At 71.5% G+C, this 56,218-nt stretch carries 55 protein-coding genes and 1 pseudogene (1 of these 56 running past the window's edge); 36 read left to right on the top strand and 20 right to left on the bottom strand.

Annotated features, from left to right (window positions below; translation table 11 throughout):
- The 10 genes from ACZ62B_RS05500 to ACZ62B_RS05455 all read left to right on the top strand — a co-directional run.
- Window positions 1-854, top strand: partial view of an ABC transporter permease gene (locus ACZ62B_RS05500; protein ID WP_344565235.1) — the 3' portion only. Its footprint begins 187 nt before the window's first position; 854 of the gene's 1,041 nt are visible here — the last part of the coding sequence; its start codon lies beyond the left edge, outside the window; its stop codon occupies window positions 852-854.
- Between the two features lie 114 nt (window positions 855-968).
- On the top strand, window positions 969-2,768 hold the full coding sequence (locus tag ACZ62B_RS05495) for an ABC transporter substrate-binding protein (RefSeq protein WP_344565237.1): 1,800 nt from the start codon (window positions 969-971) through the stop codon (window positions 2,766-2,768).
- A gap of 113 nt (window positions 2,769-2,881) precedes the next feature.
- Window positions 2,882-3,859, top strand: a complete 978-nt coding sequence (locus ACZ62B_RS05490; RefSeq protein ID WP_344565239.1) for an ABC transporter permease — start codon at window positions 2,882-2,884, stop codon at window positions 3,857-3,859.
- A gap of 11 nt (window positions 3,860-3,870) precedes the next feature.
- Window positions 3,871-4,932, top strand: a complete 1,062-nt coding sequence (locus ACZ62B_RS05485; RefSeq protein ID WP_344565241.1) for an ABC transporter ATP-binding protein — start codon at window positions 3,871-3,873, stop codon at window positions 4,930-4,932.
- Window positions 4,933-4,959: 27 nt separating this feature from the next.
- Window positions 4,960-6,090 carry an ABC transporter ATP-binding protein gene (locus ACZ62B_RS05480; RefSeq protein WP_344565243.1) on the top strand — a complete coding sequence of 377 codons (1,131 nt, stop codon included), beginning with the start codon at window positions 4,960-4,962 and terminating at the stop codon, window positions 6,088-6,090.
- A 212-nt stretch (window positions 6,091-6,302) separates the two neighbouring features.
- Window positions 6,303-7,928, top strand: coding sequence for a peptide ABC transporter substrate-binding protein (locus tag ACZ62B_RS05475; protein ID WP_344565245.1), 1,626 nt, complete (start codon window positions 6,303-6,305; stop codon window positions 7,926-7,928).
- A gap of 6 nt (window positions 7,929-7,934) precedes the next feature.
- Complete coding sequence (locus tag ACZ62B_RS05470; RefSeq protein ID WP_344565247.1) at window positions 7,935-8,858, top strand: ABC transporter permease; 924 nt, start codon at window positions 7,935-7,937, stop codon at window positions 8,856-8,858.
- A complete protein-coding gene (locus ACZ62B_RS05465; RefSeq protein WP_468727127.1) occupies window positions 8,851-9,831 on the top strand; it encodes an ABC transporter permease in 981 nt (326 codons plus the stop codon). The genes ACZ62B_RS05470 and ACZ62B_RS05465 overlap by 8 nt, the downstream gene beginning before the upstream one ends.
- 6 nt (window positions 9,832-9,837) lie before the next feature.
- Window positions 9,838-10,812, top strand: a complete 975-nt coding sequence (locus ACZ62B_RS05460) for an ABC transporter ATP-binding protein (RefSeq protein ID WP_468727125.1) — start codon at window positions 9,838-9,840, stop codon at window positions 10,810-10,812.
- Window positions 10,805-11,878 (top strand): ABC transporter ATP-binding protein, encoded by a 1,074-nt coding sequence (locus ACZ62B_RS05455; protein ID WP_469689318.1) that lies wholly within the window; start codon window positions 10,805-10,807, stop codon window positions 11,876-11,878. Before ACZ62B_RS05460 ends, ACZ62B_RS05455 begins: the two co-directional genes overlap by 8 nt.
- 100 nt (window positions 11,879-11,978) lie before the next feature.
- Here ACZ62B_RS05455 and ACZ62B_RS05450 read toward each other — a convergent pair whose 3' ends face one another.
- On the bottom strand, window positions 11,979-14,120 hold the full coding sequence (locus ACZ62B_RS05450; RefSeq protein ID WP_469689317.1) for a S9 family peptidase: 2,142 nt from the start codon (window positions 14,118-14,120) through the stop codon (window positions 11,979-11,981).
- 184 nt (window positions 14,121-14,304) lie between these two features.
- Between ACZ62B_RS05450 and ACZ62B_RS05445 the strand changes: the two genes are divergently transcribed.
- Window positions 14,305-14,499, top strand: coding sequence for a hypothetical protein (locus tag ACZ62B_RS05445; RefSeq protein WP_030860044.1), 195 nt, complete (start codon window positions 14,305-14,307; stop codon window positions 14,497-14,499).
- 79 nt (window positions 14,500-14,578) lie between these two features.
- Window positions 14,579-15,988 carry an amidase gene (locus tag ACZ62B_RS05440; RefSeq protein WP_469689316.1) on the top strand — a complete coding sequence of 470 codons (1,410 nt, stop codon included), beginning with the start codon at window positions 14,579-14,581 and terminating at the stop codon, window positions 15,986-15,988.
- Window positions 15,989-16,220: 232 nt separating this feature from the next.
- Here ACZ62B_RS05440 and ACZ62B_RS05435 read toward each other — a convergent pair whose 3' ends face one another.
- The 3 genes from ACZ62B_RS05435 to ACZ62B_RS05425 form a co-directional block, all read right to left on the bottom strand.
- On the bottom strand, window positions 16,221-18,101 hold the full coding sequence (locus ACZ62B_RS05435; protein ID WP_469689315.1) for a hypothetical protein: 1,881 nt from the start codon (window positions 18,099-18,101) through the stop codon (window positions 16,221-16,223).
- A gap of 78 nt (window positions 18,102-18,179) precedes the next feature.
- Window positions 18,180-18,452: a DUF397 domain-containing protein gene (locus ACZ62B_RS05430; protein WP_468727121.1), complete on the bottom strand. Its 273-nt coding sequence runs from the start codon at window positions 18,450-18,452 to the stop codon at window positions 18,180-18,182.
- Window positions 18,449-19,333, bottom strand: a complete 885-nt coding sequence (locus tag ACZ62B_RS05425) for a helix-turn-helix domain-containing protein (protein WP_469689314.1) — start codon at window positions 19,331-19,333, stop codon at window positions 18,449-18,451. The genes ACZ62B_RS05430 and ACZ62B_RS05425 overlap by 4 nt, the downstream gene beginning before the upstream one ends.
- A gap of 154 nt (window positions 19,334-19,487) precedes the next feature.
- On the opposite strand from ACZ62B_RS05425, the gene ACZ62B_RS05420 reads away from it, so the two are divergent.
- The 3 genes from ACZ62B_RS05420 to ACZ62B_RS05410 all read left to right on the top strand — a co-directional run bounded on the left by ACZ62B_RS05420 (window position 19,488) and on the right by ACZ62B_RS05410 (window position 21,790).
- Window positions 19,488-19,970, top strand: coding sequence for an ATP-binding protein (locus ACZ62B_RS05420; RefSeq protein WP_344565271.1), 483 nt, complete (start codon window positions 19,488-19,490; stop codon window positions 19,968-19,970).
- Between the two features lie 232 nt (window positions 19,971-20,202).
- On the top strand, window positions 20,203-21,111 hold the full coding sequence (locus ACZ62B_RS05415; protein ID WP_344565273.1) for a helix-turn-helix domain-containing protein: 909 nt from the start codon (window positions 20,203-20,205) through the stop codon (window positions 21,109-21,111).
- A gap of 52 nt (window positions 21,112-21,163) precedes the next feature.
- Window positions 21,164-21,790: a Uma2 family endonuclease gene (locus ACZ62B_RS05410; RefSeq protein ID WP_468719368.1), complete on the top strand. Its 627-nt coding sequence runs from the start codon at window positions 21,164-21,166 to the stop codon at window positions 21,788-21,790.
- Between the two features lie 77 nt (window positions 21,791-21,867).
- Here ACZ62B_RS05410 and ACZ62B_RS05405 read toward each other — a convergent pair whose 3' ends face one another.
- Complete coding sequence (locus tag ACZ62B_RS05405) at window positions 21,868-22,884, bottom strand: intradiol ring-cleavage dioxygenase (RefSeq protein ID WP_344565277.1); 1,017 nt, start codon at window positions 22,882-22,884, stop codon at window positions 21,868-21,870.
- Window positions 22,885-23,149: 265 nt separating this feature from the next.
- Here ACZ62B_RS05405 and mshB point away from each other — a divergent pair, with 265 nt between their 5' ends.
- From mshB to ACZ62B_RS05390, 3 genes are all read left to right on the top strand, one after another.
- A complete protein-coding gene (mshB, locus tag ACZ62B_RS05400) occupies window positions 23,150-24,007 on the top strand; it encodes an N-acetyl-1-D-myo-inositol-2-amino-2-deoxy-alpha-D-glucopyranoside deacetylase (RefSeq protein WP_344565279.1) in 858 nt (285 codons plus the stop codon).
- Window positions 24,004-24,417, top strand: coding sequence for a DUF6113 family protein (locus ACZ62B_RS05395; RefSeq protein ID WP_344565281.1), 414 nt, complete (start codon window positions 24,004-24,006; stop codon window positions 24,415-24,417). The genes mshB and ACZ62B_RS05395 overlap by 4 nt, the downstream gene beginning before the upstream one ends.
- A 194-nt stretch (window positions 24,418-24,611) precedes the next feature.
- Entirely contained in the window at window positions 24,612-26,861 is a 2,250-nt protein-coding gene (locus tag ACZ62B_RS05390) for a hypothetical protein (RefSeq protein ID WP_468880154.1), read from the top strand.
- A gap of 75 nt (window positions 26,862-26,936) precedes the next feature.
- On the opposite strand, the gene ACZ62B_RS05385 is transcribed toward ACZ62B_RS05390, so the two are convergent.
- Together ACZ62B_RS05385 and ACZ62B_RS05380 are read right to left on the bottom strand one after the other, a co-directional pair.
- Complete coding sequence (locus ACZ62B_RS05385; protein ID WP_468886850.1) at window positions 26,937-27,797, bottom strand: transglutaminase family protein; 861 nt, start codon at window positions 27,795-27,797, stop codon at window positions 26,937-26,939.
- A gap of 17 nt (window positions 27,798-27,814) precedes the next feature.
- The gene (locus ACZ62B_RS05380) at window positions 27,815-28,840 is read right to left on the bottom strand and encodes a GNAT family N-acetyltransferase (protein ID WP_468886852.1); all 1,026 of its coding nucleotides are present in this window, start codon (window positions 28,838-28,840) and stop codon (window positions 27,815-27,817) included.
- A 140-nt stretch (window positions 28,841-28,980) separates the two neighbouring features.
- Here ACZ62B_RS05380 and fdxA point away from each other — a divergent pair, with 140 nt between their 5' ends.
- Both fdxA and ACZ62B_RS05370 read left to right on the top strand, forming a co-directional pair.
- Window positions 28,981-29,298, top strand: coding sequence for a ferredoxin (fdxA, locus tag ACZ62B_RS05375; RefSeq protein WP_004926152.1), 318 nt, complete (start codon window positions 28,981-28,983; stop codon window positions 29,296-29,298).
- A gap of 85 nt (window positions 29,299-29,383) precedes the next feature.
- The gene (locus ACZ62B_RS05370; protein ID WP_468886854.1) at window positions 29,384-30,481 is read left to right on the top strand and encodes a bifunctional succinyldiaminopimelate transaminase/glutamate-prephenate aminotransferase; all 1,098 of its coding nucleotides are present in this window, start codon (window positions 29,384-29,386) and stop codon (window positions 30,479-30,481) included.
- A gap of 200 nt (window positions 30,482-30,681) precedes the next feature.
- Here ACZ62B_RS05370 and ACZ62B_RS05365 read toward each other — a convergent pair whose 3' ends face one another.
- Window positions 30,682-30,984: an ATP-binding protein gene (locus ACZ62B_RS05365; protein WP_382052425.1), complete on the bottom strand. Its 303-nt coding sequence runs from the start codon at window positions 30,982-30,984 to the stop codon at window positions 30,682-30,684.
- A gap of 170 nt (window positions 30,985-31,154) precedes the next feature.
- Window positions 31,155-32,147: a VldE C-terminal domain-containing protein gene (locus ACZ62B_RS05360; protein ID WP_344565292.1), complete on the bottom strand. Its 993-nt coding sequence runs from the start codon at window positions 32,145-32,147 to the stop codon at window positions 31,155-31,157.
- A gap of 83 nt (window positions 32,148-32,230) precedes the next feature.
- On the opposite strand from ACZ62B_RS05360, the gene dapE reads away from it, so the two are divergent.
- A complete protein-coding gene (gene dapE, locus ACZ62B_RS05355) occupies window positions 32,231-33,310 on the top strand; it encodes a succinyl-diaminopimelate desuccinylase (protein ID WP_469689313.1) in 1,080 nt (359 codons plus the stop codon).
- A gap of 109 nt (window positions 33,311-33,419) precedes the next feature.
- Window positions 33,420-34,178, top strand: coding sequence for an LOG family protein (locus ACZ62B_RS05350; protein WP_344565295.1), 759 nt, complete (start codon window positions 33,420-33,422; stop codon window positions 34,176-34,178).
- A gap of 133 nt (window positions 34,179-34,311) precedes the next feature.
- Here the strand turns inward: ACZ62B_RS05350 and folP are convergent, their stop codons facing one another.
- Window positions 34,312-35,172 carry a dihydropteroate synthase gene (gene folP, locus ACZ62B_RS05345; RefSeq protein ID WP_469689312.1) on the bottom strand — a complete coding sequence of 287 codons (861 nt, stop codon included), beginning with the start codon at window positions 35,170-35,172 and terminating at the stop codon, window positions 34,312-34,314.
- A 152-nt stretch (window positions 35,173-35,324) separates the two neighbouring features.
- On the opposite strand from folP, the gene ACZ62B_RS05340 reads away from it, so the two are divergent.
- Both ACZ62B_RS05340 and ACZ62B_RS05335 read left to right on the top strand, forming a co-directional pair.
- Window positions 35,325-35,681 carry a DivIVA domain-containing protein gene (locus ACZ62B_RS05340; protein ID WP_344565323.1) on the top strand — a complete coding sequence of 119 codons (357 nt, stop codon included), beginning with the start codon at window positions 35,325-35,327 and terminating at the stop codon, window positions 35,679-35,681.
- 32 nt (window positions 35,682-35,713) lie between these two features.
- Window positions 35,714-36,304, top strand: a complete 591-nt coding sequence (locus tag ACZ62B_RS05335) for a DNA-3-methyladenine glycosylase I (RefSeq protein ID WP_469689387.1) — start codon at window positions 35,714-35,716, stop codon at window positions 36,302-36,304.
- Window positions 36,305-36,398: 94 nt separating this feature from the next.
- Here the strand turns inward: ACZ62B_RS05335 and chcB are convergent, their stop codons facing one another.
- The gene (chcB, locus tag ACZ62B_RS05330; RefSeq protein ID WP_344565298.1) at window positions 36,399-37,202 is read right to left on the bottom strand and encodes a 2-cyclohexenylcarbonyl CoA isomerase; all 804 of its coding nucleotides are present in this window, start codon (window positions 37,200-37,202) and stop codon (window positions 36,399-36,401) included.
- Window positions 37,203-37,582: 380 nt separating this feature from the next.
- Here chcB and ACZ62B_RS05325 point away from each other — a divergent pair, with 380 nt between their 5' ends.
- Entirely contained in the window at window positions 37,583-37,750 is a 168-nt protein-coding gene (locus tag ACZ62B_RS05325) for a DUF3117 domain-containing protein (protein ID WP_003966491.1), read from the top strand.
- A 114-nt stretch (window positions 37,751-37,864) separates the two neighbouring features.
- On the opposite strand, the gene ACZ62B_RS05320 is transcribed toward ACZ62B_RS05325, so the two are convergent.
- Window positions 37,865-38,563, bottom strand: coding sequence for an O-methyltransferase (locus ACZ62B_RS05320; RefSeq protein ID WP_073932321.1), 699 nt, complete (start codon window positions 38,561-38,563; stop codon window positions 37,865-37,867).
- 276 nt (window positions 38,564-38,839) lie between these two features.
- Between ACZ62B_RS05320 and sigE the strand changes: the two genes are divergently transcribed.
- The 5 genes from sigE (at window position 38,840) to ACZ62B_RS05295 (ending at window position 44,150) form a co-directional block, all read left to right on the top strand.
- Complete coding sequence (sigE, locus tag ACZ62B_RS05315; RefSeq protein WP_344565327.1) at window positions 38,840-39,499, top strand: RNA polymerase sigma factor SigE; 660 nt, start codon at window positions 38,840-38,842, stop codon at window positions 39,497-39,499.
- A complete protein-coding gene (locus ACZ62B_RS05310) occupies window positions 39,496-40,455 on the top strand; it encodes an anti-sigma factor family protein (protein WP_469689311.1) in 960 nt (319 codons plus the stop codon). Before sigE ends, ACZ62B_RS05310 begins: the two co-directional genes overlap by 4 nt.
- A 130-nt stretch (window positions 40,456-40,585) precedes the next feature.
- On the top strand, window positions 40,586-42,685 hold the full coding sequence (locus ACZ62B_RS05305; protein WP_469689310.1) for a S1C family serine protease: 2,100 nt from the start codon (window positions 40,586-40,588) through the stop codon (window positions 42,683-42,685).
- A 126-nt stretch (window positions 42,686-42,811) separates the two neighbouring features.
- Window positions 42,812-43,249, top strand: coding sequence for a sec-independent translocase (locus tag ACZ62B_RS05300; RefSeq protein ID WP_344565303.1), 438 nt, complete (start codon window positions 42,812-42,814; stop codon window positions 43,247-43,249).
- Between the two features lie 226 nt (window positions 43,250-43,475).
- Entirely contained in the window at window positions 43,476-44,150 is a 675-nt protein-coding gene (locus tag ACZ62B_RS05295; protein ID WP_344565329.1) for a hypothetical protein, read from the top strand.
- A gap of 62 nt (window positions 44,151-44,212) precedes the next feature.
- Here the strand turns inward: ACZ62B_RS05295 and ACZ62B_RS05290 are convergent, their stop codons facing one another.
- From ACZ62B_RS05290 to ACZ62B_RS05280, 3 genes are read right to left on the bottom strand one after another with little or no spacing between them, the layout of a single operon-like run.
- Window positions 44,213-45,346 carry an Mrp/NBP35 family ATP-binding protein gene (locus ACZ62B_RS05290; RefSeq protein WP_344565304.1) on the bottom strand — a complete coding sequence of 378 codons (1,134 nt, stop codon included), beginning with the start codon at window positions 45,344-45,346 and terminating at the stop codon, window positions 44,213-44,215.
- A 43-nt stretch (window positions 45,347-45,389) separates the two neighbouring features.
- Window positions 45,390-45,998 (bottom strand): DUF1003 domain-containing protein, encoded by a 609-nt coding sequence (locus ACZ62B_RS05285; protein ID WP_344565305.1) that lies wholly within the window; start codon window positions 45,996-45,998, stop codon window positions 45,390-45,392.
- Window positions 45,988-47,277 (bottom strand): magnesium transporter MgtE N-terminal domain-containing protein, encoded by a 1,290-nt coding sequence (locus ACZ62B_RS05280; RefSeq protein WP_468880139.1) that lies wholly within the window; start codon window positions 47,275-47,277, stop codon window positions 45,988-45,990. Before ACZ62B_RS05280 ends, ACZ62B_RS05285 begins: the two co-directional genes overlap by 11 nt.
- A 215-nt stretch (window positions 47,278-47,492) precedes the next feature.
- On the opposite strand from ACZ62B_RS05280, the gene ACZ62B_RS05275 reads away from it, so the two are divergent.
- Window positions 47,493-48,248 carry a hypothetical protein gene (locus ACZ62B_RS05275; protein WP_344565308.1) on the top strand — a complete coding sequence of 252 codons (756 nt, stop codon included), beginning with the start codon at window positions 47,493-47,495 and terminating at the stop codon, window positions 48,246-48,248.
- Here the strand turns inward: ACZ62B_RS05275 and ACZ62B_RS05270 are convergent.
- Together ACZ62B_RS05270 and ACZ62B_RS05265 are read right to left on the bottom strand one after the other, a co-directional pair.
- A complete protein-coding gene (locus ACZ62B_RS05270; protein ID WP_468886866.1) occupies window positions 48,245-48,760 on the bottom strand; it encodes a hypothetical protein in 516 nt (171 codons plus the stop codon). The two genes, ACZ62B_RS05275 and ACZ62B_RS05270, sit on opposite strands and share 4 nt — an antisense overlap.
- 32 nt (window positions 48,761-48,792) lie before the next feature.
- Window positions 48,793-49,914: a magnesium and cobalt transport protein CorA gene (locus tag ACZ62B_RS05265; protein ID WP_344565312.1), complete on the bottom strand. Its 1,122-nt coding sequence runs from the start codon at window positions 49,912-49,914 to the stop codon at window positions 48,793-48,795.
- A gap of 495 nt (window positions 49,915-50,409) precedes the next feature.
- Between ACZ62B_RS05265 and ACZ62B_RS05260 the strand changes: the two genes are divergently transcribed.
- From ACZ62B_RS05260 to ACZ62B_RS05245, 4 genes are all read left to right on the top strand, one after another.
- The gene (locus tag ACZ62B_RS05260) at window positions 50,410-50,994 is read left to right on the top strand and encodes a suppressor of fused domain protein (protein ID WP_469689309.1); all 585 of its coding nucleotides are present in this window, start codon (window positions 50,410-50,412) and stop codon (window positions 50,992-50,994) included.
- Window positions 50,995-51,159: 165 nt separating this feature from the next.
- Window positions 51,160-51,801 carry a DUF6758 family protein gene (locus ACZ62B_RS05255; RefSeq protein WP_344565316.1) on the top strand — a complete coding sequence of 214 codons (642 nt, stop codon included), beginning with the start codon at window positions 51,160-51,162 and terminating at the stop codon, window positions 51,799-51,801.
- A gap of 168 nt (window positions 51,802-51,969) precedes the next feature.
- On the top strand, window positions 51,970-52,827 hold the full coding sequence (locus tag ACZ62B_RS05250; RefSeq protein ID WP_468719359.1) for a PHP domain-containing protein: 858 nt from the start codon (window positions 51,970-51,972) through the stop codon (window positions 52,825-52,827).
- A gap of 56 nt (window positions 52,828-52,883) precedes the next feature.
- Window positions 52,884-53,489, top strand: a complete 606-nt coding sequence (locus tag ACZ62B_RS05245; RefSeq protein WP_073932335.1) for a MarC family protein — start codon at window positions 52,884-52,886, stop codon at window positions 53,487-53,489.
- A 108-nt stretch (window positions 53,490-53,597) separates the two neighbouring features.
- On the opposite strand, the gene ACZ62B_RS05240 is transcribed toward ACZ62B_RS05245, so the two are convergent.
- Complete coding sequence (locus ACZ62B_RS05240; protein ID WP_106979586.1) at window positions 53,598-53,750, bottom strand: hypothetical protein; 153 nt, start codon at window positions 53,748-53,750, stop codon at window positions 53,598-53,600.
- A gap of 221 nt (window positions 53,751-53,971) precedes the next feature.
- Here ACZ62B_RS05240 and ACZ62B_RS05235 point away from each other — a divergent pair, with 221 nt between their 5' ends.
- A complete protein-coding gene (locus ACZ62B_RS05235) occupies window positions 53,972-54,874 on the top strand; it encodes an NYN domain-containing protein (RefSeq protein WP_344565331.1) in 903 nt (300 codons plus the stop codon).
- Here ACZ62B_RS05235 and ACZ62B_RS05230 read toward each other — a convergent pair.
- Entirely contained in the window at window positions 54,871-55,725 is an 855-nt protein-coding gene (locus ACZ62B_RS05230; protein WP_344565321.1) for an alpha/beta fold hydrolase, read from the bottom strand. The genes ACZ62B_RS05235 and ACZ62B_RS05230 overlap by 4 nt on opposite strands.
- Window positions 55,726-55,803: 78 nt before the next feature.
- Window positions 55,804-56,218 (bottom strand): annotated as a pseudogene (locus ACZ62B_RS05225) (DEAD/DEAH box helicase); the annotation flags it as partial.

Below are 56,218 nucleotides of genomic sequence, written 5' to 3'. Positions count from 1 at the left end.
TCTTCTTCGTGGCCGCCGCGTGCGCCCCGCTGATCTCGAAGGTGTACGGCAAGGACCCGTACACCCTCTACGGGCAGGAGAACCCGGAGCTCCTCGACATGTTCACCATGCCGGCGAAGGCCTTCGGCGGCATCGACGGGGAGTTCTGGTTCGGCGTCGAGCCCGGTCTGGGACGTGACGTGTTCACGCAGCTGCTGTACGGCATCCGGACCTCGCTCGCCACGGCGCTGGCCGCGACGATCCTGATGACGGTGCTGGGTGTGCTGATCGGCCTCGCCGGCGGCTACTTCGGCGGGAAGATCGACTACTGGCTCGGCCGGATCACCGACTTCTTCATGGCCCTGCCCAGCCAGCTGTTCTTCGTCGCCGCGATGCCCGTCATCACCACGGTGTTCGTCGCCCCGGACAAGGAGACGCCCACCTATGTGCGCACCTGCGCGATCATCATCGTGCTGTCCTTCCTGGGCTGGATGAGCATGGCGCGGATCGTCCGTGGCGCCACGCTCTCCCTGCGCGACCGGGAGTTCATCGAGGCGGCGCGGATCTCCGGGGCCTCCCCCTGGCGCATCATCCGCAAGGAACTGCTGCCCAACATCGTCACGCCGACGCTGGTGCAGGCGACGCTCATGCTGCCCGCCACCATCCTCAGTATCGCGTTCCTCTCCTTCGTGGGTGTGGGCTACGTCGAACCCACGCCGGACTGGGGGCGGATGTTCGCCATCGGCGCCAACACCGTGGAGCAGGATCCGTACTACATGCTCTTCCCCGGAGTGGCCATGGTGATCTTCGTCGTGGCCTTCAACCTCCTCGGCGACTCGGTGCGGGATGCCTTCGATCCCAAGACGGGGCGCTGAGCCACAGGGGAAATCCCCCCACACGCTCGCCCGGCCGGTCCCCGGCGCCGTACGGCCCGGCTCCGACCACGTACCAGCAGTGCTCACTACTCACAGGCAGGTGGATCCGTCCCCATGAGCATCTTCCGTAACCGTGCCGCCACGGCCGCGATCGTCGCGGTCGCCGCCGGCGCCCTGACCCTCACCGCCTGCGGTGGCGGCGGCAGCGACAGTCCGGCCAAGGACAACAGCAAGCAGAAAGAGGACGCCAAGTCGCAGTCGAAGCCGGTGCAGATCGGTGACGTGAAGGCGTCGACCGGTCCGGCTCCCGAGGTCCCGGGCGCCCAGCCGGGCGGCACCATGGCCGTCTACCAGGAGGACGACTTCTCCCACCTGGACCCGGGGCAGATCTACGTCTCGGACGGCAAGCTGCTCAGCCGCCTCATCTTCCGCGGTCTCACCCAGTACTCCGAGGACGACCAGGGCAACCTGACCGTCGTGGGTGACCTCGCCACCGACGCGGGCAAGGTCTCGGACGGCGGCAAGACCTGGACCTACACCCTGAAGGACGACCTGAAGGACGAGAACGGCAACCCGATCAACTCGGCGGACGTCCGCCACACGATCGAGCGCCTCTACGCCACCTTCATCACCGACGGTCCGACCTACCTGCAGCAGTGGCTGTCCGGTGCCGGCACCACCTACCGCGACGCGTACGAGGGTCCGTTCAAGGGCAAGCACCTGCCGAACGACGTCCTGGAGACGCCGGACGACAAGACGATCGTCTTCCACTTCAAGGACGCGCAGCCCGACCTCCCGCAGATGCTGACCATGCCCGGTTACAGCGTCGTCCCGGAGGAGACGGACACCAAGGAGAAGTACGACTCCGACCCGGTCGCCACGGGTCCGTACAAGATCGCCGACTTCAAGCCCGGCAAGTCCATGAAGCTGGTCAAGAACGCCGAGTGGGACGCGAAGTCCGACTCCGTGCGTCACCAGTACGTCGACGGTTTCAACATCTCGATGAACCACGACGACGAGGACCAGACCAAGACGCTCCTGGCCGACCAGGGCGAGGCCAAGAACGCGATGATGTTCACGGGCCAGGTCGCCACCACCCAGCTCCAGAAGGTGGTGAGCAACAAGGAGGCCATGAAGCGCACCGTCCAGGGCTACGCGCCCTACGTGTGGCAGCTGAACTTCAACATGGACCGCGTCAAGGACAAGAAGCTCCGTGACGCCATCACCCTCGCCATGCCCTCCGCCTCGGTCTTCAAGGCCGACGGTGGCGCCTACGGCGGTGAGGTCGCCAACTCCCTGATGTCGCCCACGACTCCGGGTTACGACGAGGCCTTCGACCCGTTCAACCGCTCGAAGAAGCCCAACGGCGACATCGAGGCCGCCAAGAAGCTGATCAAGGAAGGCGGCTTCGAGGGCAAGAGCCTCGTCTACGCCTACGCCAACACGCCGGTCCGCCAGCAGCAGGCCGTCCTGATCACCGACGCCCTGGAGAAGATCGGTCTCGACATCCAGAAGAAGGAGATCGACGGCGCCACCTGGTACGAGCAGGTCGGTAAGGTCAAGAACGGCTACGACCTGTACATGACCGGCTGGGGCCAGGACTGGCCGTCCGCCTCCACGGTCTTCCCGCCGCTCTACGACGGCACGCAGATCCAGGACGGTTCGTCGAACTACTCGCACATCAACGACGACCACGTCAACTCGGAGATCAAGCGCATCCTGCAGATCACCGACACCGCCGAGGCCACCAAGGCGTGGGCCGAGCTGAACGAGTACATCTCCAAGGAGATCAACCCGGCCGCCCCGATCTACTACACCAAGGTCTTCCAGATCTTCGGTTCGAACGTCGGCGGCATCCGCTACAGCTCCGACTCGAGCTACGTGGACGTCACCCGGGTCTTCCTGAAGAAGTAACCGCCGGCCCGGGATCCCGGTGGTGGGCGCGCGGCGGAGCGCCCACCACCGGGCCCCGGACGTCTCCAGACTCACCCTCCGAATTGCCGCCGTCCTGAGAGCAGCTTCCTGCCATGCTTCCATTCCTCATTCGCCGGACATTCGGCGCGGCGCTGATCCTGGTGTTGATCAGTGCGTTCACCTTCTTCATGTTCTTCGCGATCCCGCAGGACCCGGCGCTGCTGGCCTGTGGCAAGAACTGCACTCCGGACGCGCTGGAGATCATCCACAAGAACCTCGGCCTCGACCAGCCGGTCACCGTCCAGTACTGGAACTTCCTGATCGGCATCTTCGCCGGCCGTGACTTCGCCGTCGGCCACTGCGACGCCCCCTGCTTCGGTGTCTCCTTCGCCAACAACCAGAACGTCTGGGACACCATCGTCGACCGCTTCCCGCTGACGATCTCGCTGACCGTCGGCAGCCTGCTGGTCTTCCTCGTCGTCGGCCTCGGCGCCGGCATGCTCGCCGCGAAGTACCGCGGCACCTGGGTGGACAAGACCTTCAGCTCCGGCTCGCTGGTCGTCAGCTCCATGCAGATCTACTTCCTCGGCCCGCTGGTGCTGCTCGGCCTGGTCTACAGCACCGGATGGCTCGACAAGCCGAAGTACGTCCCCTTCTCCGAGGACCTCGGCGGCTGGTTCATGGGTCTGCTGATCCCCTGGGTCGTCATGGCGACCATCTTCACCGCCAACTACACTCGTATGAGCCGGTCCTCGATGATCGAGCAGCTCCAGGAAGAACACGTCAAGGCGGCCCGCGCCAAGGGCATGTCGGGCAACTTCGTCTTCTTCCGCTACGCCTGGCGCGGCTCCCTCATCCCCATCGTCACCATCCTCGGCATCGACCTGTCCTCGCTGCTCTCGGGCGGCATGGTGACGGAGCTGACGTTCGGTCTGGCCGGTCTCGGCCGGCTCGCGCTGGACTCCGTCACCGACAAGGACCTGCCGATGCTGATGGGCGTCATGCTGGTCAGCGCCGCGCTCATCATCCTCTTCAACCTGATCGTGGACGCTCTGTACGCCGTCATCGACCCGCGCGTGCGTCTGTCCTAGGAGAACCCACCGTGACCACTCAGACCAAGCCCGAAGAGGCTCCGGCCGCCGCCGCGGGGGAAGCCTTCCTCTCGGTGCGCGACCTCAAGGTCCACTTCTCCACCGACGACGGCATCGTCAAGGCGGTGGACGGGCTCTCCTTCGACCTGGAGCGCGGCAAGACCCTCGGCATCGTGGGCGAGTCCGGCTCCGGCAAGTCGGTGACCAACCTGGCCGTGCTCGGCCTGCACAACCGCAAGAAGACCGCCGTCGACGGAACGATCACGCTGGACGGCCAGGAGCTGACCACGGCCGGCGAGAAGCAGCTGGAGACGCTGCGCGGCAAGAAGATGGCGATGATCTTCCAGGACGCGCTGACCGCGCTGTCGCCGTACTACACGGTCGGCCGGCAGATCGGTGAGCCGTTCATGAAGCACACCGGCGCCTCCAAGAGGGACGCCCGGGTGCGCGCCATCGACCTGCTGGAGAAGGTCGGCATCCCGCACCCGCAGCAGCGGGTCGACGACTACCCGCACCAGTTCTCCGGCGGTATGCGCCAGCGCGCCATGATCGCCATGGCGCTCTCCTGCGACCCGGACCTGCTCATCGCCGACGAGCCGACCACGGCGCTCGACGTGACGGTGCAGGCGCAGATCCTCGACCTGCTCAAGGACCTGCAGCAGGAGTTCGGCTCCGCGATCATCATGATCACCCACGACCTCGGTGTGGTCGCCAACATGGCCGACGACATCCTGGTGATGTACGCCGGCCGTGCCGTGGAGCGCGGCTCGGTGCGCGAGGTGCTCAAGTCGCCTCAGCACCCGTACACCTGGGGCCTGCTGAGCTCGATGCCGAGGCTCTCCGGCTCCGTCGACGAGCCGCTGATGCCGATCCCGGGATCGCCGCCCTCCCTGCTCAACCCGCCCTCGGGCTGCCCGTTCCACCCGCGGTGCGGCTTCACCGACAAGGTCTCGGGGGACCGTTGTTCGGGCGAGCGCCCGCTGCTCGCCCAGGGACGTGCCGCCGCCTGCCACCTGACGGCGGAGCAGCGGCAGCAGGTGTTCATCGAGAAGATTCAGCCCCGGCTGGGCTGAGCGGAAACCGGCGACTGGGGCATCACCATGAGCGACAACAGCAAGACGACCACGGCGGTCGCCGACACCGTCCCGCAGCAGCGGGACGGTGACAGCGCACCGCTGCTGAAGGTCAGTGGTCTGACGAAGCACTTCCCGATCAAGGGTGGCTTCCCGATCCGGCGCACCGTCGGCGCGGTCAAGGCCGTCGACGGCCTCGACTTCGAGGTCTTCCCGGGGGAGAGCCTCGGCCTCGTCGGCGAGTCCGGCTGTGGCAAGTCGACGACCGGCCGGCTGCTGACCCGGCTGTACGAGCCGACCACGGGCACCATCGAGTACAAGGGCAAGGACATCAGCCGGGCCGGCCGCCGGGAGCTGGCGCCGATCAGGTCCGAGATCCAGATGATCTTCCAGGACCCGTACACGGCGCTGAACCCGCGGCAGACCGTGGGCACGATCATCTCGGGCCCGATGGAGATCAACGGGATCAACCCGCCGGGCGGCCGTGAGAAGCGGGTCCGGGAACTCCTGGAGATCGTCGGTCTCAACCCGGAGCACTACAACCGCTTCCCGCACGAGTTCTCCGGCGGCCAGCGCCAGCGCATCGGCGTCGCGCGCGCCATCGCGCTGGAGCCGAAGCTGATCATCGCCGACGAGCCGGTCTCGGCCCTCGACGTGTCGATCCAGGCCCAGGTGGTGAACCTGCTGCAGGAGGTGCAGCGGGAGATGGGGATCGCCTTCGTCTTCATCGCCCACGACCTGGCGATCGTGCGGCACTTCTCGCAGCGCGTCGCGGTGATGTACCTCGGCAAGATCGTGGAGATCGCGGACCGCGACTCGATCTACAACGGCCCCCGTCACCCGTACACGCACGCGCTGCTGTCCGCCGTCCCGGACGCCGACATCGACGCGGAGAAAAGGGAGCGCATCCGTCTCGAGGGAGACGTGCCCTCGCCGATCTCCCCGCCGTCCGGCTGCCGCTTCCGCACCCGCTGCTGGAAGGCGCAGGACAAGTGCGCGACCGAGGAGCCGCCGCTGCTCCGGATCGAGGGCAGCAAGCCGGGGCACCTGACGGCCTGCCACTTCCCGGAGGAGCCCACGACCGAGGCCCGCGCCGAGGACGTGGTGATGGACCCGGGGCTGAAGGCGCTGGAGAAGAACGACGTGGCCAAGGCCTGACGTCGGCCCCCTGAAGGGACCCGGGGCACGGGTGCGGGAGCGCAGGACTCCCGCACCCGTGCCCTTTCGGCTGCCCTTTCACCGCCCCCTCCGGGCGTCTCATACGTACATACGGCTGGAGTCCCCCTCGTACAGACGCCGTACGTGTGCGTGGTGAACCTTTTGTGTCGATATTGGCGTAAAGGGTCGGCGCACGTACGAGGAGGCACCCCATGCGCGGAGCCACGCACGCCCGATGGGCCGTCTGCGCGGTGGCGGTCGCCCTCGCCGCGACCGCCTGCGGAGGCGAGAGCAGTGCCGGCGACTCCGGTGCCGTACTGAGCGCCTCCTGGGGTGACCCGCAGAACCCGCTGGAGCCGGCCAACACCAACGAGGTCCAGGGCGGCAAGGTCCTCGACATGATCTTCCGGGGACTGAAGCGGTACGACCCGGTCACCGGCGAGGCGGAGAACATGCTCGCGGAGAGGATCGAGACCTCCGACTCGCAGCACTTCACGATCACGATCAAGGACGGCTGGACCTTCAGCAACGGCGAGAAGGTCACCGCCCGGTCCTTCGTCGACGCCTGGAACTACGGCGCGAGCCTGAAGAACAACCAGCGCAACGCGTACTTCTTCGGCTACATCGAGGGCTACGACAAGGTCCACCCGGAGGACGGCGGCAAGCAGACCGCCGACACCCTGTCCGGCCTGAAGGTCACGGGCGACCGCACCTTCACCGTCGCGCTCACCCAGAAGTTCTCGACCTTCCCCGACACCCTCGGCTACAACGCCTTCGCCCCGCTGCCCCGCGCCTTCTTCGACGACCACGACGCCTGGGTGAAGAAGCCGGTCGGCAACGGCCCGTACCTGGTCGACTCGTACACCCGCGGCTCGCAGATGTCCCTGCGCACCCGGCCCGACTACCCCGGCCCCGACAAGGCCCGCAACGGCGGCGTCGACCTCAAGGTCTACACCGACAACAACACCGCCTACACCGACCTGATGGCCGGCAACCTCGACCTGGTCGACGACGTCCCCGCCGCCCAGCTCAAGAACGTGCGGAGCGACCTCGGCGACCGCTACCTCAACACCCCCGCCGGCATCCTCCAGACCCTCGCCTTCCCCTACTACGACGACGCCTGGAGCAGACCCGGCGCGGAGAAGGTCCGCAAGGGCCTGTCCATGGCCATCGACCGCGAGCAGATCACCGACACGCTCTTCCACGGGACCCGCACCCCCGCCACCGACTGGACCTCCCCGGTCCTCGGCAAGGACGGCGGCTACCGGGCCGGCCTGTGCGGGGAGTTCTGCGAGTACGACCCGGACGACGCCAAGAAGCTCATCCGGGAGGGCGGCGGGCTGCCCGGCGGCAAGGTGACCATCACCTACAACGCGGACACCGGCTCCCACCGCGCCTGGGTCGACGCCGTCTGCAACTCCATCAACAACGCGCTGGACGACGAACGCGCCTGTGTCGCCGAACCGGTCGGCACCTTCGCCGACTACCGCAACCGGATCACCGGCCGCGAGATGAGCGGCCCGTTCCGCGCCGGCTGGCAGATGGACTACCCGCTCATCCAGAACTTCCTCCAGCCGCTCTACTACACGGGCGCCTCCTCCAACGACGGCAAGTGGTCCGACGAGCGGTTCGACGACCTCGTCGACCGGGCCAACCGGGAGACCGACCCCGCCAAGGCCGTCGGCCTGTTCCAGCAGGCCGAGGAGGTCGTCCGCGACGACATGGCCGCCATCCCGCTCTGGTACCAGAACGGCAGCGCCGGCTGGTCCGAACGCCTCTCCGACGTCAGACTCAACCCCTTCAGCGTCCCCGTCTACGACCAGATCAAGGTGAGCTGAACCGCCATGGGACGCTACGTCGTCCGGCGGCTGCTCCAGATGATCCCGGTGTTCATCGGGGCCACGCTGCTGATCTTCCTGATGGTCAACGTGATGGGCGACCCCATCGCGGGCCTCTGCGGCGAACGCCGGTGCGACCCGGCGACCGCGGGGCGGCTGCGGCAGGAGTTCGGCCTCGACCGGCCGGTCTGGCAGCAGTACCTGACCTACATGGGGAACGTCTTCACCGGCGACTTCGGCACCGCCTTCAACGGCCAGGAGGTCACCGAGCTGATGTCGACGGCGTTCCCCGTCACCATCCGGCTCACCCTGATCGCGATCGTCTTCGAGGTCGTCGTCGGCGTCACCCTCGGCGTGGTCACCGGACTGCGCCGGGGCCGCCCCGTCGACACCGGCGTCCTGCTGTTCACCCTCGTCGTCATCTCCGTGCCCACCTTCGTCACCGGCCTGCTGCTCCAACTGCTGCTCGGCGTGAAGTGGGGCTGGATCCGGCCCTCGGTCTCCACCGAGGCACCCTTCGCCGAACTGCTCCTGCCCGGCCTGGTCCTGGCCTCCGTCTCCCTCGCCTACGTCACCCGGCTGACCCGCACCTCCATCGCCGAGAACCGGCGCTCCGACTACGTCCGCACCGCCATCGCCAAGGGCCTGCCCCGCCACCGGGTGGTCGTGCGGCACCTGCTGCGCAACTCCCTCATCCCCGTGGTCACCTTCATCGGCGCCGACATCGGCTTCCTCATGGGCGGCGCGATCGTCACCGAGCGGATCTTCAACATCCACGGCGTCGGCTACCAGCTCTACCAGGGCATCCTGCGGCAGAGCACCCAGACCGTCGTCGGCTTCGTCACCGTGCTCGTGCTGGTCTTCCTGGTCGCCAACCTCGTCGTCGACCTCCTCTACGCCGTACTGGACCCGAGGATCCGCTATGCCTGAGCAGCACTACGAACCCGAGCCCGCCGTCGCGGGGGCCGCCATCGGCGGCACCGTGGAGGTGGGCGTCGAGGAGGCCGAGACGCTGGAGAAGCGGCCGGAGGGCCGAGGCGGCCCCGGACCACGGGACAAGCCCCGCTCCCTGTGGTCCGACGCCTGGCGCGACCTGCGCCGCAACCCCGTCTTCCTCGTCTCGGGCCTGGTCATCCTCTTCCTGGTCTTCATCTCCCTGTGGCCCTCGGCGATCGCCCCCGGCAGCCCCCTCGAGTGCGACCTGGCCAGGGCCCAGGAGGGTTCCCGGCCGGGCCACCCCTTCGGCTTCGACGGCCAGGGCTGCGACGTCTACACCCGCACCGTCCACGGCGCCCGTACGTCCGTCACGGTCGGCGTCCTGGCCACCCTGGGCGTCGCGGTCCTGGGCAGCGTCCTGGGCGCCCTGGCGGGCTTCTTCGGCGGCGTCTGGGACTCGGTCCTGTCCCGCGTCACCGACGTCTTCTTCGCCATCCCGGTCGTCCTCGGCGGACTGGTGCTGCTGTCGGTCATCACCAGCAACACCGTCTGGCCCGTCATCGGGTTCATCGTGCTGCTCGGCTGGCCGCAGATCTCCCGCATCGCCCGCGGCTCCGTCATCACCGTCAAACAGAACGACTACGTCCAGGCCGCCCGCGCGCTCGGCGCCTCCCCCGCCCGCCTGATGCTCCGGCACATCGCGCCCAACGCCGTCGCCCCGGTCATCGTCGTCGCGACCATCGCGCTCGGCACCTACATCGCCCTGGAGGCCACCCTGTCCTACCTCGGCGTCGGCCTGAAGCCGCCCAGCGTCTCCTGGGGCATCGACATCTCCGCCGCCTCCCCGTACGTCCGCAACGCCCCGCACGCGCTGCTGTGGCCCTCCGGGGCCCTCGCGATCACCGTCCTGGCGTTCATCATGCTCGGCGACGCGGTGCGCGACGCCCTCGACCCGAAGCTGAGGTGAGCGACCGTGCTGCTCGAAGTGCGCGACCTGCACGTGGAGTTCCACACCCGTGACGGGGTCGCCAAGGCCGTCGACGGCGCCGGCTACGCCGTGGACGCGGGCGAGACCCTGGCCGTGCTCGGCGAGTCCGGCTCCGGCAAGTCCGTGACCGCGCAGGCCGTCATGGGCATCCTCGACACGCCGCCCGCCCGGATCACCGGCGGCGAGGTGCTGTTCCAGGGCCGGGACCTGCTGAAACTGAAGGAGGACGAACGCCGCAGGGTCCGGGGCGCCGAGATGGCGATGATCTTCCAGGACGCGCTGTCGTCCCTCAACCCCGTGCTCTCCGTCGGCGACCAGCTCGCCGAGATGTTCACCGTGCACCGGGGCACGTCCCGCAAGGACGCGCGGGCGAAGGCGGTCGAGCTGATGGACCGGGTGCGCATCCCCGCCGCCCGGGAGCGGGTCGGGCAGTACCCGCACCAGTTCTCCGGCGGCATGCGCCAGCGCATCATGATCGCCATGGCGCTGGCCCTGGAACCCGCCCTGATCATCGCCGACGAGCCCACCACCGCCCTCGACGTCACCGTCCAGGCCCAGGTCATGGAGCTGCTCTCGGAACTCCGGCGCGAGTACGGCATGGGCCTGGTCCTCATCACCCACGACCTGGGCGTGGTCGCCGACGTCGCCGACCGCATCGCCGTGATGTACGCGGGCCGGATCGTCGAATCGGCCCCCGTGCACGACATCTACAAGGCCCCGGCGCACCCGTACACCCGCGGCCTGCTGGACTCCGTCCCCCGCCTGGACCTCAAGGGCCGGGAGCTCTACGCCATCAAGGGCCTGCCGCCCAACCTCACGCGCGTCCCGCCGGGCTGCGCCTTCCACCCCCGCTGCCCACTGGCCCGCGATGTCTGCCGCACCGACGAACCCCCGCTGTACGAGGTCTCGCCGGCGCGGGGGAGCGCCTGCCACTTCTGGAGGGAGTGCCTGAATGGCTGAGCCGGTCCTGGAGGTCAGCGACCTGGTCAAGCACTACCCGCTGACGCGGGGCGTCGTCCTCCGCAAGCAGGTCGGCGCCGTACGGGCGGTCGACGGCGTGGACTTCACGCTCGGCCGGGGCGAGACGCTGGGCATCGTCGGCGAGTCCGGCTGCGGCAAGTCCACGGTCGCGAGGATGCTGGTCAACCTCGAACGCCCGACGGCCGGTTCGATCCGCTACAAGGGCGAGGACATCACCAGGCTGTCGGGCAAGGCCCTGAAGGCCGTACGCCGCAACATCCAGATGGTCTTCCAGGACCCGTACACCTCCCTCAACCCCCGTATGACGGTGGGCGACATCATCGGGGAGCCGTACGACATCCATCCCGAGGCGGCCCCGAAGGGCGACCGGCGAAGGAGGGTCCAGGACCTGCTGGACGTCGTCGGCCTCGACCCGGAGTACGTCAACCGCTATCCGCACCAGTTCTCCGGCGGCCAGCGCCAGCGCATCGGCATCGCACGGGGCCTGGCGCTGCGCCCCGAGGTGATCGTCGCCGACGAACCGGTCTCCGCGCTGGACGTGTCGGTGCAGGCCCAGGTCGTCAACCTGATGGACCGGCTGCAGAGCGAGTTCGGTCTGGCGTACGTGTTCATCGCGCACGACCTGTCGATCGTCCGGCACATCTCCGACCGGATCGGGGTGATGTACCTGGGGCGGATCGTGGAGACCGGCACGGACACCGAGATCTACGAGCACCCCACGCACCCGTACACCCAGGCACTGCTCTCCGCCGTGCCCGTACCGGACCCGGAGGCCAGGGAGCACCGGGAGCGGATCATCCTCAGCGGTGACGTCCCCTCGCCGACGGACATCCCCTCCGGCTGCCGCTTCCGCACCCGCTGCTGGAAGGCGCGGGAGCGCTGCGCGCTGGAGGTGCCGGCCCTCGCGGTGCCCGAGTGGTTCCGCCCGGCAGGGGGGCCGGTGGCGCACGACTCGGCCTGCCACTTCGCGGAGGCCGTATCGATCAGGCGCTCCGCGCCGGGGGTACTGGCACCGGTGGAGGGGCACGGCGACGGGCCGGGATGACATGGCGCATCCCGGCCCGCTTACGGCACCCGCACGGCCGTACGCTGATCAGCGTGCCGTGTCCGTATATCGGTACCGCTTCCGTGAAGTTGCGTGCGTGTTAACGCGGTTCGTCCCCGTTTGCGAGCCCCAGCGAGCGCTTGAGGAAGCCGAGCTGGAGCCGGAGCAGGTTCTCGGCGACCTCCTCCTGCGGGGTCATGTGGGTGACGCCGGACAGGGGCAGCACCTCGTGCGGGCGGCCGGCCGCCAGCAGCGCGGAGGAGAGCCGCAGGGAGTGGGCGACCACCACGTTGTCGTCCGCGAGGCCGTGGATGATCATCATCGGGCGGTGCGGCGCGGGGGCGGCGTCGACCAGGCCCGCGTCGTCGATCACCGAGTTGCGGCGGTAGACCTCCGGCTGCTCGTCCGGGTGGCCGATGTAGCGTTCCTGGTAGTGGGTGTCGTACAGGCGCAGATCGGTGACCGGGGCGCCCACCACGGCCGCGTGGAAGACGTCGGGCCGGCGCAGGGCGGCGAGGGCCGCCAGGTAGCCGCCGAAGGACCAGCCCCGGACGGCGACCCGGTCAAGGTCGAGCGGGAAGTCGGCGGCGAGCGCCTGGAGGGCGTCCACCTGGTCCTGGACGACGAGGGCGGCGATGTCGTCCCGGACGGACTTCTCCCAGGCGGGCGAGCGGCCCGGCGTCCCGCGCCCGTCGGCGACGATCACCGCGAACCCCTGGTCGGCGAACCACTGCGAGGTCAGATGCGGATTGCGGGCGGCGAGCACCCGCTGCCCGTGCGGACCGCCATAGGGGTCCATGAGCACCGGCAGGGCGGTGTCACCGGCGTAGTCCCGAGGCATAAGCACGGCGCACGGAATTCGGCGTGCGCCCCCCTGGGTCAGGGTCACGCGGGGGGACATACCGGGGTCTTCGGCGTACGACGGGACAGTCGCCGTCGGTTTCCCGTCACGCAGCACCTGGACCCGCGAACCTGGCCGGTCCAAGGCCGCCGAGACGAGCACGGTCACGCCCCCGGCGCGTACCGCCGAGTGCACACCGGGCTCCCGCGAGACGCGCTCCACGCCGAGTTCGTTCACCCGGTAGACGTGCACCTCGCCGATCTCGGGGTCGGTCGCCTCCTCGCCCGCCGACGCCGAGACCAGCACGTCGTCGTCGGAGACGTCCAGTACGGCGCGGATGTGCAACTGCGCTCCGGTGAGCGGTCGTTCGCCGACGGCGAGTCGTCGCGCGCCTCCCTCGTCCGCGATCCGGACGAGCTGCCCGGAGGGGCTCCAGCACGGCACTCCGGGGAACAGTTCAAGCCAAATTCGATCTTCGTCGGCGTGCACCATCCGGGTCGCCCCCGAGTCCGGGTCCACGGCCAGGATCAGCGCGGCGCGCTGGTCGCGCGCCTGGACGAGCAGCAGCGGGGCACCCGCCGCTGACCAGTGCACATGTGCCAGATACGGGTAGCGCGCCCGGTCCCAGGAGACCTCGGTGCGCGTCCCGTCGAGGCCGATCACGAACAGCCGGACGTCCGCGTTCGGGGTGCCCGCCGCCGGGTACGCCACCCGCTGCGGCTCCCGTTCCGGATGCGCCGGGTCGGAGATCCACCAGCGCCGTACCGGCGTGTCGTCCACGCGCGCCACCAGCAGCCGGTCCGACTCCGGGGCCCACCAGAAGCCCCGCGAGCGGCCCATCTCCTCGGCCGCGACGAACTCGGCCAGACCGTAGGTGACGCCCTCCGACTCCGGGGCGGCCAGCGCCCGTTCGTCCGCCCCCTCGGCCCCCACGACGCGCAGCGCGCCCCGGGAGGCGTAGGCGACGTACCGCCCGTCGGGCGACGGACGCGGGTCGATCACCGGCCCCGGCACGCGCAGTTCACGTGCCGTCCCGGCCCGCAGCTCGGCCGTGAAAAGCCGCCCTGACAAGGCGAAGGACGCCAACTCGACGGCCGTGTCGGTGGCGTAGCCGACGATGCCGGCGCCGCCTTCGCGGCTCCGTTCGCGCCGTGCGCGCTCCTCGGGGGAGAGGTCCTCCGAGGCCCCGCCCAGGAGGGCGCGCGGGTCGGCCGCCACGCGCTCCCCGCCCCCTTCCGTATCGAGGACCCAGAGCGAATTGGCCCGGTCCGTACCGGAACCGGAGCGCAGGAACACGACACGCGAGCCGTCGGGAGCCACGCTGAACGAACGCGGCGCGCCGAGCGTGAAGCGCAGGGTACGGGCGTGCCGTCGGGGGAAGGAGTCGGTCTCGGTCGTCATGCCCTGACCATATTGGCCATGCGCCCCCTTGTGCGGCCGTGCGCCGACCGATGCGCACGTACGGATAGTTATGATCGTTAGCGCATAGTGGGTATGAACCTGCTGGCTGCTGTGTCGCTTTACCTGCCCCCATGTTCCTACGTCCCCCTACCCCGCGCCCTGGGACCTTTGGAGGTGAACCGCCGTGGCACTCTCGATTTCGGCGGTGGTGCTGCTGGCGATCATCGTCTTCCTGCTGATCAAGAAGTCGGGTCTGAAGGCGGGGCATGCCGTGGTGTGCATGCTGCTCGGCTTCTACCTCGCCTCGTCGACGATCGCCCCGACCATCAGCGAGCTGACGACGAACATCGCGGGGATGATCGGCAGCATCAACTTCTGAGCGCCGCCCCCTCGCGTGTTACCCGCCGGTAGGGAATGATGGCGGGCGATCATCCATGCGTTCAGGGGCGGAGCCGACGGTGACGACTTCCGAGGAACAGGCCAGGGTCCATGTCTTCCGGGACGACGCCCTGGGCGATCACGACGCGGTCGGCCTCGCCGCGGCGATCCGCCGGCGCGAGGTCGGCGCCGCCGAGGCCGCCCGTGACGCGGCGGCCCGGGTCAGGGCCGTCGAGCCGCGGCTCAACGCGGTCCAGACGCACCTCGACGCCCCGGCGCACGGCTCCGGTGGCCTCCTGGCCGGTGTGCCGACCTTCGTCAAGGACAACACCGACTACCAGGGGCTGCTCACGGGCCACGGAAGCGCCGCGTTCGCACCCCGCGCCGCCCGGCGGCACGCCCCGTTCGCCCGCCAGTTGCTGAGCACCGGCGTCACGGTGCTCGGCAAGACCCGGCTGCCCGAGTTCGGGTTCAGCCCCACCACGGAGTACGAGGGCGCCGAACCCGTCCGCAACCCGTGGCACACGGACCACTCGGCGGGCGGCTCGTCCGGCGGCAGCGCGGCGCTCGTCGCCGCCGGCGCGGTCCCGATCGCGCACGCCAACGACGGCGGCGGTTCGATCCGCATCCCCGCCGCCTGCTGCGGCCTCGTCGGCCTCAAGCCCACCCGCGGCCGGATGGTGGCGAACGCGCAGGGCCGCCGGTTGCCGATCGACCTCGTCGTCGACGGCGTGGTGAGCCGCTCGGTACGGGACAGCGCGGCGTTCCTGGCCGCCGCGGAACAGCACTGGCGCAACCCGAAGTTGCCGCCCGTCGGCCTGGTCGAGGGCCCCTCGGGGCGACGGCTGCGCATCGGGCTCCTGGTGGACTCCCCGAACGGCGTCCGCTCCGACGCCGGCACCCGGACGGCGGTGACGGAGACGGCCGAGCGCCTGGAACGGCTCGGCCACACCGTGGAACCGGTGGAACTCTCCATCGACCCGCGCTTCACGGACGACTTCCTCACGTACTGGGGCCTGCTGTCGTTCCTGATCGGCGCCACCGGCAGGACGCTGGGCGCGGACTTCGACCGCCACCGCACGGACGGCCTGAGCCGGGGCCTGCGCGAGACGTACGTGAGGGCCTGGCGGACCACGCCGGCCGTACTGCGCCGGCTGAAGCGCACGCGCGAGGCGTACGCGGCCGGGTTCCGCGGCCTCGACGTGATCCTCTCCCCGGTCCTGGCCCACACCACCCCGCCGATAGGCCACTTGAGCCCGACCGTCCCGTACGCCACGCTGATCGAACGGCTCCTGGACTACGTGGCGTTCACCCCGGTCGACAACGTCGTCGGCACCCCGTCGATCTCCCTGCCGTCCACGAGCACGACACCGGACGGGCTGCCCGTCGGCGTCATGTTCTCCGCCCGGCCGGGAGCTGAACGCACTTTGCTGGAGCTGGCGTTCGCCCTGGAGGCGGACCGGCCGTTCCGGCGCCTTCAGGACGTCTGACGGGGGTTCGGGGAGGTACTGACGAAAAACGTGAGCATCTCAGCCCTCACTGCCTTCAGCCTGCTCGTTTGAGCGTCCGGGTGACGTTGCTCTGCCGACTGCTCACGTTTTCGGCGGAGTGTGGCCTCCCCGACCGCGTGTCGCCACGGCGAGGCGAGGTGGGGAATGTTCCGTGTCCCCGGCCCGGAACCGGATCACCGAGCCCGCCCGCTCCCTGGGCCCCACAGCACCGTCAGAGCAGAAGCAGGACCGCCGCGCCCCACAGCACCGTCAGAGCCACCAGCGGAGGCCCGACCGGCATGCCCTGCTGCCCCGCCGGCGCCTCCTCCAGCGGTCTCAGCTCCGGGCGGAGCAGCAGCGCCCGCACCTCCTCGGCGACGCGCTCCGCACCCGGCTCGCGGCCCAGGCGGCGCTCCAGCCACGCCCAGCCGGTGGGGGAGATCTCCACGGGGGAGTCCTTGGCCCGGCCGACGCGGACACCGTCGTCGGAGTGCCGCACGGACGTGATCACGTTCCACGGGACCCGCCGCACACGCCATGCCCCGGTCACCCACAGCCCGTCACGGTCGGCGGTGATCCGCCAGGTGAGTGCCGTCGACACGGCCGTCACCAGCCACGGCAGGCCCACGGCCAACCACAGCCAGGTCCACGACGGCCCCTCGTCGAGCGCGGCCCAGGTGCCGCCGCCCTGCACCAGCAGCAGACCGAGGCCGACCGCACGCGAGAAGCCGTGAGCCCTCCACACCCGAGGGCCCGCCGTGGGCGTCATGTCGGCGGCGACCTCGTCGACGGACCGCTGCGGGCTCTCCCGCCCACGGCGCTGCGGCCCGCGCTCCACCCACCCCTGGACGGCCGGTTTCACCGCGGTGACGCTGCACTCCACCGCCACCTCGGCGTCGTCCGCGTCGTCGCGCGAGACGAAGGCGACTTCGGCACCGGCATAGGGGACGCCGTACAGGACGGCCTCCCGCAGCGGCGGGGTGGGACCCCCGCTCCGGAGGATCTCCGCGATCTTGCCGAGTTCGATGTCGGCCTCGGAGTCGTCGTCCACGTCGAGGCCGTCCTCTTCTTCGTCCTCGTTCTCGTCCTCGAAGGAGCACAGCGAGTGGAAGTGCAGGACCGGCCGAAGACCCTCCCGGTCGTCGGCCGCGAACACCCAGGTGCGGCCGTCGTCGTGGCCCTCGCGCACCAGTACGTGCAGCACCGGCAGCGGCCCACGCCGCAGCCGCTCCGAACGCGTCCGCCCGGCCACACCGTTCACGAGGAACGCCAGCCCCACGACGGAGCCGCCCAGCACCAGCAGTTCCCAGCCGAAGACGTCGTACGGCTCCGCGACCAGCGCCACCCAGTCGTCGTCCACGACGATGTCGACCCGGCTGCCCACGGGGAAGTCCTCGGGGTAGGCCGTCTCGAAGCGATGGGTGAGCCCGTCGGCCGTCACCGTGAGGACGTCTTCGTCGCCCTGGTCCAGGGCCGTGACCCGTCCGGACAGTTCCGTGGCGCCCGCGGCCCGCTCCTCGTACGCATCGGCGACCTGCTGGGCCTGCCAGAAGCCGAACCCCGCGACGGCCAGCGACAACACAGCCAGGACGAAGGAGAGCCGGCCCCGGTGGAACGTCCGCGCGGCGGGGGGCAGCGGCTGTGCGACCGGCCCGGCCGCCTCCAGGGCCAGCGACCGTTGCCGCCCGGCGACGGCCAGCCGGTGGACGAGCCCGGTGGTGGCGAACGCGACGGCCACGAGGAACGCGAGCGCGGACGGTTGGCCGAACGCCGCCGTGAAGCCGTCCTCCATGGCGAACCCCGTCAGCACGGCCGCGAGCCCCACGAGCGCGAGCCGTGGCTGCCGCCACACCCAGTACAGGGTCAGCACCAGCACGACGACCGTCCCGAGGCCCAGCCAGTCGGTGCCGCACGGCTCGGCGGACGTGCAGGGAGCGACGGGAGCCGCCGCCACGTCCCACACCAGCGAGACGACCAATGCCAGGAGCGCCCACAGAGGGTGAGCCCACCGGGCGGGCACGGCGGCGAGCCAGCGCTGGGCGTCGGGAGTCCGCCAGTCGGCGGTACCGGGCGGTATGTGCTCGGCGGGCAACGGCACGGGTTTTCTGGACACCCGCGCATTATGACCGCACGCGCCGTCCGGCCGGTTCAGTGCTCCTGGCCCGCCGAAGGGGCGGCCGAGGAGGCCGGATCAGCCCTCGACCGCGTACGGCAGGAAACCGGCCCACGCGGCGGGGGCGAAGGCCAGGCGGGGGCCCTCGACGTTCTTCGAGTCGCGGACGTGGACCGTGCCGGGTTCGGTGGCGATCTCGACGCAGGAGTCGCCCTCAGGGCCGCTGCTGTAGCTGCTCTTGAACCACGCTCCTGCCACTTCGATGCACGAGTCGCCTTCGTTACCGTCGCTGTAGCTGCTCTTGAACCACGTGAGGCCCGAAGTGTGGTGGTCGAAGACCTTGCGGATCATGTTTCCCCCAGCAGTTCCTCGATGAATGCCAGCGACTCCCGAGGTGGGAGAGCCTGCGCGCGGATGCTGCCATATCGTAGTTCGGCGATGCGGAGTTGCCGGACGTCCGAGACCGGGCGGCCGTTGAACGCTCCCTCGCAGCGTGCCACTGCTGAACCGTCCTCGAACTTCAGCAACTCGATCTTCCCGTCGAGGCCGGGGTGAGCCTCGCAGCGCGTCGGCATCACTTGAAGCGTTACACAACGCAGCCTGCCTACCTCAAGCAGGTGCTCCAGCTGTCCGCGCCACACCATTGTGCCTCCGAGCGGACGTCGTAGCGGGGCCTCTTCCAGGACGAAACTGAGCGTGGGTGCCGGATCCTTCTGGAAGATGGCTTGGCGATCCACGCGGGCAGCCACCATCCGCTCGATCTCGTCCTGGCTGTAAGCGGGTTGCCGTGACTCGAATGCTGCTCGTGCGTGATCGTGTGTCTGGAGAAGCCCGCTGATGCTGTGGCACACGTAGAGGCCGATCTCAACCGCTCGCCCCTCCAACTGTGCGAGATCCCGCACTTTCTTCGGGTACCGGACCTTCTTCACGTCCTCCTTCATCGCCGCGATGAGGCCGCCGGCGTCCAGGACCTCGTCCGCCGTGTCCAAGTACTCGGGCCTGGGGATCCGCTTGCCCGTCTCGATCTTGTACACCAGATCCGCGCCGTATCCGGCCGCCACCGCGAAGTCGCTGACCCGCATCCCCGCCGCCTCCCGGCGAAGCCTCAACTGCCGCCCCACCGTGGCCACCACGGCCAGTGCCCAGTCGTCGTCCGGGTCCACCTCCCACCCCGGCTCGTCCGTCTGGTCCGTCTCGGTTCCGACCCGCACCGCCTCATCGCTCACCGACATGTGTGCCCCTCCGTGATGCTGCGACGTACTGTTCCGACCTGTTCGCAGGAGCTACTTCGACAGTCTGGACACGACCGGTTGAACCTTGGATCGTAGCTCTACGTAACAGCACAATTACGCATCTCAGTATGTCCGGTCGGCCACGCTCGGTGATGTGAATCAGCAAACTCAGGGAATCGCCGAGCACGGGTCAGGACCCGAACTCGACCTCAGCGTCCGCAACTTCACCATGCTGCTGTCGTCCACCCCACGCGGTGCCCGCCTCGCCCGCCTGCTCGCGGTGGACACGCTCCGGAGCTGGGGGCTTCCGCACGAGCGGGCGAGCCACGTCATCGCGGAACTGGCCGCCAACGCGGCCACCCACGGCCGTCTCCCCGGCCGCAGCTTCCGGCTCACGCTCTACGTGGTCGGCGTCACGCTCCGTATCGAGGTCACGGACACGCGCGGTGACCGGATGCCCGCGCCGCAAGTACCGGACGTGGCAGCCGAGTCGGGCCGGGGCCTGCTGCTCGTCGACGCGCTGGCCGACCGCTGGGGGGTGACCGAGGGGCGGTTCCCGCGCAAGACCGTCTGGGCCGAACCGAGCTTCACGCCACCGGAACCCGCACCTTCGTGCTCCGGTGCCGTCGGCGGCTGAAAGACAAAGAACTCCGGGGGAAAACACCCCCACCAAACCCCACCACCCCTCCCGCCCGTGGTCGCGCGCACTCGGGCGGGTGAACATCCCCGGTTCGGCTGGATTTCCGGTCCGGCCAGGCCCGACGCTCAGCGCAACGCACCACCACACGACAGCAGACATGAGACGGCCCCCGCCGGGACTGCAATCCCACTGCGAGGGCCTGACCACCGAGGAAGATAGAGGCTTCCCGATGGGTACCCAGAACCCTAGCGTGCCCCCGCGCGCCCAGGCCCGCCTCGCGGGCAACAAGCACCCGAACCGGGCCCACCGCACCACCGGCGGGCTCCAGCACGACAACTCCCGCCACACCACCCGCTTCACGGTGATCGGCAACCACCTCGCCCAGCACCGGGAGCTCTCGCTCCTCGCCATCGGGCTCGGCACGCACCTCCAGTCACTGCCCAAGGGCGCCCCGGCCGACATCAAGAGCCTCGCCGCACGGTTCCCCGAGGGAACTGCTCGTATCGCCGCCGCCCTGCGCGAACTGGAGACTCACGGCTACCTGCGCCGCGAACGCGTCCGCACCTCCACCGGCCGCATCGTGACCCGCACGACCTCGTGCAACCAGCCGATGGCGGCCCGGCACCCCGTCGAGGTTCCCTCCCGCACGGCAGCGGAGCCGCAGAGGCAGGAGACGTGCGAGGAGAGCACGCCGCACAGGAGGTGCGAGAAGCGAGCACGCCGCAAGCCCCTCCCCGCCGTGCCGGGCCCTGCCCACCCCGCCCCCGCGCTCCTCCAGGCCGCCACCGACCTCCTCGCGGACCTCCACCGTCACGAGCCCTGGCTGCTCCTCTCCACCGGCGACACGGCGCACCTGTCCCCCGGTGTCGCCGCCTGGCTGGAGCGGGACGTCCCCCCCGCCGCCGTACGCAGGGCTCTGACCATCGACCTGCCACCCGAGGGCGTACGACGGCCCGCAGCTTTCCTGGCCCACCGCCTCGCCGACCAGCTCCCGCCCCCACCCCCGTTCCGCGCGCCGGCCGCCCCGCCACCCGTACGGCACCCCCTGCAGAACTGCGACGGTTGCGACCACGCGTTCCGCGCACCCCACCCCGGCCGCTGCCGCGCCTGCCGAACCGATATCCAGGAGGCCGCCTAGCATGAACGTGACGATCCTTGCCCCTGGGCACAGACGACGAGGAGCGAGCGCCATGACCATCGCACCCGACGACGCGCGGCGGGACGGCTCCCATCTGTACCGGTCCATGAGGGATGTCGTGCAGTCGATGGACGACACCCTCCCCGGGAAGTTCGAAGTCACCAAGGAAGGGATCGTGCACGACATGATGTCGCCGGGAGGCCCGCACGAGGTCACGGCCGCGCACGTCAGCCGCCGTCTGGAGAAGGTCATGCCGGACGAGCTGCTGGCCCACAACGGCACGCCCGACGTGGAGGACGTGCCCGAGGGCATCATGCGGCACCCGGATGTGATGGTGATCGCCTGGGCCGACCTCGACGTCGAAGGTTCCATCGACCCCCGTACGGTCCTCGCCGCCATCGAGATCGTTTCCCGGTCCAACCCGGAGAACGACTGGGTGGGCAAGATGCGCGACTACCCACTGCTCGGCATCCCGACCTACGTGATCTTCGACCCCCGTACCGGCACCGGCGCGGTCTTCACCGACATCCACTCCACCCCGGACGGCCCTCGCTACGCGGTGCGCAAGAACTTCGTCTACGGCGAGGACGTCACCATCGGCGAGTGGACCATTTCCACGAGCGGCCTCCCGCTCTACCACGGCGACGGCGTGGGCGAGGCCGAGTCGGCAGGGGCGTGATCCGGAAACGGAGGAGACTGTTTCGGTCGCCTCCGCCCGCACCGCACGTCCTGGCTCGCCCCACCGGTCGTTCCCGGTCAGTTGCCGGATGCCGACGATTCCGGGCTGCCCGAAGGGGCGGAGCCGGGCGGAGGGCCGTCGGCCGGCGCCCCGCTGGGCGGCTGGCCGCCTCCGGGGCCGCCGCCGGGCGCGTTGCCGCCGGTGGGCTCGGTGCCGGTGTCGATGGGGACGGTCAGCTTCGCCGTGTAGCCGGCCTTCACCGATCCGCTCACGGTGGCGAGCTGGTGGACCCCGCCGTCGTCGCCGAAGACGTTGTCGGTCTTGAGGGTCAGTCGCGAGAGGTTGTCGACGGAGGACTCGTAGCCGTCGGTGGCGAAGACGGTGTCGCAGGCGTTCTTCGGGAGGGCCATCTGGGACGTCGACAGGCGCTTGTCGTAGTCGGTGACGGAGTCGAGGTCGGGGTAGACCTCGAAGTGCACGTGCGGCCAGCGGCCCGGGTAGCAGGCGGGGAAGACGCTGACGAACGTGACCCGGCCGTCGCTGTCGGCGACCTGCACGCCGCGCAGGTAGTTCTCGTCCTCGACTCCGCTGGAGTACAGGGAGTAGTTGCCGTCCCGGTCGCACTGCCAGGCGTAGACGGCCGCGCCGGCGAGCGGTTTGCCGTCGTCGACGAGGTCCAGCACCGTGAATTCGAAGGTGAGGGGGATGCCCGGGGCGGTCGTCGTCGAGTCGCCGAAGCTCGAACGGATGTCCTGGCGGACGATTCCCTCCTTGTCCAGGACGTCGACTCCGTTGGTGCCGTCCGCGGGGTAGGGGCCGTTGGTCTCGTCGGGGATCTCGGTGAGGCCGGACGACGATGACGCGGAGGCGGTGGCCTCGCCCGTGGCCGTGGTGCCGCTGCCGGAGCCCGAGCCGCACGCCGCCAGCGCCGCCATGCCGCCGACCCCTCCGAGGAAGGACAGGGCCCGCCTGCGGGAGAGGGTGCCCAGGTCGAAGTCGAGTCCCTGGTCGACGACCTCTTCCTCGGGGTTCGGAAGCAGGCGCCCCTGGTAGGCGGGTCCGTCGGGCGTCTGTTCGGCTTTCGGCTTGCGCATCGGGCGCCTTCCGTCGGGGGGACAGGTCCGTGAGGTCCGCGTCGGGCCCCGTGAGCGGGACGCCGTCGCCGACCCGGGGTCAGCCTGGCACCGGAATCCATGACCCGGCCCGGTGCCGCCTGTGAGCCGGCCGAGAAGGACGGGCCGGCCGGCGACCGTGCTGGGCGGGTGCCGGGCTCGGCGTCGGCGCCGTGTTCGACGACACCCGCCCCACGGACGTCTTCCGCGTTACGGGGACGAGCGCGCGGCCTCATAGGCTGGCCCCATGACGGAACTCCCCGACCGGCGTCTGCTGCTGGTGCACGCCCACCCGGACGACGAGTCGATCAACAACGGCGCGACCATGGCGCGGTACGCCGCCGAGGGCGCCCATGTGACGCTGGTCACCTGCACGCTCGGTGAGCGGGGCGAGGTCATCCCGCCCGAGCTGGGGCACCTGGGCGGGGCCGCCCTCGGCGGGCACCGGCTCGGGGAGCTGAAGGAAGCGATGCGGGCGCTGGGGGTCGAGGACTTCCGGCTGCTCGGCGGGGCCGGGCGGTACTGCGACTCCGGGATGATGGGACTGCCCGACAACGACGACCCCGGCTGCTTCTGGCAGGCCGACGTCGATCAGGCGGCGGGGCTGCTCGCCGAGGTGATCCTCGAGATCCGGCCCCAGGTCCTCGTCACCTACGACGACAACGGCGGCTACGGCCACCCCGACCACGTCCAGGCCCACCGCGTCGCCATGCGCGCCGTCGAGCTCGCCGCCGACGGAGGGTGGGACATCCCCAAGGTCTACTGGAACCGGGTGCCCCGGTCCGTCGCCGAGCAGGCCTTCGCCCGCCTCGACGGCGACCTGCCCGGCCTGCCCTTCGAGAAGGCGGGCACCCTCGGCGACGTACCGGGTGTCGTCGACGACGGGCAGGTCACCACCGCGGTCGACGGCACCGCGTACGCCGCCGCCAAGGCCGCCGCGATGCGCGCCCACGTCACGCAGATCACCGTGGCCGAACCGTACTTCGTGCTCTCCAACGAACTCGCCCAGCCGCTCTTCACCACCGAGTACTACGAGTTGGTACGCGGCGAGCGTCCCGTGGAGCGGGAGAGCGACCTGTTCGCCGGGACCGGGGAGGCGTCGTGAGCGACCGGTCGCCCTCCGCGCTCGCCCAGCCGCTGCGACCGCCCTCCGCCGGGCGGGTCGTCGCCTGCCTGGGGTTCTTCCTGCTCGGCGCCGTGGTCGGAGCCGCCGGGGCGCTGGTGCAGCCCGCGTGGTTCCCCGGCGGGCTGCTGCTCGCCCTCGCCGGTGAGGCCGGACTGGTCCTGGGGGCCACCCGTCTCCTCCGCAGCCGGGCCGGGGGCGCCTGGGCCGCCGGTGGCTGGATGCTCGTCGTCATCCTGCTCACCACCAGCCGCCCGGAAGGCGACTTCCTGTTCGCCGCGGGCGGCGGCTCCTACCTCTTCCTCCTCGGTGGCATCGCCCTGGCTGTGATCTGCGCCACCCTCTTCTCCGGGCGGCAACCGGACGGCCCTCCCGCCCGACTTGGCAAGTGACGTACCACTTCGCCGTGTCATGGGCGTGCGGGTCCGGTGTGGGTTTCCCCGGCGGTACTGGGATACGGGCCGGACGGGGCCAGTAAGGTGGTGCGCGCCGCCGAGCCTCCCTCGAACCCTCGGCTTCGCCCGAGCTGGGAGGACTCCCACCGTGAGGTCGTGACGGGCGGCGGAGCCAACCGGGAGAACCTGCCTTGAGTCGTGAAACTGACACTCCGTCCTCCGGGCCCAACGGGCGCGGCGGAGCCGCCTACCCGTCGGGCACGCCGCCCTACGGGATTCCGGCGATTCCGGACGAGGGCACGGACGCGGGCCGTTCGGCCGCGCGGCCGGAGGAACGCAAGACCGAGACCACGCTGACGACGCGGGTCCGCATCAACATCCCCGGATCGCGGCCCATTCCGCCGGTCGTCGTGCGCAAGCCCGTCGCGGACGAGGGGGGCAAGGGCGGTACCGCCGACGCCGAGGCGGCGGCGCCGTCCCCTGCTCCGGCCGCCGACGTGGCCGAGCCTCCCGCCCAGCCCGACCGGCCCGCGCAGGCCGACCGGCCGGCGGCCGAGGAGAAGCCGGCCAGCGACTGGTTCGCGCCGCGCAAGTCGGGCGGGGGCAAGGGCGGTCCGGCCGGCGGCTCCGCCAACGGGGCGGGCGCGCCGAGCGGTTCGGGTCCCGCCGCGGGCGGCGCGCCGAAGGCACCTTCCGCGCCCGGTGGCGCGCGGCCGGGCGGCGTCGTCGGCTCCATGGGCGCGCCGGGCGGCTCCCGTCCCGGCGGCGCGCAGGGTTCCGGACCCACCGGCGCGACCGGTGCGACCGGCGGGCCCGTGGCCCCCGGGCACGGTGGCGGCACCGGCTCCTTCGACGTGACCGAGGCGCTGGCCGCCGGGCCGGCCGGCCCCGGCACGCGTCCGGGCACGGGTCACGGTGACGAGCCGCGCCGCGACGACCTGCCGTTCTTCACGGACGAGGCTCCCCGGACCCCCCGGTCCGGCCGGCCCGGTCAGCGCGGCCCGCAGGGGCCCGCGGGCCCGACCACCGGACCGGCGACCGGCTCGAGCCCGGTCGCCCGCCAGGCGGGCAGGGGCTCCGGCGCTCCCGCCGTTCCCGGTGGTCCGGGCCTCCCCGCCCTTCCGGTCCGCCCCGGTGCCCAGTCGGGTCAGTCGGGTCAGGGCGCCCCCGGGCGCCCCGGTGCCCAGGCGTCCCAGGGCGCCCCCGCCGGCTTCGCCGGCCAGGGGGGCGGCACCCCCGGCGTCCCCGGCGGCGGTCTGAGCGACGACACCGCGATCCTCACCCCGCAGAAGCCGGCCGAACCCGGCACCCCGGGCTACGGCCCCCGCCACGACAACGTCTCCGGGCACACCGTCACCAGCGGCATTCCGGTCGTCCCGCCGGGCGCGGACTTCAACGCCCCCGGCGGCCCGGCCGACGGCCCGCGGCCGCACACGCCCCCGAAGCTGCCCGAGCCGGTCTCCACGCCCCCGGCGAGCTCCTCGAAGCCGGCGAAGAAGAAGGGGCGCAACAAGCTCGTCCTGCTCTGCGGCTGCGTGGTCTTCCTCGCCGGTGTCGCCTACGGCGCAGGCCTGCTGATGAACCGCTCCGACGTGCCCAAGGGCACCACCGTGCTCGGCGTCGACATCGGCGGCGGCACCCGCGACGAGGCCGTGAAGAAGCTCGACGCGGCCCTCGACGACCGGTTGGACCAGCCGCTGAAGCTGTCGGTCGACGGCAAGACCGTCGAGCTGGAGCCGGACAACGCGGGCCTGCAGTTCGACACCGACGCCACCGTCGGCGCGGCCACCGGAAGCGACTACAACCCGGTCAACGTCATCGGCTCCCTCATCGGCAACGAGCGCGTCGTCGAGCCGGTCATGCCCGTCGACGAGGAGAAGCTGCACGCCGCCCTGGAGGAGGCCGCCGGCGGCTCCGGCTCGGTGACCGAGGGCTCGATCAAGTTCGAGTCCGGCAAGGCCGTCCCGGTGTACCCCAAGGGCGGCCAGGGCATCGACGTCGCCAAGGCGACCGACGTGGTGACGGAGGCGTACCGCACCCAGGTCGAGACCGGGAAGTCCGCCGCGGTGAACGTCCCGACGGCCGCCCAGCAGCCGAAGATCACCAAGGCCGAGGTCGACCGGATGATGAAGGAGTTCGCCGAGCCGGCGATGTCGGCCAACGTGATCGTGCAGACGGACGCCGCCCACACCATCGAGTTCAGCCCGGAGAACTCCCTGTGGAAGTTCCTCGGGGTGCAGGCCGTCGACGGCAAGCTGGCGGAGAAGCCCGACCTGAAGGCCCTGCAGGAGCTGTACGGCCAGACGTTCGACGGTGTGCTCATCGCCCGGGGCAACGGCGAGAAGACGGCCGTCACCCCCCAGGACGTCTACGGCGCCCTCCGTCAGGCACTGACCAGCAAGACCGACCGCGTCGCCGTCATCGACACGAACCCGAGCTGACGCGACGCCCGGAAGCGGGCGCCCGGTGGATGGATCACCGGGCGCCCGCTGTCCGGTCGAGCGGCGCCCGCGTCCCTAGTTGAGCAGCGCCCGCGCCGCCTGCGCCTGGCCCCGGATCCGTTCCGCCGCCGGCCCGTCCACCGCCGCCACCAGCTCCGCGTACGCCTCCAGCTCCCGCGCGCCGTCCCGGAAGTCGCCGCGCTGCACCAGAAGCTGTGCCCGCTCGTAGCGCAGCCGTGCCGGGTGCGAGGGGAGGAGCAGGGACAGGTCCACCGCCCACAGCCCCACACCCGAGTGCTCGGGACGCGCCGCCGACCACGCCCGGATGTTGTTCAGGATCCGCAGGACGACGTCCAGCGTCCCCGCCGGCGTCAGCATCGACGCGTCCAGCGGCGCCCCCGTCGCCCCGGTGACCAGCATCTCCGCGTCGGCGCCGGTCAGCACCCGGCCCCCGTCGAAGGGGTCGGCGAGCACCTGCCCCTCACCCACCCCCGCCTCCCCGAAGCCGACGACGAAGTGCCCGGGGAGTGCCACCCCGTACACCGGCGCCCCCGCCCGCCGGGCCACCTCCGTCCACACCACCGACAGCAGGATCGGCAGCCCGCGCCGCCGCCGCAGCACCTCGTGCAGCAGCGACGACTCCAGCCGCTGGTAGTCGTCCGCGACGCCGTGGAAGCCGTACCGCTCGCCCAGCAGCTCCCGCAGCGCCAGCGCCCACGCGCGCGGCGAACCGGGCCGGTAGGGCAGCTCACCGGCCAGCCGGTCCAGCTCCACCTCCACGGCGTCCATGCCCGCCTCGTCCAGCGAGCCGTCCGCCTCCGCGCCGACCAGCAGGCACAGCGTGGACAGGTCCGGCCGCTCGCAGCGGGCCTCCTCGGCGAACCGCCGGCGCAGTTCGGCGGAGCGCTCGGGCGATGGGGGACGTGGCGCGCGCATACCCGGTTCGTGCCCGCTCACGGCGCTCCCTCACCTGCCGGAGCCGACGATTCCGGAGCGCGGTAGTGGTGGTACGCGTGGTGCGCGGCGAAGCCCATGCGGTCGTACAGCGCCCGCGCCCCCGCGTTGTCGTCCTCGACCTGGAGCCAGGCCGCCGAGGCGCCCTCGTCCAGCGCCCGCCGGGCCAGCGCCGCCATCACGGCCGTCGCCAGCCCCCGCCGCCGCCGCGCCGGGTCCACCTCGACCGCCGCGAACCCGGCCCACCGCCCGTCCACGACACACCGCCCGATGGCGGCCGGCGCGTCCGCGTCGCCCGGCACGGTGGCGAACCACACCGAGGGCCCTCCTCCCAGCACCCGCAGCGCCACCTCGCTCACCCCCTTGCGCTGGTACCGGGCCAGCCACGCCTCGTCGGCCTCACGCGACAGCACGACCCCGGACGGCTCCCCGCCCAGGTCGGCGACCGGCGCCAGCGGACCCGTCCACAGCTCGGCGGTCACCTCCCGCACCCAGCCCCGCCGCTCCAGCTCCGCGCACAGCAGCTCCTGCGCCCCCTCGGCGCCGGTCGCGGTCTGCACGTACGCGGGCAGCCCCCGCGCGGCGTACCAGCCGCGTACGGCTGTCAGCGCGTCGTCGAGCGGCACGCCCGGGTCGCCGAGCGGCAGCACGGAGTTGGCCCGCCGTGTGAACCCCTGAGCGGCCCGCAGCTCCCACTCGCCCAGCCGCTCGCTCTCCACGGGCCGCCACGCCCGCGCGGAGACCCGCGCCAGCTCCTCGTACGAGGCCGCGGGACCCCGCCGACGCGCCGGAGCGGACGGGACCACCTTGCCCGCGACCAGCGCGGACTCCGCGATGCGGACGCTTTCCCCGCTCTTCTTTGTGATCCGCAGCACACCGTTGTCCCATGATGTGAGAACACCGACCGTGTCGGTGAACTTCTCACCCGAGGGACCATGTTCGATCAAGCTCCGTACGGAGACCCGTTTTCCCACGTCAGCAGTGGTGATACGGACCTCGAGGCGCCCGGCGGCAGAGATTTCCACAGGTCAGTTCACCCCTCCTGTTCGGATCATGCCCAAGAACGGAGATACTAGGGGCGGGCATCGACGACGCCGCGCTCCCGCGCGCCAGGCGGCGGAGCCTGAGGAGGCCCGCCAGCGCCCTATCGAGGAGGAACGACAGCGTGACCTACGTCATCGCGCAGCCTTGTGTCGACGTGAAGGACAAGGCGTGCATCGAGGAGTGCCCGGTCGACTGCATCTACGAGGGCCAGCGGTCCTTGTACATCCACCCGGACGAATGCGTCGACTGTGGTGCCTGTGAGCCGGTCTGCCCGGTCGAGGCGATCTTCTACGAGGACGACACTCCGGAGGAGTGGAAGGACTACTACAAGGCGAACGTCGAGTTCTTCGACGAGCTCGGCTCGCCCGGCGGCGCCAGCAAGCTGGGTCTGATCGAGCGGGACCACCCGTTCATCGCCGCGCTGCCGCCGCAGGCGTAGCCCGTCCCGGTCCCGTACGGCCCGATCCCCGCGATCGCCGTACGGGGCCGAGGTGTTCGCCGGACCAGAAAGTGAGCCCGTACCCGTGTCCGCAGTCTCCGACCGGCTGCCCACCTTCCCCTGGGACAAGCTGGAGCCGTACAAGAAGACGGCCGCCGCGCACCCCGACGGCATCGTCGACCTCTCGGTCGGCACGCCCGTCGACCCGGTGCCCGAGCCGATCCAGAAGGCCCTGGTCGCCGCGGCGGACTCACCGGGCTATCCCACGGTCTGGGGCACACCGGAACTGCGCGACGCGCTCACCCGCTGGACGGAGCGCCGACTGGGCGCCCGCGGGATCACCCACCACCACGTCCTGCCGATCGTCGGCTCCAAGGAACTGGTCGCCTGGCTCCCCACCCAGCTAGGACTCGGCCCCGGTGACAAGGTCGCCTTCCCGCGCCTGGCCTACCCGACGTACGAGGTCGGCGCCCGTCTCGCCCGCGCGGAACACGTGGCGTACGACGATCCGACCGAGCTGGACCCGGCGAACCTGAAGCTGCTCTGGCTGAACTCCCCGTCCAACCCGACGGGCCGGGTGCTGTCCAAGGAGGAGCTGACCCGGATCGTCGCCTGGGCCCGTGAGCACGGTGTCCTCGTCTTCTCCGACGAGTGCTACATCGAGCTGGGCTGGGAGGCCGACCCGGTCTCGGTGCTGCACCCCGACGTCAACGGCGGGTCGTACGACGGGATCGTCTCCGTCCACTCCCTGTCCAAGCGGTCCAACCTCGCCGGTTACCGCGCCGCGTTCCTGGCCGGTGACCCGGCGGTCCTCGGCCCGCTGCTGCAGATCCGCAAGCACGGCGGGATGATGACCTCAGCGCCGACCCAGGCGGCCGTGGTCGCGGCCCTGGGCGACGACGAGCACGTCCGCGTCCAGCGGGAGCGCTACGCGGCCCGCCGCACCGCCCTGCGCGAGGCCCTCCTCGCCCACGGCTTCCGCATCGAGCACAGCGAGGCCAGCCTCTACCTGTGGGCGACCCGCGACGAGTCCTGCTGGACCACGGTCGCCCACCTCGCCGACCGGGGCATCCTGGTCGCCCCCGGCGACTTCTACGGCCCGGCGGGCGAGAACTTCGTCCGCGTGGCGCTCACCGCGACGGACGAACGCGTCCAAGCAGCGGTAACCCGCCTGACACCCTGACCCACCCCCGGTCCCACCCACCCCGGCCCGGCTGCGGGCAGTCGTTCCGCAGGGTGGAACGGGTGGGCACAGCCACCGACGCCGGGCCACCGCCCGGCAAACGCTCACCGCACCCCGGCGCAGACACACGGAACGACGGGGCCTGGGAACACACCCCCAGACCCCGTCGCCGCAACAGAAGCCGGCCGCAGGCCGACAACTCAGCCGACCGGCAGCCCCTTCACGGGCGCACCCTTGGTGAGGGACCCGGCAGCCTTCTTCACGGTCTTACCGGCGCCCGGCGCCACCTTGTCGGCATCACCCGTGGTCTTCGCGACGTCCTGCGTCACGTTGTCCACGGTGTCACCGGCGGCCCCGTCCACAGCGGTCAGCCCGCCGAGGTTCGGCGCGGCCGGCAGCTCCGGAGCCGCACTGGCGGAACCGGCCGCGCCGACCCCGGCGGCCGCTCCCGCAGCAACGAGCAGCGCGGCACGGGCGATCCGACGGGTCAGGGGGAGGGACATGGTGCTCCTTCGACGGGAGAGAACGCTGACGCCGTGACTACCGTCCGACCGCCGGGAAGGTTGCGGCGGGGCAACGCAAAGAGTTGGTAATGCGTCGCATTATCGGCCGTACATGACGCCTGCGGGTGACTCCCCGCACGCCTGCGCGGTCGTACCCCCGCGCGGTCGCGCTACGGCATCGTCGTGATGGTCACGGCCCCCGCACCGTCCGTGGACCCCGAGCCCTCCGCGTTCTTGCCGTCCACCGGCCGCCACCGGCTGTCGGAGTGCCCGGCCGTCCACTCCCGCCCCGCGTACGACACCCGCTTTATGCGCAGCTCGGAGGCGTTGGCCACGGCCCAGTGGGCCAGCTGCCAGCCACGCGCCCCGGCATCGGCGCCCTCCTCGGCGGTGACCGGAAGCCGCACGGTCCCCCCGCCGGAGTCACCGGAGTCCACCGGAGCGCTCTCCGAGGGCGAGGGCGAGGACGAGGGCGCGGCCCCCACCTCCGCCCCGGCCGGCTCCAGCGCGTCCCGCCCGAAGTCCCGCGCCAGCGCCGCCCGCACCGCGTCCGCGCCCGCCGCCCGCGTCGCGGCCGGACGGCCCTCGCAGGTCAGCGTCGCCGCCGAGCGCCCGGTGAGGGCGGCGGCCAGCAGCGCGGCGTCCGGCTCGTGCTTGGCGTACGCCTGCGGGAAGCCGCTGCGCTGCACCCGCTGCGCGGCGACGGTGAGCGGCAGCCGGGTGTAGCCCGGCACCTCCTCCAGGTGCTCGTAGAACTTCCCCGCCGCGTACGCCGGGTCCATGATCTCCTTCGGCGTGCCCCAGCCCTGCGAGGGACGCTGCTGGAACAGGCCCAGCGAGTCACGGTCGCCGTAGTCGATGTTGCGCAGCGCCGACTCCTGCAGCGCGGTCGCCAGCGCGATCGTCACCGCCCGCTCGGGCAGCTCGCGCGCGGTGCCCACGGCGGTGATCGTCGCGGCGTTCACCGCCTGCTCGGGCGTGAACTCGTACGTCGCCCCGTCGCCCTTGCCCGATACGACCTTGCAGCCGGGAGCGCCCGCGCGGCCGGTGTCGTACTGCACCACGACGTATCCGGCGACCGCGGACAGCACCGCGAGGCCCGCACTCCAGCGGAGGAAACGGCCGCGACGTGTGCGCTTTGAAGGAAGGGACGGCTCTGGCACGCGTACAAGGTACTGGAGAGTACGGTTTCTTGTGCGCCGGGTGCGGACAGTGGGTCGAAGTCCGCCGGGTTAGGGTCGACGGCATGGCCGACACCCCGCTTGACCTCACGCTGGACGCCGCGCGCCTGACCGCGCAGCTCGTCGACTTCCCCTCCGTCAGCGGCACCGAGAAGCCGCTCGCGGACGCGATCGAGAACGCGCTGCGCGCCCTGCCGCACCTCACGGTCGACCGCTACGGCAACAACGTCGTGGCCCGTACGCGGCTGGGGCGCCCGGAGCGGGTGATCCTCGCCGGCCACATCGACACCGTCCCGATCGCGGACAACGTCCCCTCCCGGCTCGACGCCGACGGCACGCTGTGGGGCTGCGGCACCTGCGACATGAAGTCCGGCGTGGCCGTCCAGCTGCGCATCGCGGCCACGGTCCCCGCGCCCAACCGCGACCTGACCTTCGTCTTCTACGACAACGAGGAGGTCGCCGCCGACCTCAACGGCCTGAAGCACGTGGCCGAGGCGCACCCCGAGTGGCTGGAGGGCGACTTCGCGGTGCTCCTCGAACCCTCCGACGGGCAGGTGGAGGGCGGCTGCCAGGGCACGCTGCGGGTGCTGCTGAGGACCACCGGTGAGCGCGCCCACTCCGCGCGGAGCTGGATGGGCTCCAACGCGATCCACGCCGCCGCCCCGATCCTCGCCCGGCTGGCCGCCTACGAACCGCGCTACCCGGTGATCGACGGACTGGAGTACCGCGAGGGTCTGAACGCGGTCGGCGTCTCCGGGGGAGTGGCCGGCAACGTCATCCCGGACGAGTGCGTGGTCACCGTGAACTTCCGCTACGCCCCCGACCGCAGCGAGGAGGAGGCCCTCGCCCACGTCCGCGAGGTGTTCGCGGACTGCGGGGTGACGGAGTTCGTCGTCGACGACCACAGCGGCGCGGCGCTGCCCGGCCTGTCCCACCCGGCCGCGGCGGCCTTCATCGAGGCGGTGGGCGGCACCCCGCAGCCCAAGTACGGCTGGACGGACGTCTCCCGCTTCTCGTCGCTGGGCGTCCCGGCGGTCAACTACGGTCCCGGCAACCCCCACTTGGCGCACAAGCGGGACGAGCGCGTGGACACCGCGAAGATCCTCGCGGGGGAGGAGCGGCTGCGGTCCTGGCTGACGGCGTGACGCGAGCGGGGTTTGCGCCGCTGCGTTCCGGACATGCTCAGGTCCCTCGTACGTAACCCGTGTGGATCTACGCTGAGGTGGAACGACTGGCACGACGGAGGGAGCGCACATGGCTACCGGCAACCCCGAGGGGAAGCAGCAGCCGCCGGACGAGAAGCGCCTGGGGCCGGTCCTCCGCCGGCGGGGCCAGGTGCAGGCGAGCACCACCGACCAGCGGCTGCTGGACGAGCGGGCGCCCACGGACTGGGTCCACACCGACCCCTGGCGGGTGCTGCGCATCCAGTCGGAGTTCATCGAGGGCTTCGGCACGCTCGCCGAACTCCCGCCCGCCATCAGCGTCTTCGGTTCGGCGCGCACACCGGTGGACTCGCCGGAGTACGAGGCCGGCGTCCGGCTGGGCCGGGGCCTGGTCGACGCGGGCTTCGCGGTGATCACCGGCGGCGGTCCGGGGGCCATGGAGGCGGCCAACAAGGGCGCGTGCGACGCGAAGGGCGTCTCGGTCGGCCTGGGCATCGAACTGCCCTTCGAGCAAGGGCTGAACCCCTACGTCGACATCGGCCTGAACTTCCGGTACTTCTTCGTCCGCAAGATGATGTTCGTCAAGTACGCCCAGGGATTCGTGGTCCTGCCCGGCGGCCTCGGCACCCTGGACGAACTCTTCGAGGCCCTGACCCTCGTCCAGACCCAGAAGGTCACCCGCTTCCCCATCGTCCTGTTCGGCACGGACTACTGGGGCGGCCTGGTCGACTGGCTCCGCCACACGGTCATCGCCCAGGGCAAGGCGGCGGAGAAGGACCTGCTGCTGTTCCACGTCACGGACGACGTGGAGGAGGCGGTGGCCCTGGTCTCGAAGGAGGCGGGCCGCTAGAGGCCTGCGAAAGGGCACTTCGAGGGCGCCTTTCCAACTCCCGAGTCGGGCGGTGGGTGGGCAAAGGCCGGGGGTCCGGGGGCGGGAGCCCCCGGGGACGGGACGGGAAGGGGCGGCGGGGGCGGGAAACCCCCTACGCCAGCCCCCTCCGGGCAACAGCCGGCTCCCGCTCCCCCGCAATGGCGGACACCATGTCCAACACCTGCCGGGTCTCGGCGACCTCGTGCACCCGATACACCTGCGCCCCCAACCACGCGGACACCGCCGTGGTGGCCAGCGTCCCCACCACCCGCTCCTTCACCGGCCGGTCCAACGTCTCCCCGACGAAGTCCTTGTTGGACAAGGAAACAAGCACCGACCACCCGGTGGAGACCATCTCCCCCAACCGCCGGGTCGCCTCAAGACTGTGCCGCGTGTTCTTCCCGAAGTCGTGCCCCGGATCGATCATCACCGACTCCCGGGGCACCCCCAGCGACACCGCCCGCTCCGCCAGCCCCACGGTCACGTCGAGAATGTCGGCCATGACGTCGTCGTACGTCACCCGGTGCGGCCGCGTCCGCGGCTGGGCACCACCCGCGTGGGTGCACACCAGCCCCGCCCCGTACCGCGCGGCGACCTCCGCGAGCCGCGGATCGACCCCGCCCCACGCGTCGTTCAGTACGTCCGCGCCCGCCTCGCACACGGCCTCGCCGACCTCGTGCCGCCAGGTGTCCACGCTGATCACGACGTCCGGGAAGCGCCGTCGCACCTCGGCGACGAAGCTGACCGTCCGCCGCGCCTCCTCCTCGGCCGTGACCTCCTCGCCCGGCCCGGCCTTCACCCCGCCGATGTCGATGATCGCGGCACCCTCCGCCACCGCCTGCTCCACCCGCGCCAGCGCCGGCTCGTCGCGGAACGTGGCGCCCCGGTCGTAGAAGGAGTCCGGGGTCCGGTTCACGATCGCCATGATGACCCGCTCGTGCGGTGCGAATTCCCGCCTGCCCAGCCTGAGCATCCCCTGTGACCTCTTCCTCGTACGATCCCGTCCGGGGCGGCCTCCGAACGCCCGGCGGCCCCGACTGTCAGACTCGCATGGCACGATCGGAGCCACACACCCGACTCCGACCCAATCCGACTCATCCGACCGTGGGGGCCCCGGCGATGGTTATGTTCCTGTTCCTGGTCGTCGCGCTCGCCGTCGTGGTCGCCGCGGTGACCCTCGCCGTGGTGGGCGGCGGCGACAACGCCCCGCTGCCCGAGGCGGCCCCCGAGCGCCTGCGGGACACCCTGCCGCCCGACCGGCCGGTCAACCGCGCGGACGTGGACGGCCTGCGCTTCCCGCTCGCCGCCCGCGGCTACCGCATGGCCGACGTGGACGACGCCCTCGGCCGCCTCGGCGCGGAGCTCGCCGAGCGCGACGACCGGATCGCCGACCTGGAGTCCGCGCTGGCCGGCGCCCGCGCCGCCGCGTCCCGCATCTCCATGGACAAGCCCGCCCCGCACCACGAGGACGAACAGCCGTGAGCGACGAAGCGATCGTGAGCGACGAAGCGGCCGTGAGTGAGGGGGCGGCCGCCCCCGTCGGCCCGGACGGCCTCCCGCGCTGCCCGTGGGCGCTGTCCACCGCGGACTACGTGACGTACCACGACGAGGAGTGGGGCCGCCCGGTCCACGGCGACGACGCCCTCTTCGAGCGTCTCAGCCTGGAGGCGTTCCAGTCGGGCCTGTCCTGGATCACCATCCTGCGGCGCCGCCCCGGCTTCCGCGCCGCCTTCGCCGACTTCAAGATCGCCACGGTCGCGGAGTTCACCGACACCGACCGCGAGCGCCTGCTGGCCGACACGGGCATCATCCGCAACCGCGCCAAGATCGACGCGACCCTCGCCAACGCGCGCGAGCTGGCCGGGTGGGCGCCCGGCGACCTGGACGCCCTGATCTGGTCCCACGCCCCCGACCCGGCCGCCCGCCCGGCACCGAAGACCCTGGCCGACGTCCCCGCGGTGACCCCGGAGTCGACGGCCCTGTCCAAGGCGCTGAAGAAACGGGGCCTGCGCTTCGTGGGCCCGACCACGGCGTACGCCCTGATGCAGGCATGCGGCCTGGTCAACGACCACTTGGAGACATGCGTGAGAAGAAGCGCCCCTTAAGGGGGCGCGGGGCTGTATCGATGTGCGGCTCCGCCGCGTGGGCGCGATCAACCACAACGCGCCCGCAGCCTCCGACGGCGCCACCGTCCCGAGCTCACCGCCCCGAATACTTCGGCTTCTCCTTGTTCACGAACGCCCGCACCGCGATCGCATGGTCCTCCGAGGACCCCGCCCGCGTCTGGAGCTCGTCCTCCTTCTCCAGCGCCTCCGCCAGCGAGTGGCTCAGCCCGTACGCCACGGACTCCTTCAGCGCCGCGTACGCCACCGTCGGCCCCTCGGCCAGCGCGCGGGCCACCTTCTCCGCCTCCGCGCGCAGCTCCGCCGCCGGGACCAGCCGGTTGGCGATGCCCAGCTCGTACGCCTCCTGCGCGGAGACGCTGCGCGGGAAGAGCAGCAGGTCGGTGGCGCGCCCGGGGCCGATCACGCGCGGCAGCGTCCAGGAGATCCCGGAGTCCGCGGTCAGCGCGACCCCGGCGAACGAGGTGTTGAACGCCGCCGTGTCCGCGACGATCCGGTAGTCCGCGGCCAGCGCGAAGCCGAAGCCGGCGCCCGCCGCGACCCCGTTCACCGCCGCGACCACCGGCTTCGCGGCCCCGGCGATCGCCTTCACGATCGGGTTGTAGTGCTCGCGCACCGTGCTCATCGTCTGCCCCGAACCGGTCTCCCGGTCCTCGATCAGCAGCCCGATGTGCTCCTTGAGGTCCTGACCGACGCAGAACGCCCGGTCCCCGGCCGCGGTCAGCAGCACGGCCCGTACGGCGTCGTCGTCCGCAGCGGACCGGACCGCGTCCCGGAGGGCGACCTTCGCCGCGACGTTCAGCGCGTTCATCGCCTCCGGGCGGTTGAGCGTGATCGTCGCGAGTCCGTCGCTCACCTCGTAGAGCACGGTGTCGGCCATGGCGTATCCCTCCGTGTGGCGGCTCGGGACCTACCGGCCGGTACGTCCCCGTCTGCAGGACAGCATGACGGAGATCACCGGTCGTGGCGGGTGACCGACGTGTGACCTGCGTCAAACAATTCCTGTCCGTTTCCGATCGGTGGACGTGTGTGCGGTGGCGCAGTATCGCAGTCACATCGCCGAATTGAGTGGTTTTGCTCGCGCGCGTTGCCCAAGCGATGCCGACCGATGTTGGTCATCGGGTCCCGCCATGCGGGATAATGGCCTGGAAGCAATGTGTTCGATGCCGGTGGCGTGTGTCCTGCTTCAAGGACCGCAGGTGCCCTTCAGTGGGCCGTCGGCTCAGACGGTTTAGCTGGGTTTCAGGAAGGGGAACGAGCATGGCGGCCATGAAGCCGCGGACGGGCGACGGCCCGCTCGAGGTGACCAAGGAGGGGCGGGGCATCGTCATGCGCGTTCCGCTCGAAGGCGGCGGTCGGCTCGTCGTCGAGCTGACCCCGGACGAGGCCGACGCGCTCGGCGACGCCCTCAAGAAGGTCGTCGGCTGACGCGCAAGCGACCATACCCTTTCAGCCGCCCCGGCGCCGCACGCGGTGCCGGGGCGGCTGTTTCGCGTACGGGCGGAAGGGCGCGGACCGTGTCCGCCGGCCACCGTCCGCCGGTCACCGCTTGACGGCGCAGAGCAGTCCGTCCCCCACCGGCAGCAGCGACGACACCAGTTCCGTGCTCTCGCGTACGGTCCGCACCAGCTCCCGCAGCCGCAGCACCTCCGTGGGCTGCGGACCGGAGTCCACCGTGCGTCCGTTCGCGAAGAGCCCTTCGAAGGCGACCAGGCCTCCCGGACGCAGCAGGCGCAACGATTCGGCGAGATAGTCCTGGTACTCCTGCCGGTCGCCGTCGCAGAAGACCAGGTCGTAACCGGCGTCCGCGAGCCGGGGCAGGACGTCCAGCGCGCGGCCCGGGATGAAACGGGCCCTGTTCCCGGCGAAACCGGCGTCGCGGAACGCCTGGCGGGCGGACTGCTGGTGCTCCGGCTCCTGGTCGACCGTGGTCAGCACCCCGTCCGGCCGCATCCCGTGCAGCAGGTGGATCCCGGAGACCCCGCAGCCGGTGCCGATCTCCGCGACCGCCTTGGCGTCCACGCTGGCGGCGAGCAGCCGCAGCGCCGCGCCCGTGCCGGGCGACACCGAGCGCAGCCCCGCGTCACGGGCCCGGTCACGGGCCCAGTGCAGCGCTTCGTCCTCGGCGACATAGGCGTCGGCGAACGCCCAGCTCGTCTGCCGGTTGGCGGTAATGACCCTCTCCTGTCCCCGTGGAAGCCTCGGCGTGACTGTATCCGTTGGCGTCGGGAACCCGCAGATGGGACCGGTCGTTTAAAGGGATGAGCAAGTGGCGTGTGCCGTGACGGGGGGCAGGCAGTGGACGAGGACGCCGAGCAAGTGCTGACGCAGCCGTACGAGCCGTGGCAGCCCAGATCAAATTCTCGTAAAACCGCTTATCCGGAGCTAACGGGCGAGGTGGCTATGGTAGGGGCTCCACTGGACACCACCAGAGCCGATAGGGGAGGTGCGGCTGCGCCTGTGGATCGCGCAGGAGTGCTGCGGCGCTTCCTCGGATCGGCGGGCAGGCCGAAATCCGTGAACAACACCGCTGCTGACCACGACCGCGCCGGCGACCCGGCCCAGACCGCGACTTTCTCCACCGACGCGGACGGGCAGGCGTGGACTCCGCCCACCTGGGAGGAGATCGTCAGCATGCACAGCGGCCGGGTCTACCGGCTCGCCTACCGCCTCACCGGCAACCAGCACGACGCCGAGGACCTCACCCAGGAGGTCTTCGTCCGCGTCTTCCGCTCCCTGTCGACGTACACGCCGGGCACCTTCGAGGGCTGGCTGCACCGCATCACCACCAACCTCTTCCTGGACATGGTCCGCCGCAAGCAGCGCATCCGCTTCGACGCGCTCGGCGACGACGCGGCCGAGCGGCTGGCCAGCAAGGAGCCCACGCCGCAGCAGGTGTTCAACGACGCCCACTTCGACGCGGACGTCCAGCAGGCCCTCGACACCCTCGCCCCCGAGTTCCGCGCCGCCGTCGTCCTGTGCGACATCGAAGGACTGTCGTACGAGGAGATCGCGGCCACCCTGGGCGTCAAGCTCGGCACCGTCCGGTCCCGGATCCACCGCGGCCGTTCCCAGCTGCGCAAGGCCCTCGCGCACCGCTCGCCCAAGGCGCGCGCGGAGCGCCGCTCCTTCGTGCCGCGTGTTCCCGCACTGGGAGGAGGGGGCGCGAGCGCGTGAGCGGTTCACAGTCGAAGTCTTCCGAGGGACACCTCGCAGAGCAGCACCTGGGAGACCGACTCTCCGCCCTGGTGGACGGAGAGCTCGGTCATGACGCGCGTGAGCGCGTACTGGCGCACGTCGCCACCTGCGCGAAGTGCAAGGCGGAGGTGGACGCGCAGCGCCGTCTGAAGAACGTGTTCGCGCAGGCGGCACCCCCGCCGCCCTCCGAGAGCTTCCTGGCCCGCCTCCAGGGGCTGCCGGCCGGGTGCGACCCCGGCGACGGCGGCTCGCCGCTGGGCGGCGGAAGGCTGCCGGGTGGTACGTCGGGACGGTTCGGCGGGGGCTCCGGGGTCTTCGGGGCCAGGCGGGGCGAGCGCTTCGAGTTCGCCTACGAGCCCGTCCGGCGGCACGGGGCCGCGCTGCCGGCGGCCGCGGGCGGCCGGGGCTTCGCCGTCCATGACGTCAGCCGCCACGAGACCGACCGGCCGTCCTCCCGCGGGCTGCGGTTCGCGTTCGCCGCCGCCGGGGCGGTGTCGCTGGCCGCGATCGCGCTCGGCGGGGTCACCGCCACGGGCACGCCCACCGACACGGAGGCGCGCGGCGCGGGCAAGGGCAGCAATGTCACGCCGATGCGCACACAGGGCACGGGCGCGGCGGTGCCCGAGTCCCAGCGGCGCCGCGGCGTGGGACCGCTGCTGGGCCAGGTGACGGGCCAGGGCGCGCCCGCGGGCACCCCGGTCGCCCCGACCGCGGTCTCCGCGCCGCTGCTGCCCGGCGTCCCGGCGCCGGCGGAGCGCCACCCCACGCCGGGCACGCCGATGACGGGCGGTGCGACGGCCGTGTCCCCGCTGATACGACCGCTCAGCTCGACCCCGCCGCTCACCCTGACCACGTGGGCCGTCTCCGCCGGGCTCAGGAACCCCGGCCTCCTCACCGCGGGCACGACACCGGCTCCCACGCCCACGTCCCGCTGAACCGTTCGGTGCGCGGGGGCGCGCGAACCTGGTTGAATCCAGGGGGCGCGCCCAGGCCCAGCCGGGTGCCGAGCCTGTAGTTTCGCGGCCACCGCCGTCGTGCGGTGCCGTGTCCAGCCGTGGGGAGAGCATGAACGAGGGGAAGCCGGGCCCACCGGGGGAGGAGCCGATCACGCGTCCCGAGGGACACGACGGCGACTTCGAACTGGCCCGCCCGCACCGTGAGCCGGCCGCCGTCGGCGACGACCACGAGGGCGACTACGAACTGGACCGCCCCCTACGGCCCGAGGGCTCCGAGGACCGGCCTCCCGAGCCCGATCCTGTGGCCTCCGACGCACCGGCCCCGCCGCCGGGTGCCTCCGCCACCGGGACCGATGACCCCGGCGAGCCCGCCGGGCCCCCGCCCCCGGCCGTCCCGGGCCCCGCGGTCTCCGACCCGTCGGTCCCGTCGCCCGGTGCTGCTGCCGCTGGGGCCGGTGCCCCCGGTGAGCCTGTCGTCGGGGACGTGTCCTCGGCCGTTCCGGTCCCTGGTGCCTCCCTCGCGAAGACCGACACCTCCGCCGGGTCCCCGTCCCCGGCCGTCCCGGGCCCCGCGGTCCCCGATCCGCCGCCGGTGGCTTTCGAGCCCTCCGTCCCCGGGCGGCAGACGCCCCTGCACGACCCCGACCCCTACAGCACCCCGCCGTACGGCGAACCGGGCCCCTGGGCGCCCGCCCCGCCCGTACAGCACCCGGCGACGACACCCGCGCACGGCATGGCGCTCGCGGCGCCTTCGACGCCCCCGGACCCGACGCCCCGCACCGGCCCCGTACCGCAGGGCGCGCCCCCGGCACCTCCCTCGGACCCGGGCACGGCGCCGCACGGTGCGCCCGCACCGCAGGACGTACCCCCGGCGTCTCCTCCGGGCCCGGGCACGGCGCCGTACGGCACCCCCGTGCCGCACGGCGCCCCCACGGCCCCCGTCATTCCCGCGCAAGCGCATCCGGACGCCCAGGTGCCCCCGGCCCAGGACGCCCCGGCCGCCGACCCCTGGGGACGTTACGACCCCTGGGCCGCTGCCGCCGCTGCCGCGCCGCTGCAGCAGGCCGGGCCCACCGTGGTCAGTGAGAAGCAGAAGCGCCGACGGGCCCGGCGGGCGCTCATCGGGGCCGCGCTGGTGCTCGCGCTCGTGTCCGGCGGCATCGGCGGGATCATCGGCACGTATCTGGAGCGCAACGGCGGCGTGGGCACCGTGGAGCTGCCGCAGGCCGGCAAGGAGGCGTCGGGGCGCGACCCCGGCAGCGTCGCCGGAATCGCCGCACAGGCGCTGCCCAGCGTCGTCACCCTGCACGTCAGCGGCGCCGGCGAGGCCGGTACCGGCACCGGCTTCGTGCTCGACGGGCGCGGCCACATCCTCACCAACGACCACGTCGTCGGACCCGCCGGGGACGACGGCGAGATCACCGTCACCTTCCACAGCGGCGACACCGCCGAAGCCACCGTCGTGGGCCGGGACAGCGGCTACGACCTCGCTGTCGTGAAGGTGAAGGGCGTCAGCGGACTCACCCCCCTGCCGCTGGGCAACTCCGACAACGTGCGGGTCGGCGACCCCGTCGTCGCCATCGGCGCCCCCTTCGACCTGGCCGGCACCGTCACCTCCGGCATCATCAGCGCTCGCGAGCGGCCCATCACCGCCGGCGGCGAGGAGGGCGACGGCAGCGACGTGTCGTACGTCGACGCCCTGCAGACCGACGCGCCGATCAACCCCGGCAACTCCGGCGGCCCCCTGCTCGACGCCAAGGCCCGGGTGATCGGCATCAACTCGGCCATCCGCTCCGCCGGTGGCGGCGCCGACCCGGACGCCGGCCAGGCCGGCTCCATAGGGCTCGGCTTCGCCATCCCCATCAACCAGGGCAAGCGCGTCGCCGAGGAGCTGATCAACACCGGGAAGGCCACCCACCCGGTGATCGGCATCACCCTCGACATGCAGTACGGCGGCGACGGCGCCCGCGTCGCGGAGAAGGGCAGCGACGGCGGACCCCCGGTCAGCACCGGCGGCCCCGGCGCCAAGGCCGGGATCAAGGCCGGCGACGTCATCACCGAGGTCGACGGCCGGCGCGTCCACTCCGGCGAGGAACTCATCGTCAAGACCCGTGCCCACCGCCCCGGCGACCGCCTCGAACTCACCCTGGAGCGGGACGGCGAGGAGCGGACGGTCACCCTGACGCTCGGTTCCTCGGAGGGCGACTGAGGCGGATGAGCCCCGGGACGGTACCGGACGCACGGGGTGGCCGGGTACCGTGGACCCGGCCCGGACCACGGAAGACCGCAGGCCGCCCCGGGGACCGAGGACCGAAGGCATCGCGAGGAGCTTCAGGTGTTCAATGACATAGGACCGCTCGAGCTGGTGACGCTCATCGTCCTCGCCGTGCTCGTCTTCGGTCCGGACAAGCTCCCCAAGGTCATCCAGGACGTGACGCGCACGATCCGGAAGATCCGGGACTTCTCGGAGAGCGCCAAGCAGGACATCCGGCAGGAACTCGGCCCGGAGTTCAAGGACTTCGAGTTCGAGGACCTCAACCCCAAGACGTTCATCCGCAAACAGCTGGACAACGACGACCTGGGGCTCAAGGAGATCCGTAACGGCTTCGACCTGAAGAAGGAGATGGCCGAGGTCGCGGACGCCGTCCACGGCCGCGACACCGACTCCTCGTCCTCCGCCCCGTCCTCCTCCGGTGGCCGTGTGGACATGACCAAGAAGCCCGAGACGCCGGCGGCCGACGACCGCCCGCCCTTCGACGCGGACGCCACCTGAGCCGTCCGGCGCGGGGGCGTACGCCCCCGCGTACGTGACGCGTCTCATACTCCACCCGGGCTGCGCACGGCCTGATCAGGGCGTCCGCGAGGCCCACGCGCCGGGCGGTTTCCCAGCCCGTGCCGTCAAGGTGGCTATGCTGCCGAGTTGTTGTGTGGAACGGACGAGTACGCCCGAAGGGGGGCGGGCCGCCCGGTCCGACGAGAGCGAGGAGGCGTCCGGCCACATGGAGACGACGAGTTCGGCAGTCGCGCAGGCGCCGGCCGCGGAGGACGGAGAACCCGTTTCCTCCGCCCGGCGTACCGTCGACGGCTACCTGCGTGCGCCCTTCCCCTGGTACGGCCTCGACGAGGCCTTCACGGGGCAGCGCTGGCTGATGCAGGTCGGACTGGCGGCCGACGGGGCCGTCGAGCACGGATCGGTCGGGCACGGCGACGAGCCCTCGGTGCGCAGCGAGTACACGGCCGGGACCGACCAGGAGACCAAGGAGAAGTTCGCGGTCGTGGTGACCGTGGCCGCCAACCCGGTGCGCCGCAGCGCCGACGGCACCGGTCTGCTGGAGGCCACCTCGGTCTCCTCCGCCGCCTGGCTCGCCGGGGTGGGGCTGCTGTCCTTCACCTGGCCCGGCCAGATGGACCACTCCCTGCGCGACGACTGGCTGGACCAGCAGACGGAGACCGCCTGGGTCCTCGCGGACGACCTGGAGGGTGAGGACTGGTCGACGCTGTCCCTGCCCGTGGACGGGGTGCCGACGCCGTTCCACTACCGGGAGTCCGAGTTCGGCTGGGTGCTCGCGGGAACCACGCGGGCGGGGGTGCACGTGGGCGCGTACGGCAGGGGCATGAGCGCGTACGGCCTCGGCTTCGCCGTGGTCAAGGACATCACCGCGTACGACGCCTGAGCGGACGGGTGTGCGCGAGGGCGCCGTCCGGCAGCGGACGGCGCCCTCGCGCGTGAGAGCCCTCAGAACTTGTTGCGCGGGGTGATCCCCAGGGACATGCCCGACAGGCCCCGCTGCCGCCCGCCGAGCTTGCCGGCGATCGAGCGGAGCGCCGAGCCCGCCGGGGAGTCCGGGTCGGACAGCACCACGGGCTTGCCCTCGTCGCCGCCCTCGCGCAGCCGGACGTCGATCGGGATGGCGCCGAGCACCGGCACGTTCGCACCGGTCGTACGGGTCAGGCCGTCGGCGACCGTCTGGCCGCCGCCCGTGCCGAACACGTCGACCATCTCACCGCAGTGCGGGCAGGGCAGCCCGGACATGTTCTCGACCACGCCGACGATCTTCTGGTGGGTCTGCACGGCGATGGACCCCGCCCGCTCGGCCACCTCGGCCGCCGCCTGCTGGGGCGTGGTGACGACGAGGATCTCGGCGTTCGGCACGAGCTGGGCCACGGAGATCGCGATGTCACCGGTGCCGGGCGGCAGGTCCAGCAGCAGCACGTCCAGGTCGCCCCAGTACACGTCCGCCAGGAACTGCTGGAGCGCGCGGTGCAGCATCGGGCCGCGCCACACCACCGGCGCGTTGCCCGGGGTGAACATGCCGATGGAGATGACCTTCACGCCGTTCGCCGACGGCGGCATGATCATGTTCTCGACCTGGGTGGGACGCCCGTCCGCGCCCAGCATGCGCGGCACCGAGTGGCCGTAGATGTCGGCGTCCACGACACCGACCTTCAGCCCGTCGGCCGCCATCGCCGCCGCCAGGTTCACCGTCACCGAGGACTTGCCGACGCCGCCCTTGCCGGAGGCGACCGCGTACACCCGGGTCAGGCTGCCCGGCTTGGCGAAGGGCACCTCGCGCTCGGTCTGGCCGCCGCGCAGGGCGCTCGCCAGTTCCTTGCGCTGCTCGTCGCTCATGACGTCCAGCGTCACGTCGACCCGGGTGACACCCTCGACCCGGGAGACCGCGTCCGTCACGCGCTGCGTGATCGTGTCCCGCATGGGGCAGCCGGAGACCGTCAGGTACACGGTGACCGCGACCGCACCGTCCGCCCCGATCTCCACCGATTTGACCATGCCGAGTTCGGTGATGGGCCGGTTGATCTCGGGGTCGTTCACCGTCGCCAGTGCCTCGCGCACCGCGTCTTCCGTAGCCATACCGACGATGGTACGGCGCCGGGTACACCCGCCGGTAAGTACGTCAGCGGTCGTCTGCGTCACGTCCCGGCGGGTGTTCCGCCCGCATCGCCGGGAAAGAACCGTGATGGTCCTTGTGCCCGTTCTGCCGCCCCTCCAGCTCCTTGACCATGTCCTGGAGCTCCGAGCGGATCCAGTCCCGCGTGGCCACCTCCCCGAGCCCGATCCGCAGGGCGGCGATCTCCCGGGTCAGATACTCGGTGTCCGCGATCGACCGCTCGTTCTGCTTGCGGTCCTGCTCCAGATTGACCCGGTCCCGGTCGTCCTGCCTGTTCTGCGCGAGCAGGATCAGCGGAGCCGCGTAGGAGGCCTGCAGGGACAGCATCAGCGTCAGGAAGATGAACGGGTACTCGTCGAAGCGCAGCTCCTTCGGCGCGGACACGTTCCACACCACCCACAGGATGATGACGAACGTCATCCAGACGATGAACCGCCCGGTGCCCAGGAACCGCGCGACGCTCTCCGAGAGCCGCCCGAAGGCCTCCGGGTCCCACTCGGGCAGGATGCGGCGCCTGGGAGGGCGCGGCTGGTCCAGGCGGGGCGTGCGCGGCCGTCCGGCGGCCGTGGCGCCCGCCGGCACGCGCTCGCGCACGCCGTCGCGCTCAGGAGCCATCGGTCACCACCCCCTCGTCCTCGTCGAGGTGGAACTCGGTCTCCCGCCAGTCGTCGGGCAGCATGTGGTCCAGCACGTCGTCCACCGTCACCGCGCCCAGCAGCGACCCCGACTCGTCGACCACGGGCGCCGCCACCATGTCGTACGTGGCGAAGAACCCGGCGACCACGGGCAGCGCCGCGTCCGGGTCCAGGGGCTGGAGGTCGTCGTCGAGGATCGAGCCGACCAGCGTGTACGGGGGGTCGCGCAGCAGGCGCTGGAAGTGGACCGCCCCCAGGTACTTGCCGGTGGGCGTCTCCTCGGGCGGGCGGCAGACGTAGACCTGCGCGGCGTGCGCGGGGGAGAGGTCCGGCTCGCGGATCCGGGCGAGGGCGTCCGCGACGGTCGCGTCGGGCCGCAGCACGATCGGCTCGGTCGTCATCAGACCGCCCGCCGTGTGCTCCTCGTACGACATCAGGCGCCGCATGTCGGCCGCGTCGGAGGGCTGCATCAGGCTCAGCAGCCGCTCCTTGTCCGCCTCGGGCAGTTCGCCCAGCAGGTCGGCCGCGTCGTCGGGGTCCATGGCCTCCAGGACGTCGGCGGCGCGCTCCTCCTTCAGCTTGCCGAGGATCTCGATCTGGTCGTCCTCGGGCAGCTCCTCCAGCACGTCGGCGAGCCGGTCGTCGTCGAGGGCGGCGGCCACCTCCGCGCGCCGTTTGGGGGAGAGGTGGTGCAGCACGTTGGCGAGGTCGGCGGGGCGGAGCTGTTCGAAGGTGGCGAGCAGGTTCTCGGCGCCCTGCCCCTGCTCCTCCAGGGAGAACCCGGTGACCGCGGACCACTCGACGGTCAGCGTCTCGCCCTTGCCGCGCCGGAACGCGCCGCCCTTCTTCCCCTTGCGCACGAAGACCCGGTCGATCTCCCACTCGCGGCGGGCCGGGAGCTGATGCACCGAGAGGTCGAGGACGGTGACCTCCTCGCCGCTCTCCACCAGCGTCACCCGCCGGTCGAGCAGCTCGCCGAAGACGAGCCGCTCGGTGGGCCGCTGCTCGAAGCGCCGGACGTTGAGCACCCCGGTCGTGATGACCTGGCCGGACTGCACGGCGGTCACCCGGTTCATGGGCAGGAAGATGCGGCGGCGGGTGGAGAGTTCGACCACCAGGCCGAGCAGTCGCGGCGGACGCCGGCCGGGCCGCAGGATGACGACCAGATCGCGCACGCGCCCCACCTGGTCGCCGGCCGGATCGAAGACGGCGACACCGGAGACGTGCGAGACGAAGAACCGGGGGGCGCCCCCTGCCATGGCCGCCACTCCTTTCCGTGCGGGGTCTTTCGTTGCCGTGTACTGCCTGCCGCGTCTGTTATCCGGATTGCCCGCTCGGGTGGGCTTCAGGCTAGCCCGTACCGATCATCCGTGCGCCGGCGACCGGTCCGGACGGACTGGCTCCGTTCGGCCCGTGCGGCCCCGGTACTCTGCGGTACGCCGTTCAGGTCCCCCGTCAGAGAGGCAGCCCACCTGTGATTCCGATCTACCGGGGCCGTTCCCGCAGGGCCGTGCTGGCCGGCGCCGTGTGCGCGCTGCTCGTGACGGGGACGGCGCTCACGGGATGCTCCGAGGATCCGAACGAGGGCACCAACGGTGTCGGCAGACTGCCCGCCGACCAGATCCAGAACAGATCCCAGAAGGCCGCCGAGTCGGTCGCCGCCGTACGGCTGCACGGCACCGTGGTCACCAGCGGACGCACGTACACGCTGGACATGCGGCTGAAGGAGGAGGGCGGCGTCGGCTCGGTCACCACCGAGGGCGAGACGTTTCGCCTGCTGCGGGTCGACGACGAGCTGTACCTGAAGGCCGGTGCCGATTTCTGGGGGCAGGAGGACGGCGAGGAGGACGACGGCGAGGCGGACGCGGCGGCGGCCGACAAGCTCGCCGAGAAGTACGTGAAGGTGCCGCAGGACGATCCGTCGTACAAGAAGTTCATCGGCTTCACGGACAAGAACGTCCTCCTCGACGGCCTGCTGACCCTGCACGGCGAACTGGCCACGGACGGCCACCACGAGCAGTCGGGCGTACGCACCATCCGCGTCACCGGCGACGAGGGCTCCGGCGGCACCCTGGACGTCTCGCTGGAGGGCAAGCCGTACCCGGTGCGCCTGGTACGCGCCGGCAAGGCGGGCACCCTCACGTTCTCGTCCTGGGGCGCCGACTTCGAACTGAAGGAACCGTCCAAGGACGAGACCCTCGACTACGGCAAGCAGCTCCCGACGTCCTAGGCCCGCCGCTTCCTCTTCTTGAGCAGCAGCCGGGGCAGCCCCGCCGGGACGGGGCGCCGGGTCGTCACCGGCGTCGGCAGGGGGGCCTCGGCCAGGGGGCCGTCGGGGAGCGGGGCCGTCGCCCCGGTCGGCTCCAGGCGCAGGACGCGGCACTCGCGGGCCCAGCGCCCGGTCATCGCCTCGCCGTCGGGCGCGTTGAGCCGCTTGCCCTTGAGCTCGGCGACCGCCGCCTCCCACTCCTCGGAGCCCGACGGCAGTTCCACGACCGTCGCCGTCCAGGAGACCAGCCGGCCGCCCTTGTCCTTGCTGCGGACCGTCACCTCGGCGGAGACGCCGTCGGCCAGCCCCGGCAGCGGCTGCTCCCCGGGCCCGTCGCCGACCACGCACGCGGCACCCTCGTGCCACACGTGCCACAGCGCACGGGCCGCGGCGCCGGGGCCCTTGACCCACACGAGGCCGGACTTCTTCGTGGCCTCCTCGATGAGGGCCCGGTCGAGCAGCGCACTTGTCATGGGGCCAGCCTATCCAGGCGCTCCCGGGGTGCTCAGAGCCAGCCGTTGCGCTTCAGCGTGCGGTGGATGCCCAGACAGAGGGCCACCGTGACCCCCAGGACCAGCGGATAGCCGTACTTCCACCGCAGCTCCGGCATGTGGTCGAAGTTCATCCCGTACACCCCGCACACCATCGTCGGTACGGCGATGATCGCGGCCCACGAGGTGATCTTCCGCATGTCCTCGTTCTGCGCCACGGACGCCTGGGCGAGGTTGGCCTGGAGGATGGAGTTCAGCAGTTCGTCGAAGCCGATGACCTGTTCCTGCACCCGGGCCAGGTGGTCGGCCACGTCCCGGAAGTACTTCTGGATGTCCGGGTCGACCAGCCGCATCGGCCGCTCGCTCAGCAGCTGCATCGGCCGCAGCAGCGGCGACACGGCCCGCTTGAACTCCAGCACCTCACGCTTGAGTTGGTAGATCCGCCCGGCGTCGGTGCCGCGCGGGGTGCCCTTGCGGCCCGGCGAGAACACCTCCGTCTCGACCTCGTCGATGTCGTCCTGCACCGCGTCGGCCACCGCGATGTAGCCGTCCACCACATGGTCGGCGATGGCGTGCAGCACGGCCGAGGGCCCTTTGGCCAGCAGTTCGGGGTCGTCCTGGAGGCGGTGCCGCAGGGCCCGCAGGGAGCCCTGCCCGCCGTGCCGGACGGTGATGAAGAAGTCCCGGCCGGTGAAGCACATCACCTCACCGGTCTCGACGACCTCGCTGCTGGCGGAGAGCTCGTCGTGGTCGACGTAGTGGACGGTCTTGAAGACCGTGAACAGGGAGTCGTCGTAGCGCTCCAGCTTGGGCCGCTGATGGGCCTGGACGGCGTCCTCCACGGCCAGCGGGTGCAGCCCGAACTCCCGGGCGATCCCGGCGAATTCGGCCTCGTTCGGCTCGTGCAGACCGATCCACACGAAGCCTCCGTCGCGGCGCACCAGCCGCATCGCCTCGTGCGGGGTGAGCGGGCCGCCCTCGGTCGGCAGGCGGCGGCCGTCGCGGTAGACGGCGCAGTCGACGACGGCGGTGGTCGTCGCGGGGTCACGGGTGGCGTCGTACGGGCCGCTCTCCTTGCGCAGCGAGACACGGGAGGAGGGACGGACCACGGCGCGCAGGTCGCGGATCATCGACATGGCGGGCTCCTTCGCGGACAGGCAACGAAAGGCGCCGGAACGACGGGTGGAACAACCCGGAATGAGGACGTCCTGGACTGCGGATGTTTGGCGCGTCCACAAAGCGGGGAGCACCGCACCGTCGCGGTGGCGGGCTTCGTCGCTGATACAGCTACTGGGGCAGATCAGGCGGAACGAAACAAAGTGCTCTTCCGATGAAGACGCGCGGACGAAAGGCGGGAGCCAGACAGGAGCAGCTACATCAGCGGGCGGAAGAGCGGGTGCTACTGCACGGTCGACTTCGGTCCATGCCAGCCCCACCTCCTCCGGCCGGTCCCCCGTGAGGGACGATCCACGATCCCCTTGGGGGATTCCCCCCTCTGAACGGGGAGCGTCAAGGCGTTCGGGACGATCGGACGCTTCTGCGTGCTGCCCGAACCACCGGCCAAGCGTATCAGCCGACTGCCGTGTCAAGGCTCTGCTTTGCCCGGTACTGACGAGTTCTATGCTCGCCGCATGGCTGATGTTCTTCCTCTGGTCGAGGTCCGGTTGCGTACGACGCTGGGCGAACCGGACGCCCGCGCGGCGGTCACCTTCCTGGGCACGGACCGCATCGAGGTGCTGCGCTTCCACGAGGGCGACCTCGTGCGCTACGCCACCCTCGGCATGTCCGCGCAGCCCATGACCGACCCCACGGCGGTGATCGCGGACCCGGTGAAGGGGCCGCGCGTCGAGCTGGTGCTGTCCGTCCGGGGCGGTGTCGCCGACACCGACAAGGTGCTCCGCCCGCTCGCCGTGCTCGCCGCGTCCCCGCAGGTCGAGGGGGTGGTCGTGGCCCCCGGCGCCTCACTGGACGTGGGTGAACCGCTGTGGCCCGGTGCCCCGTTCACCTCGGTGCTGGTAGCCGAGCCGGGCGGCCTGGTGGAGGACCTGGAGCTCGACGAGCCCCTGGACCCCGTACGGTTCCTGCCGCTGCTGCCGATGACCCCGAACGAGGCCGCCTGGAAGCGGGTGCACGGCGCCCAGGCCCTCCAGGAACGCTGGCTGAACCAGGGCACGGACCTGCGGGATCCGTTCCGCGGGTCCGTGCCGCTGGAGTGAGCTCGGCGGTTCGCACGCACCGCCCGACGGGTGACGGGCGGTGCGGTCGCCGGAGCGGACGGTCACGCACGGTTGTCCGTTCGTCCCGGAAGACGCGTGGCCGGTTCCGCCCGGACGGGTGATCGTCCTTGACGTGGCGCGGCCGGGGTAGGACCGTGGGGCCCTATGAGGGGCGAACCCAGTTGCCCGAAGTGTGGTGGCCGGGTCAGGGCTCCCGGCCTCTTCTCGGATGCCTGGCAGTGCGCTGTGCACGGCACCGTGCACCCGCTGCAGCCCGTGATACCGCCGAGCGTCGAGGCCCTCGAAGTCGCCGTGCACCGCACGAAGGTGCCGGTGTGGATGCCGTGGCCGCTGCCGGTGGGCTGGCTGTTCACGGGCGTGGCCAGCGCGGGCGACGACCGCGGCGGGGGCCGGGCGACCGCCGTCGCGTGCACCGGTCCCGGACCGCTCGGCGGCATGGGTGAGCTCATCCTGGTCGCCGAGGAACTCGGCGTGGGCCTCGGCGCGCGGTACGCGGGCGTCGACGGTCCGGACCCGGGGCCGTACATGAACGTCGAGAAGCCACCCCAGGCCAAGGTGCTGGCCGCCGGCCGCCCGACCCCGCTCTGGCACGTCGCCAAGGCGCCGGACGACCGCGCCGTCTTCGCGGGCGAGGCGCTCGGGATGTGGCTGTGGGCGGTGGTGTGGCCGGAGCAGTCCGGGCTGCTGATGTACGACGAACTGGTCCTCGCCGACCTGCGGGAGGCGGGAGCCGAGGTGGAACTGGTGCCCTGCGGCGCGCTGTCACCGCGCCTGCTGGAGGCGTAGGTGCCCGGGGGCGTGGGGCGCCCGAAGGCGTGGGCGCCGTGGGGGCGTGGGTGCCGCACAGCGGGCCGGTAGGGGGCGCACAGCGGGTTCGGGTGTGACAGGGGCGTGTGAAAATCCGGTTATCCTGGAGCGTCCCCGTCCGTCCGTCACCGCTTGGAGTAATGCGTCGTGCGTATCGATCTGCACACCCACTCCACCGCGTCCGACGGTACGGACACGCCGGCCGAGCTGGTCCGCAAGGCGGCCGCCGCCGGTCTCGACGTCATCGCGCTGACCGACCACGACACCACCCGCGGGCACGCGGAGGCGCTCTCCGTGCTCCCGGCGGGACTCACGCTGGTCCCCGGGGCGGAACTCTCCTGCCGGCTCGACGGCATCGGCGTGCACATGCTGGCCTACCTCTTCGACCCCGAGGAGCCCGAGCTGCTCGCCGAGCGCGAGCTGGTCCGGGACGACCGGGTGCCGCGGGCCCAGGGCATGATCGCCAAGCTGAACGCGCTGGGCGTGCCGGTCACCTGGGAGCAGGTGGCGCGGATCGCCGGCGACGGCTCGGTGGGCCGCCCGCACGTGGCCAGCGCACTCGTCGAGCTGGGCGTCGTGCCCACCGTGAGCGACGCGTTCACCCGGGAGTGGCTGGCCGACGGCGGCCGGGCCTACATGGACAAGCACGAGACCGACCCCTTCGAGGCCCTGCGGCTGGTCAAGAACGCGGGCGGGGTCGCCGTCTTCGCGCACCCCGCCGCGAGCAAGCGGGGCAGGACCGTGCCGGAGTCCGCGATCGCCGAGCTGGCCGAGGCCGGCCTCGACGGCATCGAGGTCGACCACATGGACCACGACCCGGAGACCCGGGCGCGGCTGCGCGGCCTCGCGAAGGAACTGGGGCTCCTGGTGACCGGCTCCAGCGACTACCACGGCAGCCGGAAGACCTGCGTCCTCGGCGAGTTCATGACGGACCCCGAGGTGTACGGCGAGATCACGCGGCGCGCGACCGGGGCGTTCCCGGTGCCGGGGACCGGCGGAGCCTGAGGCTTCCCCCTCCTCCCCGCACCCTCTTCACCCACTCGTTCCTCAGCAAGGCTGTCATGCTCGACATCGCCGTCTTCGGCTCTCTCTTCCTGACCCTTTTTGTCATCATGGATCCCCCTGGGATCACCCCGATCTTCCTCGCCCTGACCGCCGGCCGGCCGGCCAAGATGCAGAAGCGGATGGCCTTCCAGGCCGTCTGCGTGGCCGGTGGTGTGATCACCGTGTTCGGGCTGCTCGGCCACCAGATCCTCGCCTACCTGCACGTGTCGGTGCCCGCGCTGATGATCGCGGGCGGGCTGCTCCTCCTGCTGATCGCGCTGGACCTGCTCACCGGCAAGACCGACGAGCCCAAGCAGACCAAGGACGTCAACGTCGCGCTGGTCCCGCTGGGCATGCCGCTGCTGGCGGGGCCCGGTGCGATCGTGTCGGTCATCCTCGCCGTGCAGAAGGCCGACGGCGTCGGCGGGCAGGTCTCGGTGTGGTCGGCGATCCTCGCCATCCACGTCGTGCTCTGGCTGGTGATGCGGTACTCGCTGCTGATCATCCGGGTCATCAAGGACGGCGGCGTGGTGCTGGTGACGCGCCTGGCCGGCATGATGCTCTCCGCGATCGCCGTGCAGCAGATCATCAACGGCGTCACCCAGGTGATCCAGGGCGGCTGAATCCGGTGCCGGACGCGCGGAGCCCCCGTACCGATGGTGGTACGGGGGCTCCGTGGCGTACGTCCTCGGGGGTCCGGCCCGTGTGGCCGGTCTCCCGCGTGCTGCGCGTTACGAGGCCGGGGTGTCGGCCGGGCGGATCCACAGGCGCTGTCCGATGGCGGCGGCCTGCTGAACGATGCGGTTGACGGAGGCGGCGTCCACGACGGTGGTGTCCACGGGCGTGCCGTCGACGTCGTCGAGTCGCATGATTTCGAAGCGCATGGGGCTTCTCCCTTCGTCTGGTCATCCTCCTGGAGGAGAACTACTCGGTGAGGCGGCGCACGGGCCGGTCGGGCCCGTGTTCCATGAAGGGTTCAACGGGATGCGTGATGCAAACATTCCCTACGCTAAAGAAATTTTTCGATCGACTAAATACTGACCAGTAAGGGTTTCGAAGGAGACCGACCGGGACCGGTTGTGTTCGTAGCGTGACCACCGGGACAATGGAGGTGATGAACGAAGACCTCGCGGCTCTGCACGCCCGTATCGAGCGCACCAACGAGCTGCTCCAGCGCATGCTCGCCGAGGTGGCGAAGACGCCCTCGACCCACGCCATCTTCGTCGACGCGGGCTACCTGTACGCCGCCGCGGGACGGCTCGTGGCCGGGACGGAGGACCGCCGGGCCTTCGACCTCGACGCCGAGGGACTCATCGACGCGCTCATCGACCGCGCCCGCACCATCTTCGCGGACAGCAGGCTGCTGCGGGTCTACTGGTACGACGGGGCCAGACGCCGCATCCACACCGCCGAACAGCAGTCCATCGCCGAACTCCCGGACGTCAAGGTCCGCCTCGGCAACCTCAACGCCAACAACCAGCAGAAGGGCGTCGACTCCCTGATCCGCACCGACCTGGAGTCACTGGCCCGGCACCGCGCCATCAGCGACGCGGCCCTGCTCGGCGGCGACGAGGACCTCGTCTCGGCGGTCGAGGCGGCCCAGGGGTACGGCGCCCGGGTCCACCTCTGGGGCATCGAGGCGCCCGAGGGCCGCAACCAGGCCGAGCCGCTGCTCTGGGAGGTCGACAGCCAGCGCACGCTCGACCTGGACTTCTTCAAGCCGTACGTCTCCCGGCGCACGGCACCGGCGTACGAACCCGCGACGGGCCGGCCCGCCCGCGAGGACGTCCGGTTCGTCGGCGCGCAGATCGCCGCGAAATGGCTGGTCGCGCGGGGCCGGGACACGCTGGTGGAACTGCTTCCCGGCCACCCCTACCTGCCCGGATCCGTCGACCAGGATCTGCTGGTGGAGGCGGAGGGGCTGCTGCAGTACTCCCTGCGCGGCCAGGCGGACCTGAGACGCGCCCTGCGCGACGGGTTCTGGGACCATCTGCAGGCGCAGTACTAAGGGGCGAGCCCGTCCCAGAAGTCGGCGAGGGCGCGGGCGGTCGGCGCGGGACGGTCGGCGGCGGGTGAGTGCTCGGCCCCGTCGACGACGGTGCGGTGCGCCTCGAGGCGCAGGGCCATCCCGTCGAGGTCCGGCACCGGCCAGGTGTCGTCACGCGCCCCCGACAGGACGTGGAACGGCAGCGGTACGGCGGCCAGTTCCGCGACCCGGTCCGGTTCGGCACACAACTGGCGGCCGGTGGCGAGCAGTTGTGCGGGCTTGGTGCGCAACCAGCGGCTGCGCAGGTACTCCTGACCGACGGGCCCGCGCGCAGGACCGCCCACCTCCTCGGGCGGGCCCATGGCCAGGATCGCCTCCCAGCACTCCGCCATCGACATCACCGCGAGCGCGTCCCGCAGCAGCTTCACGCGCTGCTCCTGGGAGACGGAGATCCGTGCGGGGCCGGAGGAGACGAGCGTGAGCGAGCGGAAGGGGGAGTGGTCGAGGAGGACGGCGGCACGGGCGATCTGGCCGCCGAGCGAGTGCCCGACGAGGTGCACGGGCGCACCGACCGCGTTCGCCTGCGCGAGGACGTCCCGCGCCAACTCGTCCTGCGTGTACGCGGATTCGTCGTCCGCGGGCCCGTCCGACTCGTACTGGCCCCGTCCGTCCACGGCGACGGTGCGGTAGCCGCGCGCGGCGAGCGGTTCGTGCACCAGCGTGAAGTCCTCCTTGCTGCCGGTGTACCCGGGCAGCAGCAACGCGACCCCCCGCGCCGTCACCCCGGCGGCCGGTGGCACGTCCACGACGGCGAACTCCCCGCGTGGGGTACGGAGTCGGCGGGCGAGGGCGGAGGGGGAGCGGCTGGTCACGGAGGTGAGGGTAGCGGGTGGCGGACACGCCGACGGCCCGGCCCCACGGGTGTGGGACCGGGCCGTCGGTTCGTCGCGTCAGCCTTCCGCGGACTCCGCGGCGGCTGCCGTCTTGCGGGTCCGCCGGACCTTGGGCTTCGCCTCGTCCGCGGCCTGCGCCGGAATCTCGGCGACCTTGCGGGTACGACGCTGAGGCTTGGCCTCGGTGCCCTCGGCGACGGCCTCGGCCTTCTTGGCGGCGGCCTTCCGCGTACGACGCGGCTTGGCCTCCGCCGCCTCGGCCTCCGGAACCGCCTGCGCCGGAATCCCGACGGCGACGGCCGACTCCGACTCGGCGGCCTTACGGGTCCGACGACGCGGCTTGGCCTCTTCGACTGCCTCGGTGGTGGCTTCGGCGGTGTCGACGGCGGTTTCGGCCTTCTTGGCGGCGGTCTTGCGGGTGCGGCGGGGCTTGGCCTCTTCGACTGCCTCGGTGGTGGCTTCGGCGGTGTCG

Source organism: Streptomyces sp. NPDC053426 (assembly GCF_055585405.1).
The sequence above is the reverse complement of the archived record's forward strand: the minus strand, read 5'-3'. Positions and strand labels throughout refer to the sequence as shown.

Coding starts and splice junctions, on each gene's coding strand:
- ACZ62B_RS05270 (WP_468886866.1), bottom strand. CDS start 48,760: ATGACAAGTGCGCTGCTCGACCGGGCCCTCATCGAGGAGGCCACGAAG.
- ACZ62B_RS05455 (WP_469689318.1), top strand. CDS start 10,805: ATGGCTGAGCCGGTCCTGGAGGTCAGCGACCTGGTCAAGCACTACCCG.
- ACZ62B_RS05450 (WP_469689317.1), bottom strand. CDS start 14,120: ATGACGACCGAGACCGACTCCTTCCCCCGACGGCACGCCCGTACCCTG.
- ACZ62B_RS05470 (WP_344565247.1), top strand. CDS start 7,935: ATGGGACGCTACGTCGTCCGGCGGCTGCTCCAGATGATCCCGGTGTTC.
- ACZ62B_RS05265 (WP_344565312.1), bottom strand. CDS start 49,914: ATGTCGATGATCCGCGACCTGCGCGCCGTGGTCCGTCCCTCCTCCCGT.
- folP (WP_469689312.1), bottom strand. CDS start 35,172: ATGCTCAGGCTGGGCAGGCGGGAATTCGCACCGCACGAGCGGGTCATC.
- ACZ62B_RS05490 (WP_344565239.1), top strand. CDS start 2,882: ATGCTTCCATTCCTCATTCGCCGGACATTCGGCGCGGCGCTGATCCTG.
- ACZ62B_RS05350 (WP_344565295.1), top strand. CDS start 33,420: ATGGCTACCGGCAACCCCGAGGGGAAGCAGCAGCCGCCGGACGAGAAG.
- mshB (WP_344565279.1), top strand. CDS start 23,150: ATGACGGAACTCCCCGACCGGCGTCTGCTGCTGGTGCACGCCCACCCG.
- ACZ62B_RS05245 (WP_073932335.1), top strand. CDS start 52,884: ATGCTCGACATCGCCGTCTTCGGCTCTCTCTTCCTGACCCTTTTTGTC.
- ACZ62B_RS05410 (WP_468719368.1), top strand. CDS start 21,164: ATGACCATCGCACCCGACGACGCGCGGCGGGACGGCTCCCATCTGTAC.
- ACZ62B_RS05255 (WP_344565316.1), top strand. CDS start 51,160: ATGAGGGGCGAACCCAGTTGCCCGAAGTGTGGTGGCCGGGTCAGGGCT.
- chcB (WP_344565298.1), bottom strand. CDS start 37,202: ATGGCCGACACCGTGCTCTACGAGGTGAGCGACGGACTCGCGACGATC.
- ACZ62B_RS05425 (WP_469689314.1), bottom strand. CDS start 19,333: ATGTCGGTGAGCGATGAGGCGGTGCGGGTCGGAACCGAGACGGACCAG.
- ACZ62B_RS05290 (WP_344565304.1), bottom strand. CDS start 45,346: ATGGCTACGGAAGACGCGGTGCGCGAGGCACTGGCGACGGTGAACGAC.
- ACZ62B_RS05305 (WP_469689310.1), top strand. CDS start 40,586: ATGAACGAGGGGAAGCCGGGCCCACCGGGGGAGGAGCCGATCACGCGT.
- ACZ62B_RS05260 (WP_469689309.1), top strand. CDS start 50,410: ATGGCTGATGTTCTTCCTCTGGTCGAGGTCCGGTTGCGTACGACGCTG.
- ACZ62B_RS05235 (WP_344565331.1), top strand. CDS start 53,972: ATGGAGGTGATGAACGAAGACCTCGCGGCTCTGCACGCCCGTATCGAG.
- ACZ62B_RS05240 (WP_106979586.1), bottom strand. CDS start 53,750: ATGCGCTTCGAAATCATGCGACTCGACGACGTCGACGGCACGCCCGTG.
- ACZ62B_RS05285 (WP_344565305.1), bottom strand. CDS start 45,998: ATGGCTCCTGAGCGCGACGGCGTGCGCGAGCGCGTGCCGGCGGGCGCC.
- ACZ62B_RS05415 (WP_344565273.1), top strand. CDS start 20,203: ATGGGTACCCAGAACCCTAGCGTGCCCCCGCGCGCCCAGGCCCGCCTC.
- ACZ62B_RS05475 (WP_344565245.1), top strand. CDS start 6,303: ATGCGCGGAGCCACGCACGCCCGATGGGCCGTCTGCGCGGTGGCGGTC.
- ACZ62B_RS05385 (WP_468886850.1), bottom strand. CDS start 27,797: ATGCGCGCGCCACGTCCCCCATCGCCCGAGCGCTCCGCCGAACTGCGC.
- dapE (WP_469689313.1), top strand. CDS start 32,231: ATGGCCGACACCCCGCTTGACCTCACGCTGGACGCCGCGCGCCTGACC.
- ACZ62B_RS05325 (WP_003966491.1), top strand. CDS start 37,583: ATGGCGGCCATGAAGCCGCGGACGGGCGACGGCCCGCTCGAGGTGACC.
- ACZ62B_RS05430 (WP_468727121.1), bottom strand. CDS start 18,452: ATGATCCGCAAGGTCTTCGACCACCACACTTCGGGCCTCACGTGGTTC.
- ACZ62B_RS05405 (WP_344565277.1), bottom strand. CDS start 22,884: ATGCGCAAGCCGAAAGCCGAACAGACGCCCGACGGACCCGCCTACCAG.
- ACZ62B_RS05480 (WP_344565243.1), top strand. CDS start 4,960: ATGAGCGACAACAGCAAGACGACCACGGCGGTCGCCGACACCGTCCCG.
- ACZ62B_RS05280 (WP_468880139.1), bottom strand. CDS start 47,277: ATGGCAGGGGGCGCCCCCCGGTTCTTCGTCTCGCACGTCTCCGGTGTC.
- ACZ62B_RS05495 (WP_344565237.1), top strand. CDS start 969: ATGAGCATCTTCCGTAACCGTGCCGCCACGGCCGCGATCGTCGCGGTC.
- ACZ62B_RS05295 (WP_344565329.1), top strand. CDS start 43,476: ATGGAGACGACGAGTTCGGCAGTCGCGCAGGCGCCGGCCGCGGAGGAC.
- ACZ62B_RS05340 (WP_344565323.1), top strand. CDS start 35,325: ATGTTCCTGTTCCTGGTCGTCGCGCTCGCCGTCGTGGTCGCCGCGGTG.
- ACZ62B_RS05365 (WP_382052425.1), bottom strand. CDS start 30,984: ATGTCCCTCCCCCTGACCCGTCGGATCGCCCGTGCCGCGCTGCTCGTT.
- ACZ62B_RS05465 (WP_468727127.1), top strand. CDS start 8,851: ATGCCTGAGCAGCACTACGAACCCGAGCCCGCCGTCGCGGGGGCCGCC.